This is a genomic window from Shewanella nanhaiensis, assembly GCF_019457885.1.
GTDB classification, from domain to species: Bacteria; Pseudomonadota; Gammaproteobacteria; order Enterobacterales; family Shewanellaceae; genus Shewanella; species Shewanella nanhaiensis.
This window is the reverse complement of record NZ_JAHZST010000001.1, coordinates 115,344-173,014: the sequence shown is the minus strand read 5'-3', so window position 1 is coordinate 173,014 and position 57,671 is coordinate 115,344. Positions and strand designations below refer to the sequence as shown.

General features: G+C 44.8%; 42 protein-coding genes and 1 other annotated feature (1 of these 43 only partly in view). Of the genes, 23 read left to right on the top strand and 19 right to left on the bottom strand.

Features of this window, described 5'->3' with window-relative positions; translation table 11 throughout:
- The 3 genes from K0625_RS00660 to K0625_RS00650 all read left to right on the top strand — a co-directional run.
- On the top strand, nucleotides 1–79 hold the end of the coding sequence (locus K0625_RS00660) for a RecX family transcriptional regulator (RefSeq protein ID WP_220107900.1). The gene continues 731 nt to the left of window position 1, outside the view; the window shows 79 of its 810 coding nt (coding positions 732–810); the start codon falls outside the window, past its left edge; the stop codon is at nucleotides 77–79.
- 1,393 nt (nucleotides 80–1,472) lie between these two features.
- Complete coding sequence (locus K0625_RS00655; protein ID WP_220107899.1) at nucleotides 1,473–1,868, top strand: hypothetical protein; 396 nt, start codon at nucleotides 1,473–1,475, stop codon at nucleotides 1,866–1,868.
- Nucleotides 1,869–1,966: 98 nt separating this feature from the next.
- Nucleotides 1,967–2,524 (top strand): hypothetical protein, encoded by a 558-nt coding sequence (locus K0625_RS00650; protein WP_220107898.1) that lies wholly within the window; start codon nucleotides 1,967–1,969, stop codon nucleotides 2,522–2,524.
- Between the two features lie 807 nt (nucleotides 2,525–3,331).
- Here the strand turns inward: K0625_RS00650 and K0625_RS00645 are convergent.
- The gene (locus K0625_RS00645; RefSeq protein WP_220107897.1) at nucleotides 3,332–4,627 is read right to left on the bottom strand and encodes an alpha/beta fold hydrolase; all 1,296 of its coding nucleotides are present in this window, start codon (nucleotides 4,625–4,627) and stop codon (nucleotides 3,332–3,334) included.
- A gap of 191 nt (nucleotides 4,628–4,818) precedes the next feature.
- Between K0625_RS00645 and K0625_RS00640 the strand changes: the two genes are divergently transcribed.
- The gene (locus K0625_RS00640; RefSeq protein WP_220107896.1) at nucleotides 4,819–5,463 is read left to right on the top strand and encodes an MBL fold metallo-hydrolase; all 645 of its coding nucleotides are present in this window, start codon (nucleotides 4,819–4,821) and stop codon (nucleotides 5,461–5,463) included.
- 92 nt (nucleotides 5,464–5,555) lie between these two features.
- On the opposite strand, the gene K0625_RS00635 is transcribed toward K0625_RS00640, so the two are convergent.
- Nucleotides 5,556–7,862 (bottom strand): M14 family zinc carboxypeptidase, encoded by a 2,307-nt coding sequence (locus tag K0625_RS00635; protein ID WP_220107895.1) that lies wholly within the window; start codon nucleotides 7,860–7,862, stop codon nucleotides 5,556–5,558.
- Between the two features lie 292 nt (nucleotides 7,863–8,154).
- Here K0625_RS00635 and K0625_RS00630 point away from each other — a divergent pair, with 292 nt between their 5' ends.
- The 6 genes from K0625_RS00630 to K0625_RS00605 all read left to right on the top strand — a co-directional run bounded on the left by K0625_RS00630 (nucleotide 8,155) and on the right by K0625_RS00605 (nucleotide 14,927).
- The gene (locus K0625_RS00630) at nucleotides 8,155–9,180 is read left to right on the top strand and encodes an XdhC family protein (RefSeq protein WP_220107894.1); all 1,026 of its coding nucleotides are present in this window, start codon (nucleotides 8,155–8,157) and stop codon (nucleotides 9,178–9,180) included.
- Nucleotides 9,177–9,797 (top strand): nucleotidyltransferase family protein, encoded by a 621-nt coding sequence (locus K0625_RS00625; RefSeq protein WP_220107893.1) that lies wholly within the window; start codon nucleotides 9,177–9,179, stop codon nucleotides 9,795–9,797. Before K0625_RS00630 ends, K0625_RS00625 begins: the two co-directional genes overlap by 4 nt.
- 41 nt (nucleotides 9,798–9,838) lie before the next feature.
- Entirely contained in the window at nucleotides 9,839–10,312 is a 474-nt protein-coding gene (locus K0625_RS00620; RefSeq protein WP_220107892.1) for a (2Fe-2S)-binding protein, read from the top strand.
- Nucleotides 10,309–12,558, top strand: coding sequence for a xanthine dehydrogenase family protein molybdopterin-binding subunit (locus K0625_RS00615; protein ID WP_220107891.1), 2,250 nt, complete (start codon nucleotides 10,309–10,311; stop codon nucleotides 12,556–12,558). Before K0625_RS00620 ends, K0625_RS00615 begins: the two co-directional genes overlap by 4 nt.
- A 311-nt stretch (nucleotides 12,559–12,869) precedes the next feature.
- Nucleotides 12,870–13,382, top strand: coding sequence for a DUF1097 domain-containing protein (locus tag K0625_RS00610; protein WP_220107890.1), 513 nt, complete (start codon nucleotides 12,870–12,872; stop codon nucleotides 13,380–13,382).
- A 96-nt stretch (nucleotides 13,383–13,478) separates the two neighbouring features.
- The gene (locus K0625_RS00605; protein WP_220107889.1) at nucleotides 13,479–14,927 is read left to right on the top strand and encodes a methyl-accepting chemotaxis protein; all 1,449 of its coding nucleotides are present in this window, start codon (nucleotides 13,479–13,481) and stop codon (nucleotides 14,925–14,927) included.
- A 127-nt stretch (nucleotides 14,928–15,054) separates the two neighbouring features.
- Here the strand turns inward: K0625_RS00605 and K0625_RS00600 are convergent, their stop codons facing one another.
- Nucleotides 15,055–15,267 (bottom strand): hypothetical protein, encoded by a 213-nt coding sequence (locus tag K0625_RS00600; protein WP_220107888.1) that lies wholly within the window; start codon nucleotides 15,265–15,267, stop codon nucleotides 15,055–15,057.
- Nucleotides 15,268–15,465: 198 nt separating this feature from the next.
- Between K0625_RS00600 and K0625_RS00595 the strand changes: the two genes are divergently transcribed.
- From K0625_RS00595 to K0625_RS00585, 3 genes are all read left to right on the top strand, one after another.
- Nucleotides 15,466–16,137: a cupredoxin domain-containing protein gene (locus K0625_RS00595; RefSeq protein ID WP_220107887.1), complete on the top strand. Its 672-nt coding sequence runs from the start codon at nucleotides 15,466–15,468 to the stop codon at nucleotides 16,135–16,137.
- Entirely contained in the window at nucleotides 16,137–18,473 is a 2,337-nt protein-coding gene (locus K0625_RS00590) for a bifunctional diguanylate cyclase/phosphodiesterase (RefSeq protein WP_220107886.1), read from the top strand. The genes K0625_RS00595 and K0625_RS00590 overlap by 1 nt, the downstream gene beginning before the upstream one ends.
- Nucleotides 18,474–18,560: 87 nt before the next feature.
- Nucleotides 18,561–19,787 (top strand): hypothetical protein, encoded by a 1,227-nt coding sequence (locus K0625_RS00585; RefSeq protein WP_220107885.1) that lies wholly within the window; start codon nucleotides 18,561–18,563, stop codon nucleotides 19,785–19,787.
- Nucleotides 19,788–19,836: 49 nt separating this feature from the next.
- Here the strand turns inward: K0625_RS00585 and K0625_RS00580 are convergent, their stop codons facing one another.
- Nucleotides 19,837–21,855: an NADPH-dependent 2,4-dienoyl-CoA reductase gene (locus K0625_RS00580; protein WP_220107884.1), complete on the bottom strand. Its 2,019-nt coding sequence runs from the start codon at nucleotides 21,853–21,855 to the stop codon at nucleotides 19,837–19,839.
- 117 nt (nucleotides 21,856–21,972) lie between these two features.
- Here K0625_RS00580 and K0625_RS00575 point away from each other — a divergent pair, with 117 nt between their 5' ends.
- The gene (locus K0625_RS00575) at nucleotides 21,973–23,052 is read left to right on the top strand and encodes an AraC family transcriptional regulator (protein WP_220107883.1); all 1,080 of its coding nucleotides are present in this window, start codon (nucleotides 21,973–21,975) and stop codon (nucleotides 23,050–23,052) included.
- Nucleotides 23,053–23,061: 9 nt separating this feature from the next.
- Here the strand turns inward: K0625_RS00575 and K0625_RS00570 are convergent, their stop codons facing one another.
- Nucleotides 23,062–24,783, bottom strand: coding sequence for an AMP-binding protein (locus K0625_RS00570; protein ID WP_220107882.1), 1,722 nt, complete (start codon nucleotides 24,781–24,783; stop codon nucleotides 23,062–23,064).
- A 336-nt stretch (nucleotides 24,784–25,119) separates the two neighbouring features.
- Here K0625_RS00570 and K0625_RS00565 point away from each other — a divergent pair, with 336 nt between their 5' ends.
- On the top strand, nucleotides 25,120–27,195 hold the full coding sequence (locus K0625_RS00565) for an alpha/beta hydrolase family protein (protein ID WP_220107881.1): 2,076 nt from the start codon (nucleotides 25,120–25,122) through the stop codon (nucleotides 27,193–27,195).
- Between the two features lie 141 nt (nucleotides 27,196–27,336).
- Here K0625_RS00565 and xthA read toward each other — a convergent pair whose 3' ends face one another.
- The 4 genes from xthA to K0625_RS00545 form a co-directional block, all read right to left on the bottom strand.
- The gene (gene xthA, locus K0625_RS00560; protein WP_220107880.1) at nucleotides 27,337–28,143 is read right to left on the bottom strand and encodes an exodeoxyribonuclease III; all 807 of its coding nucleotides are present in this window, start codon (nucleotides 28,141–28,143) and stop codon (nucleotides 27,337–27,339) included.
- Between the two features lie 9 nt (nucleotides 28,144–28,152).
- The gene (locus K0625_RS00555) at nucleotides 28,153–28,452 is read right to left on the bottom strand and encodes a YciI family protein (RefSeq protein WP_220107879.1); all 300 of its coding nucleotides are present in this window, start codon (nucleotides 28,450–28,452) and stop codon (nucleotides 28,153–28,155) included.
- A 95-nt stretch (nucleotides 28,453–28,547) separates the two neighbouring features.
- Nucleotides 28,548–29,096, bottom strand: a complete 549-nt coding sequence (locus K0625_RS00550; RefSeq protein WP_220107878.1) for a septation protein A — start codon at nucleotides 29,094–29,096, stop codon at nucleotides 28,548–28,550.
- 104 nt (nucleotides 29,097–29,200) lie between these two features.
- Nucleotides 29,201–31,828 carry a TonB-dependent receptor gene (locus K0625_RS00545; protein WP_220107877.1) on the bottom strand — a complete coding sequence of 876 codons (2,628 nt, stop codon included), beginning with the start codon at nucleotides 31,826–31,828 and terminating at the stop codon, nucleotides 29,201–29,203.
- 278 nt (nucleotides 31,829–32,106) lie between these two features.
- On the opposite strand from K0625_RS00545, the gene K0625_RS00540 reads away from it, so the two are divergent.
- Nucleotides 32,107–34,242 carry a winged helix-turn-helix domain-containing protein gene (locus tag K0625_RS00540; protein WP_220107876.1) on the top strand — a complete coding sequence of 712 codons (2,136 nt, stop codon included), beginning with the start codon at nucleotides 32,107–32,109 and terminating at the stop codon, nucleotides 34,240–34,242.
- Between the two features lie 35 nt (nucleotides 34,243–34,277).
- On the opposite strand, the gene K0625_RS00535 is transcribed toward K0625_RS00540, so the two are convergent.
- From K0625_RS00535 to K0625_RS00520, 4 genes are all read right to left on the bottom strand, one after another.
- Nucleotides 34,278–35,582 (bottom strand): TonB family protein, encoded by a 1,305-nt coding sequence (locus K0625_RS00535; protein WP_232846860.1) that lies wholly within the window; start codon nucleotides 35,580–35,582, stop codon nucleotides 34,278–34,280.
- 368 nt (nucleotides 35,583–35,950) lie between these two features.
- Entirely contained in the window at nucleotides 35,951–38,455 is a 2,505-nt protein-coding gene (locus K0625_RS00530; protein WP_438944481.1) for a TonB-dependent receptor, read from the bottom strand.
- A 654-nt stretch (nucleotides 38,456–39,109) separates the two neighbouring features.
- A complete protein-coding gene (locus tag K0625_RS00525) occupies nucleotides 39,110–40,981 on the bottom strand; it encodes a sensor domain-containing diguanylate cyclase (RefSeq protein WP_220107873.1) in 1,872 nt (623 codons plus the stop codon).
- 250 nt (nucleotides 40,982–41,231) lie between these two features.
- Nucleotides 41,232–43,409: a lipoxygenase family protein gene (locus tag K0625_RS00520; protein WP_220107872.1), complete on the bottom strand. Its 2,178-nt coding sequence runs from the start codon at nucleotides 43,407–43,409 to the stop codon at nucleotides 41,232–41,234.
- A 670-nt stretch (nucleotides 43,410–44,079) separates the two neighbouring features.
- Here K0625_RS00520 and K0625_RS00515 point away from each other — a divergent pair.
- Nucleotides 44,080–45,252, top strand: a complete 1,173-nt coding sequence (locus K0625_RS00515) for a cyclic di-GMP phosphodiesterase (protein ID WP_220107871.1) — start codon at nucleotides 44,080–44,082, stop codon at nucleotides 45,250–45,252.
- Between the two features lie 96 nt (nucleotides 45,253–45,348).
- Here K0625_RS00515 and trpA read toward each other — a convergent pair whose 3' ends face one another.
- The 6 genes from trpA to K0625_RS00485 form a co-directional block, all read right to left on the bottom strand.
- Complete coding sequence (gene trpA / locus K0625_RS00510) at nucleotides 45,349–46,167, bottom strand: tryptophan synthase subunit alpha (RefSeq protein WP_220107870.1); 819 nt, start codon at nucleotides 46,165–46,167, stop codon at nucleotides 45,349–45,351.
- Entirely contained in the window at nucleotides 46,160–47,383 is a 1,224-nt protein-coding gene (gene trpB / locus K0625_RS00505) for a tryptophan synthase subunit beta (RefSeq protein ID WP_220107869.1), read from the bottom strand. The genes trpA and trpB overlap by 8 nt, the downstream gene beginning before the upstream one ends.
- A gap of 98 nt (nucleotides 47,384–47,481) precedes the next feature.
- Nucleotides 47,482–48,927 carry a bifunctional indole-3-glycerol-phosphate synthase TrpC/phosphoribosylanthranilate isomerase TrpF gene (trpCF, locus tag K0625_RS00500; protein ID WP_220107868.1) on the bottom strand — a complete coding sequence of 482 codons (1,446 nt, stop codon included), beginning with the start codon at nucleotides 48,925–48,927 and terminating at the stop codon, nucleotides 47,482–47,484.
- 1 nt (nucleotide 48,928) lies between these two features.
- The gene (gene trpD / locus K0625_RS00495) at nucleotides 48,929–49,984 is read right to left on the bottom strand and encodes an anthranilate phosphoribosyltransferase (protein ID WP_220107867.1); all 1,056 of its coding nucleotides are present in this window, start codon (nucleotides 49,982–49,984) and stop codon (nucleotides 48,929–48,931) included.
- Nucleotides 49,981–50,586, bottom strand: a complete 606-nt coding sequence (locus tag K0625_RS00490; protein ID WP_220107866.1) for an aminodeoxychorismate/anthranilate synthase component II — start codon at nucleotides 50,584–50,586, stop codon at nucleotides 49,981–49,983. The genes trpD and K0625_RS00490 overlap by 4 nt, the downstream gene beginning before the upstream one ends.
- Nucleotides 50,583–52,142 (bottom strand): anthranilate synthase component 1, encoded by a 1,560-nt coding sequence (locus K0625_RS00485; RefSeq protein WP_220107865.1) that lies wholly within the window; start codon nucleotides 52,140–52,142, stop codon nucleotides 50,583–50,585. Before K0625_RS00485 ends, K0625_RS00490 begins: the two co-directional genes overlap by 4 nt.
- Nucleotides 52,143–52,213: 71 nt before the next feature.
- Nucleotides 52,214–52,322 (bottom strand) — a sequence feature (Trp leader region).
- A gap of 266 nt (nucleotides 52,323–52,588) precedes the next feature.
- On the opposite strand from K0625_RS00485, the gene rnm reads away from it, so the two are divergent.
- The 6 genes from rnm to K0625_RS00455 all read left to right on the top strand — a co-directional run bounded on the left by rnm (nucleotide 52,589) and on the right by K0625_RS00455 (nucleotide 57,641).
- Complete coding sequence (gene rnm, locus K0625_RS00480; RefSeq protein WP_220107864.1) at nucleotides 52,589–53,452, top strand: RNase RNM; 864 nt, start codon at nucleotides 52,589–52,591, stop codon at nucleotides 53,450–53,452.
- Nucleotides 53,453–53,526: 74 nt separating this feature from the next.
- Nucleotides 53,527–54,147, top strand: coding sequence for an L-threonylcarbamoyladenylate synthase (locus K0625_RS00475; RefSeq protein ID WP_041418191.1), 621 nt, complete (start codon nucleotides 53,527–53,529; stop codon nucleotides 54,145–54,147).
- 115 nt (nucleotides 54,148–54,262) lie between these two features.
- On the top strand, nucleotides 54,263–55,051 hold the full coding sequence (locus K0625_RS00470) for a segregation and condensation protein A (RefSeq protein WP_220107863.1): 789 nt from the start codon (nucleotides 54,263–54,265) through the stop codon (nucleotides 55,049–55,051).
- Nucleotides 55,052–55,123: 72 nt separating this feature from the next.
- Nucleotides 55,124–55,732: an SMC-Scp complex subunit ScpB gene (gene scpB, locus K0625_RS00465; RefSeq protein ID WP_232846877.1), complete on the top strand. Its 609-nt coding sequence runs from the start codon at nucleotides 55,124–55,126 to the stop codon at nucleotides 55,730–55,732.
- Complete coding sequence (gene rluB, locus K0625_RS00460; RefSeq protein WP_220107861.1) at nucleotides 55,725–56,588, top strand: 23S rRNA pseudouridine(2605) synthase RluB; 864 nt, start codon at nucleotides 55,725–55,727, stop codon at nucleotides 56,586–56,588. Before scpB ends, rluB begins: the two co-directional genes overlap by 8 nt.
- Before the next feature lie 141 nt (nucleotides 56,589–56,729).
- Nucleotides 56,730–57,641: an exo-alpha-sialidase gene (locus K0625_RS00455; protein WP_220107860.1), complete on the top strand. Its 912-nt coding sequence runs from the start codon at nucleotides 56,730–56,732 to the stop codon at nucleotides 57,639–57,641.
- Nucleotides 57,642–57,671 lie beyond the last annotated feature (30 nt).

Below are 57,671 nucleotides of genomic sequence, written 5' to 3'. Positions count from 1 at the left end.
CAAAGCTTACGCTTACCTTTCCCGTAAAGGCTTTGGCAGTGATGAGATTAAAGAGGCGATGAAACTTGATGACGAGTAGCCTTCGAATGAAGGCTTATTACATTTCTTGAGTTGGTTCATTTCACTTTTTTGTATTGGCTAGGTTGTTGAAGGTCATACCTTCTGGATTGTTTATCACTTGCAGTGTGCTTACGTGCAGACACTTCTGCGAGACGCCGTAAACACCTCCATGTGGCTCTACAAAACATCCCTGTTTTGGAAGCTCGCAGACGCATCTACACCCATTTATTAATCTCTTCGATTTGGCTTTATTTGGTTGGAATTTGAAACTGATTTTTACACCAAAATTGGCTAACCTTCTAATGAAGATTGATTACATTTTTTGGTGTTAATTTGAGTGTTGATTGAACTTTCGCTGCAAATTTCTTCTTTGACCGTCATCCTGAACTAGCTTCAGGATCCAGTCTCAGAGTTTTTAGCTAAATGTGTATTGGGTGAGTAGTTGAAAGTCTGAGCTTCATTGTTATCTATTGCTTCCCAGCGGGGAATGTGCAGTTACTTCTGTGACACGACACAAGTATATCCCTATAGTCTCGACCGTGACATCTGATGTGAACGGATTCACAAATGCCGTGATGACATGGATGTCATAGAACGGCCATGCCACGGACGGTCACAGCCGCATCTGCACTTGCTAATTTTTCTCTTCGATTTAGTTTTACTTGGTTGGAATTTGAAACTGATTTTTACACCAAAATTGGCTAGCGTTCAAATGAAGGCTGATTACATTTGTTGATTAATATTCAGTTGTTTTGTTATTTGGTGGTCTGTTTGAAGGTCGTACCTTTATGGTTACCTATCGCCTCCAGCGGGGGAATGTGTAGTTACTTCTGCGAGACGCTGTGAAGCCATCCATGGCCGCTTTACGGTTTCATCCTTGAAACCGAAACTCGCAGCCGCACCTACACCTGTTCATTTACCTCTTCGATTTAGCTTTACTAGGTTGGGTTTCGTAACTGATTTTTGCCTCTTTATGCGTTATCTCCGGTAATTTGTTCTATGCAGCACTAACCTCTTTGTAATACTTTTTCTTATCAATTAGAAAGGCATGGGTTCCGTCTAACGACAACCTCTTAGTTCATCAGTGTTTGCACTTTTATACAGTAGTATCGGTTTTGTGCGGTTTATCTCTAAGTTTTGTGCAATCAGTTCACGGTTTGCTATTGAGTGAAAAGAGAAATAGGCGTAAATTCAGTAAGATGTAAGTGTGCGTTCATGAAAAGTTCAGATAACCGGAAAGAAAAGTGTGCGACTCACTTTTCTCCCTAGGTGTATTGGACACAATCTTAAGCGTAAAGGTTTAATAAGCTGTTATTAATGATTTTTTCAGGCTTTTTACTGTGCACGCTTTTTCAACATGGCTTGGCAAAACGCGCACGCCGTATATTAAAATGTTATGTTCCAAGGAAAGTATGAATACTGAATCGATAATAAATAAATTGGAGAGTATCGATTGGTCGCAGTACTGTGGTCCAGAGTACTATGACCCTGATACTGTCACGCCAGCGTTATTGTCCTTGCTATATCTAGAGAACCCATCTGAAGCAAATGATGTTGGAGATAAACTTTTATTTTCTATTGGAAATAATCATGCTGGAACTTACTACCCTGCAATCCTATCAGCACTTGAAATTATCATCGAGATCGAACAAGAGTCAAAAGAATCCATTCGTAAAACCTGCGCTGGTGCGGTTTTAGGTGATTTATCTAGTTTTGAGCCTGACCCTGATCTAGGAAATTACTCAGGCACTACTTTAGAAGAGCTATTAAAATATGCTCAAAATAAACTGGAACCATATAGTGACTAAACATAACAAAGCAAGGCACAACCGCACAGCAAGCTGTGCTGGACTCGCTCATTCTTCGCTCGCCCGTGCTTGCAGGCGTTATAACCCTAGGGGAAGTCTTGCTTAAATTTGACAAATTTGCACTGTACTTGATAATACCGTTGGTTATTATTTTGTTTATTGTCGGTATGGGGCAGGATTTTAGGCCAAACAAAAATCCATTTTTGAGCCTATTAGGAATAGTTTCTGCTGCAATTATTTCAGTTTATTGCTTTAGATATCAATTCTTCGTTTGGTTACCTAAGAATAAAACAAAGCGGTACTCAATTAAGTGGATTCTTAATTTATTTATTACTCTTTCTGTTATTCCTTTATTAGCTCTATTTTTCGGTAATATTGCATTTTCTTCAGGCGTAGGGAAAATATTAACATCTTTAATAGGTACCCCCTTAGAACCAACAATTGTAGAGGCTGAAGTTGTTTATGTTACTAATTCAAGAACGTGGTGTCATAAGTACCTTGAATCAGAAGCGCTAGGGGGTGGGACGATTGGAATTAAATTTTGCATTGATGATGATGTATATAATCACATCAGTAATTCAGTAGAACTTAAGCTTATTAGTAAGCAATCAAATTACGGATATTTAGTCGAGGAATGGAGTGTTGTCGGGTTATAACAAGCTGTTAAACAAGGACAAAATACAGTTGGATTTTGCTCCTTCGTCGCTTATTCTAGCCAACTATTTTATTGCCTCTTAATGAGGCGTTGAGGCTGTAGAATTATTCATTTTGAGTGCTATTTTGTCAGCTTTGTGTTGCTTGTTTTTAGCGCTATTTGGGGTCAGAGTAAAATAAGCTAAGTTACCTATATAGTCTTGTTATTTAATATAAAAGTCGACTGAAATCAGACCTTGAAGTACTACTGAAATGTTGAATGAACTAAGATACTTTATCTAATCAATGTTAGGTTTACTAGAGTGGTTACAAGTAAGCTTGCAGAAAGCAATTAGTTGAATTGAAATAATAATTTACAGTTGGCTAACCAAACACCAAACCAGCTCCATGAACCGAACTCAATAAAAGATATTTGAAACTTGTTATCACACAAGACAGCAAGCTTTTGTCCAAAAGTTAGTTACAAAAGAGTCTAACTCGAAGAGATGGTTAAATCGATGTAGATGCAGCTGTGGGCTTTGGTTTCAAGGATGAAACCGTAGAGCGGTCAGGGATGACTTCACAGCGTCCCACAGAAGTAGCTACATGTGAGGTCGTTCCTAGGCATCCTGCCTTCACGACATTGGTGTATCCAGCACGCCACCTGCTGCAAGCAATAAACATCAATAAAGTCATGGTATCCAACAACTAACCAAACACCAAACCAGCTCCATGAACCGAACTCAATAAAAGATATTTGAAACTTGTTATCACACAAGTTCCAAAATCTTGTTATCAGGCAAGTTCAAACATCTTGTTGTATGAATAAACTAACGCAACTGCTCACCTCGATTAAGCGCTATTAGCTTATCGAGAATATGCTCGCCATCCATGCGGATACCGTTGTGTTCATACTCTGAGGTTAACCAGTATTTCAGGTTTCCGACCTGCTTGGCGGTTTCCAAGCTGTAGCGCATCTCGACAAACATATCTTCGCTGTAGATGGCGGCGGCTACCGGGACTTGGTTGTTGGCTAAAGTGTCCAAGTTATAAAGCGTTGGCCAATTATTCTTAGTCGCTAATAGGTTCGCTGCGTGTTTTAGGGGCTTTAAGTTAGTAAACTGCTCAAAAAACCAGGGGTAGACCATCTCTCCGGTGAAGAGAAAAGGCTTGCCAAACTCGTAGTTAAACTCATCATATTGAGCGCGAACTCGCTGCGCTGACCAATTTGATGCACTGCGTTGGCAGTAGATGCTTTCATGGAGCAGAGCAAAAATTGGGTTAGTGTTAAAGTCTAATAAATGGCAGAAGTGAGCGAGGAAGAGTGGGTTTACATGGGTGCCTAAATCTGTCTCTATTAGCGCATGTTCAAGCAGGTAGTAAACAGACTCTGGACCTTGCTCCATGCCGATATTGATTCCTAGTAGCTGTAACATCTCGACGGTTAGTCGCTCACCAGTCGCGATGCGCACTTCGTGGTGTGTGAGATGTTCGGCCATCTGGGTAACTAACTCTTGGGCGTCACTAAAACGGGTGAAGAAATCGCGGTTTTTAGCCAGTACTCTTTGGTAAGTGGCTTGATATACCTCATCGGCTGTACGGGTCAGCGAAGGAACTCCCCCTGTGATATAAGCCTCTTTAACGCCCTCTGGGGCATCATTGAGGTATTTCAGGACACAAAATCCACCGAAACTTTGACCGAGAATGCTCCACTTTTGCCCTGGACAGAGCTGTTCACGGATAGCTTCTGCATCACGTATGATGTTATCGGCTCTAAAATGCGACAAGTACTCGGCTTGCAGTTCTGAGTTAAAGTGGGCCAAACTTAAATAGCTGACAGGGGTCGAAAGTCCTGTGCCACGCTGATCTAACAGCAGAACTCTGAACTCTGTTAAGGCGCGCTTTATCCAGCCACTGTTAGCTGCTGGCCTGATAGCGCCAAAACCTGGGCCACCTTGAAAGAAGACGAGAAAAGGGCGTTCGTTTGAATCTGTGTTTATGTCATTTGAGAGTAGCTCTCTGGCAAACACTTGGATCTTTTTACCTTGTGGATCATCATAGTTGAGCGGCAAGGTGAAGGTGTGTTTACGCGCTGACAAACCGGCAAGGGAGAGTTCAGGTTTCATGGTGGTCCTAAGGGGCTAACGTTTTATGATTAGATTGTATACAAAAAAATTGCTAGCTCCAAATGCCTTTTTAGCCGTTGAGATCAAGTTAGTGTGAATTTTTAGCAAGAGTTATTAGAGTATTCCTCTGAGTTGTCGTAATCTCTTAGGTTAATAAAAATTAAATTCAGCCATTGTATGTAGGCCTACTAATGAAGTATCAGATCATTCCTGTCACCCCATTTCAGCAAAACTGCAGCCTTGTGTGGTGTGACGAGACCATGAAAGCCGCTGTGATCGATCCCGGTGGTGATATTGACCGTATTTTGAGTGAGGTCAAAAAACTGGGTGTCTCTCTAGAAAAAGTCTTTTTGACTCATGGTCATATTGATCATGTCGGTGGCGCTAAACTACTTTCTGAACAGCTAAATATTCCGATTATTGGCCCCCATAAGGCTGATACCTTTTGGCTCGATAATTTAGTTGAACAGAGTCAGCATTTTGGCTTAAAGGCATGCGAGCCCTTCACCTCTACGCAATATTTAGAGGATGGAGATAGTGTCACTATCGGAAATTTAACACTTCAAGTATTACATTGCCCTGGCCATACACCTGGGCATGTGGTGTTTTTCTGTAAGAAGGCGAAAACCGCTTGGGTGGGAGATGTGTTGTTTCATGGCTCCGTTGGTCGAACCGATTTTCCACAATCGAACCATGATGATCTAATTTCATCGATCACTAAAAAGCTGTGGCCACTGGGCAGGGATGTGGAGTTTATTCCTGGCCACGGACCTATTTCGACCTTCGGCTCTGAGCGAGATCAAAACCCATTTGTGGCGGATCAACTCTTCGGTTAGTTTTTGATTGGTTTTGATTAGCTTTTGACTCGCTTTCGGATAGTTTTAAAGCGGGAGAGGGCCTCCTCCCGCTTAACTCTAAATTAGAGCCTCTATCTCGTCCGTCGTCTTACCCCAAGTGCCAGCAGTAAAAAACTGAATAATCCAATTGCACCTCCTGAGCTACCGTTTTCACTGGGTTCGGGAGTTGGGGCTACCGTTACTGTGACACTTTTCTCTGAGCTGTTATCTGTTTTACCATCACTGACCGTAAGTACTATGTTATAGGTTCCGGCTTGGGTATAGCTGTGTGTGAGTTGCAGTTTATCACTGCTGTTTCCATCACCCAGTTGCCACTGGTAACTGAGTGTATCCGCGTCGGGATCTGAGCTGGCGCTCGCATCGAGTTGACAGGCTAAGTGTGTGCAATTGGCGATAAAGCTGGCTTGCGGAGCTTGATTAACACCTAAGGTTAAATGTTGAGTTTTACTATGGCTTAGACCTTGAGGGTCGCTTACTGTCAAGGTTACTTCAACCTTATTATCGGTCAGTTCACTGCTGGAAAACTGATAACTGAGTTGAGGCTCGCTACTTGTGCCTGCGCCCAACTGCCACGCGTAGCTTAGGCTATCTCCCTCAGGGTCGGCACTGCTAGTGGCATCAAATTGGCAGGTAAACTCATCACATTGATAGCTAAAATTTGCCTGTGGAGCTTGGTTTGTTTGCGCTGGGATAACCTGAATGAACTGCGCCGAGAGTGCGCCCCATTGACCACTGGTATCTTTGGCTTTTAGGTAGAGGGTGTGCTGACCTAAGCTTAAATCATTGGCGTTGATCTCAAGCTCACCTTGCTCAGTTTTCTCATCAAATGATCCGTCAGAGGCACTAAGCAGTGTTGCCTGACCGCCATCCCAAGGTGCATCATCAATATAGAGTGCAACTTCTGAGATATCTTGAGTGGCTTCTGCATCGCCTCGTCTGCTGAACCTGTCATCGGATGCGGTAACCTTAAGGGTGATTCGATAGTTTTGTGCAATGGCATTGAGAGGCTGACCAACACTGCTGATCTCGGTAATATCGGGCCCCGATGGAATTAGATATGGCGCTTCGACGATTTTTGCCGCGTACTTTAATGCCTTAAGGTTATCCGGTAGCACCTTGTTATTATAGCTGCTGCAGCTTTGGAAAAAATCAGTGCCTAACTCGAAGGTCATGTGGGGAATGCCTAGCTCGCCATAGCTTAGGTTGTCACTGGTGCCATCTGTTGGATAAAGTCCAACACTTTGCATCGGCATATAGCCGTTAAAACGAGCGAGTTTTCTACCAAGTGTTCGCATCGCTGCGCCATTGGGGGCTAATGTGTTTGTGCCGCCCCAGGGCCATAGTACGAGCTCACTGTAGGAGTGAACATCGATATGCAGGCCTTGGGTAGTATCGGGCGCAGCATCGGTGCGATTTGGTCCCCTGTGATCACCAAATAGTGCTCTTACATAGGTTTCTACCGCTTGGGTTTCTGGCTCTGATCCCGCACTTGGGCCGCGAAAAGTCTCGCTACACTCATTACCGCTGGATCCTTGCTCTACGGTATTCCATCCCCAACTAAAATTACGGTTAAGATCGGTTCCTATCGCATTAGGATTACTGCCACAGTAGTTTTGGTTGGCGTTTTTGCGCCATAAAAGCCCGCCTTCGGCGCGTTTACGCCCGTCTGGATTCATATGCAGTAAAAGGTGGATCTCGTGTCTATCCAGTAGCCACTGACTGTCAGCATCACTATCGCGTTCATTAAGCAGATTCTTAGCAAACTGCAATACCAAAGGTGAAGTCGCATACTCCCTTGCGTGCATGGCGGCGTGGATAAAAAGTTTTGGCTTATCGCCTGTTACTTGGCTATTGGTGAGTTTTAACACGTTGAGATCATAGCCGCCATTGCCCGCCTGTTTTTGCCATGAGTCTCCAATGTCCTCTATGGTGGCAAAGTTTGGGTGTTGGCTCACGAGCTGCTCGATATCAGTTTGAGTCTCCTCGACTGTTGGGTAACAGCTATAGCCTGGGATCCCTGATAGGAGCTTGTTTTGGGAGGCGACTTTTTGTGGATAGAGGCTGGTGGGGTCTTCAACTTTAGCCATGCTGGTGGCAAAAGGTTTTATTCTGCTGAGCTCATCACTGGATAAGGGCACCCAAATTGCTCGCTGCGTTGGATCGGTTTTTATCTTCTCGTTGTGCAGTGTGATGTTCGCCTTTAGGAAAGTGCGCTCATCGGCAAAGGTGATTTTATAGGTCTGCTGACTGTTATCTATTGCCAGAGCCTGTGATTGAGCGAGAGAGCTAAAGATAAGGCCCGAGATAATGAGGCTTTTGGTGAGCCTGCTCAGTGTCATTCTTGCGGTTAAACGTACGATGTTTTCTGCTGTTTTCATTGCTATTTCTGCCATCTTTATCGGTAAACAGTTATCGGCAAACTGTTATCTGTACAAATAGTCGAAAGTCTCCAACCTTATTTATCACTTGGCGAAACTAGACTATTTCACTGCGTAACTTGTACAAACTAGCAACATATATCGCCTTTTGTAAGGGCTTTTTTAAGGTAAAGAGAGTAGGTCAAAGGTATGGCAACTCATCACAGAAACCTTTTGTAATGGATTCTTGCTTGTAATTGAGGTGACGTTTGGTAGCTTAGTTTTATGTTGTATAAAAATGAGATATACGGACATGTCCCATCATATAGAGGATATTCTCTCCCACTGGCAGACAGCCCCACATGATGAATGGGTGCTGGCGGTGATCACTAAAGTCACAGGTTCAGCATACCGTAAAGCAGGAGCTATGATGCTGTTTCACCCCCTTGGACGCTCTATTGGCTTGCTAAGTGGTGGCTGTTTAGAGGCGGATCTTCGTTGTCATGCACAGAGATCACTAGAGAAGCAGGAGGCTGTGTTGGTGCAGTATGATGCCAGCGATGAATCCGATGCCAGCTATCAATTAGGGTGCGGTGGTATCGTCGATATCATGCTTGTCCCCCTAAAACGAGAAAACCATTACCTGAATTTCCATCAGTTGTCTGAGCGTCTTTATCATGGCGGTCAGTTTTTCTATCAAATTACCTTGCCCCATAGAGACACTGCTCTTGCCAATGTTACGGCGAGCATCAATGCCTATGATGAGGTGAATTTTCCGGTGGATGATTTTAAACGCGCAGGCATTTTACATGCAGGACAAGCTGAGCTGATTATACCTTTGCGCTCCCGTTATCGGTTGGCGATTTTCGGCGGTGGCTTAGATGCTCAGCCAGTAGTCGCGATGGCCTTAAGTTTAGGCTGGCAGGTGGATCTGATTGATGAGCGTACAAGTTACGCGAGAAACCATGATTTCCCCGGTGCGAGAATATTTAAGCAATCGGTCGACACGCTTCCTGAACATTTTGAGTCCCATTTAGATGCCGTCATTATCATGCAGCATAACCTTGAGTTGGATGCTAAAGCGCTGTCAGTGGTTCACAAGATGGATAGGAGTGAGCACTTAAGTTATCTGGCGCTATTAGGGCCTGCTCATCGTCGTGAGCGAGTGCTGCAAAAAGCGGGGCTAAGTAAAAGTGATTTTAACTGCTTCTTCTCAGCGCCTGCTGGTTTTGCTCTGGGAGGCGAGCTACCGGAGTCGGTGGCTTTGAGTATTTTGGCTCAGTGTTATGGCGTCCTTCACGGTGCTAGGCAGATCCCCTTAGATAAGGTGATGGTTTGAGGACCTTGATTGTTTTGCTCGCCGCCGGCAGAAGCCGTCGTTTTAATGGGGTGAAACTGGCGCAAGCGATTGATAAAGAAGGGACAAGCGTACTTGCAGATAGCTACAGTAAACTCAGGGGCGTGGCTGACAAAGTGGGGGCGGAGCTACTGGTTATCTTAGGTGGACATCAAGAGCAACTTTTACCTCTGTTACCAGCGGGTGCTAAGTACCTTATTAACCCTGAGTTTGAAACAGGTTTATCCAGTTCTATTCGCTGCGCAGTGAATCATGGCGTTAAAGCGGAGGCTGACTCGCTACTGATAAGCTTAGCGGATCAGGTTGAGATCGCTGAAAGTGACTATCTAAAACTGTTTACAGCCCGAAGCGGGGCTCCTGTGTGTGCAACCTTTGATGAGCAACTCTCGGCGCCAGCGCTGTTTTATCGCGATGACTTCGATAAGTTAACGGCATTAACGGGCGATCGCGGAGCAAAGCCGATACTGCAGATGCTTAAGCAGGTTGGAAGGTTACAAACTGTTGAGATGAGCAGTGCACAAAGAGATATTGATACGCGAATTGAACTCGCAGATTGGCTGGATGCGAGGTCTTCGAGTCGAGAAAACCATAATAATTAATTTTGCCCATCTTAAGTTGTGATAGGTACATGGAGTGAGTGATGTCAGACAATGAGCTTAAACTGAATATTAATGGCAAACTGTTTACATTAGACGCCGATCCTAATATGCCCATTCTTTGGGCTGTTCGCGATATGTTAGGGATGACAGGCACTAAGTATGGCTGTGGTGCTGGTCTATGTGGGGCTTGTACTATCCATATTGATGGTGAGCCTGCTAGAGCTTGTTTAACCAGCTTAAAGCAGGTTCAGGGCAAGAGTGTCACCACCATTGAGGGCTTAGAGGCCGATAAATTACGTCTCGCCTGGTCAGAGTATAATGTGCCTCAATGTGGCTACTGTCAGTCGGGGCAGTTGATGTCCGCTGCAGCGCTGTTAAGCAAGAAGCAGAGGCCTAGTGAGGCGGAAATTGATGATGCCATGTCAGGTAATATCTGCCGGTGCGGCACTTATCCCCGGATTAAGTCTGCCATTTTAAGCGCTGCAGAGTCCTCAAAAATGGAGGCCGAGTCATGAATCCATCCTATTCTGCGGTACAAAATTTTAGTCGCCGAGATGTGCTTAAACTGTTTGGAGCCACAGGTGGCGGATTAGCTTTAGGCGCAACAGGTTTGAGCTGGAGCCCTATGGTGATGGCTCAAGGAGAGGAGTCAAGGTTGAACCTTTTCATCGCCATTGGTGAAGATGACAAGGTGTATCTAACCTGCCATCGCTCTGAGATGGGTCAGGGGATCCGCACTGGGATCCCACAGGTTTTAGCCGATGAACTTGGGGCTGATTGGAATAAGGTCGTTGTCGTTCAAGGTTTAGCCGATAAACGTTATGGAAGCCAAAATACAGATGGTTCACGCAGTATCCGTAAAGGCTTTGATAAGATGCGTGAGATGGGCGCCATGGCTCGCACTATGCTCGAGCAAGCGGCTGCCGATAAGTGGCAAGTGCCGATATCTGAGCTCAGTACGGCCAATAACTTAGTTATCCATACCCAATCGGGAAGGATGGTAAGTTTTGGTGAATTAGCCAGCGCCGCTTCCAAATATGAGCTCCCTAAAGTGGAAACGCTTGTTTTAAAGTCACCTCAGGATTTCACCCATATTGGTAAGCCCCATAAGATTGTTGATATGGATGGGATCCTCAACGGAGAGGCTATATATGGTTTTGACGTTCAGCTTGAGGGGATGCGTTATGCCAGTATTGTTCGTCCACCTGTTTATGGGAGTGAGGTGAAAACCTTAGATGACAGCCAAGCGCGTAAGGTTGCTGGAGTGATCGATGTCATTCGTTTACCTGTTCCTAAAGGTGCGCCAGCTTTTCAACCTCTTGGCGGCGTTGCTGTGATCGCGAGTAACTCTTGGAGTGCCATTGAAGGGCGAAAAGCTTTGGCTATTACTTGGAGTGAGTCCAATAATGATAGCCACGACTCTCAGGCTTTTCTACAGCAGCTGGTTGAGAGAGTGCAAGCTCCTGGTAAGCTGGTGAGGCAGCAGGGGGAGCAGAGCAGTGATTGGCCGAAAGAGAGTACGATTAAGGCTATCTATACCGTTCCCTATTTAGCTCATGCGCCGATGGAGCCGCCGGTGGCGACTGCAAATGTCACCGATTCAGGTTGCGAGCTTTGGGCATCAACCCAAACCCCTCAAAGTGCAGCGCAAAATGTGGCTGGTTTTCTTGGTTTGAAAGAGGAGCAGATTAAGGTCAATGTGATCTTGCTTGGTGGCGGTTTTGGCCGTAAATCTAAGCCCGATTACTGCGTTGAAGCTGCACTGTTATCACAACAGTTAAAAGTTCCTGTAAAAGTATGCTGGAGCCGTGAGGATGAGATCCAAAATGGTTATCTGCATGCCATTAGTGCTCAGCTCTATCAAGCAAGGTTGGGTGATGACAAGATGCCACAGGCTATGCTGCAACGAACGGGGTTTCCTAGTATAGGCTCGACCTTTGCCGAAGGGGCTGATTATCCGGCGCCTTGGGAAGTGGACTTAGGTTTTGTTGATGTGCCTTTGGCGGTGAAGAGTTTGCGCTGCGAAACTGTGGAGGCCAAAGCACACACTCGAATTGGCTGGATGCGCTCTGTGTGTAATATTCAGCATGGGTTTGGTATTGGCAGTTTTGTCGACGAGCTGGCTGTAAAAGCCAATAAACCTATTACACAGATGTGGCGTGACTTGTTAGGCACTGAGCGACAAGAGACTTTTGTCAATCAAGAGTTTAAGTATGGTAATTACGGTGAGGATCTGGCTCGTCATCCTGTTGATATTGCCCGATACCATGGGGTGATTGAGGCGGTTGAACTTGGGATGAGAAAAGGCGAGCAACCTAAAGTGAATCAAGCTTGGGGATTTGCCGTACATCGCAGTTTTGCCGCTTTTGTGGCTGTTGCCTTGCTGGTAGAGGTTGATAAAGATAACAAGCTTAAGGTGTTACGAGCCGTTGCTGCCATTGATGCTGGAACTGTGGTTAATCCTGACAGGGTTAAATCTCAGACCGAAGGGGCGATTATGTTTGGCTTGAGCTTGGCCATGATGGGGGAGATAAGTTTTAAGCAGGGCAAAGTTCAGCAATCAAACTTTCATGATTACCCTCTGCTGAGAATGACCCAATGTCCTGATATTGACGTGACCGTTATCTCATCTGATGCTCCACCTGGTGGGGTAGGAGAGCCAGGAGTGCCGCCTGTTGCACCAAGCCTAACCAATGCTATTTTTGCCGCCTCTGGTATTAGGATAAGGGAGCTTCCAGTGAGTAAACATCTGACGGTTTAATTTATGCCTAAGCAACTTCAATGTGCAGCTCCCTGCATTTGAGGTTGCTCAATTAATCTGTATTAAAAGGTCTGCCTAAGGGGAGACCTTTTTATTTGCTTAACGCTATTGTCTGCTTGCTCATTTAATAGTTGTTAAGATCTTTAAATGGTTTCTTGTTGGTTTTTTTACTACATAAGACTGATTAAAGATCAAATAAAGGACAATAAAACCGCAGTTAATCTCGAGTTTATGGCATTGATCCTATTTTTGTTATTAAAAATGGAGTAATTTGTCTTTCAAAATTATTCCAATGTAATGAGGGGTCATACATGGAACATCGTTGGCAGGTCGCCATATCGGCGGGTCTACTTGCGGCTGTCTGGGCGGGCGTCGCAGATATCTTTCACCTGATCACTTGGATTGGGTTTCTAAGTTGTAGCACTTACTTCGCACTAGGAAAACTTAATTTTCAAGGGGTTGTTATCTCTTGGGCAACAAACTTGTCTGGTGTTTTTTGGGCTTGGTTGGTTATAAGCGGCAGCAGTTATTTTGAAACTCCTATGGTGGGTTATCTGCTGACGGGCGTGGTGACCGCTGCCATGTGTCTTCAGGCTAGCTACAGTAAGCTGGCTTTCATACCTGGCGCCTTTATTGGTTGCTGTATCACTTTCGCAATGGGGGGAGATATTGGTAAAATCTTGCCTGCATTAATTATAGGTTCACTTTTAGGCTATAGCATGTCAGAGCTCACCTCTGTGTTGGTGGCATTGAAGTTAAAATGGCACAAAAGGCTCCAGGGAAACGGAGCAGCAATAAGCTCGCCTAATCACACAAGTTCGTGAGACAGAGCAGGGTTAATTAGTTTTTATACTCGATAACAAAAATAATGGGGCGCAGCAGTTGGTTTTTCTGTTGTGAACGAAGAGGTTGTAGGAATTATGAAGCAGATCCAGTTTAGAAAAATAGATGCCTTAATGATTAAGTTGAGCTTGAATGGCAAGTTTTGGCTACTGTGTACCTTGGTATCTTTGATCACCACAAGTATCGCCTTGGTTAACCTTAATAAAGCACAGGGGCAAGTTGAGCACAGCTCTCAAGAGCGAGCTCAGTCAGTCGTTGATACCTTTGCTAACGTGGCGCAATCACAGGGACTCTCTGGGGATGACTTAGCAAGTTTTGCCTCATCTCAGGGATTGCTACTCAATCATAGTCGTGTCGATAACCGTCAGGGAGACAGAGTGACCGTATCGGCGCCTGTGGGCCGTCAGTATCTGCAGTTAACGACAGATGTTAAATCATGGGAGGCGCAAGCGTTAAGTGATGCCAAGATGATGCTGTGGGTTGCATTAATCGGTTTACTTCCTCTATTCCAGCTCAGTTACTGGACCTCAACCTCTTTAGGTGGTGGGTTATGGGATATGTATGTCGCGATTAAGCGTCTAGCGGATGGGGATCTGACCCAAAGGTTAAACTTCTTCGGTAAGGATGATTTCAGTATGATCGCCACTGAGATAGATCGCAGCGCCGATAACATGAGTGAGATGGTGACGGCCATAGGCCACAATGCGGCAACACTGGCTCAGGCTGCCGATGAGTTTGATCAACAAGCTAAACAGAGTGAAGATCTTATCGGTTGCCAACATCAATTTTTAGACAGTGTTGCGGTGGCGATGGATCAGATGACTGCAGCTATTGAAGAGGTGTCTCATAATGCGGCAAACACCTCTGAGCAAACACAGGCGAATACCCAGCAAGCGCAATCGAGTAAACAGCGTATTGCAGAGGCGGTCACTCGTATCTCAACCTTAGTGAGTGAGATAGACACAGCGTCAAGCTCAGTGTCACAACTGTCAAACAGTGCTTCTGAAATTGGCGCTGTGGTCACGACGATTAATGGGATCTCAGAGCAGACAAATCTTCTAGCTCTGAATGCGGCTATTGAAGCAGCGCGCGCCGGAGAGCAGGGCAGAGGCTTTGCGGTTGTTGCCGACGAGGTGAGAACCTTAGCGGGGAGAACACAAGCTGCAACCGTTGAGATTCAATCTATGATTGAGGGACTGCAGAAGGGCAGCTCAACCTTATCTAAGGTGACAGAGAGTATCGTTGAGCAAGCGGATCAGGGACGTAACGCGATTGTCTCTGTGGGGGAAGATGTAGACTCCATGGCAGGCTCGACTGCGGGTGTGTTTGATATGAGCTCACAAATAGCGGCTTCAGCTGAGGAGCAAAGTGTGTCGGCTCGTGATATTGCCACTCAACTTAATGATATTAGAGATCAGTCTCAAATTATTAAAGACACGGCTCAACGCTCGGTCACACTGGCTGCAAACCTGAGTAACTCCTCCATTGAACTGGATAAGATATTGACTCAATATACTTTGAGTTAATTTTTCTGTTGGAAACTGAAAAGCAAAACCTTGGTTTTGCTTTTTTTTTGCCTACTCTTAAGTAGGGGCACGCAGGTGTCATGATTATCAGGGGATATTATACCAATCAGTATAAAGGTTTGATCGCTCAGCGAGAGTTTAGCGGTGCTGAGGCAAGGTCCTTAATTGCTCCTGCATTAATGACATTCACCACATCCATGTGGTTTGCAACGAGTGAAGAGCATAGTGAAACTAAGGTTAAGCTCCCTCTTTGTTTATAAAAAGTCACAGCATCAGCACCGCTAAAACTCGCCTGTAAGGAGTGTTTTTGGCTGCCTACTTCTGCGTTGAATGAACTCACAAGGGAACAACCATTCCATCATCCATTCATCTTGAATTAGTTTGCCAAAAGACACTCTGAGTAGATCAACTTCTTATACTGATTGGTATTATTCTCTTTCATGAAATTTTTCTCTTTATATTCAGTTCCTATTGTCGAGAGGATAAAAGTGACAGCATCTCCTTTCATATTTCTTTTTGTCATTGAAACGAGGTTGATGTGAGTTATAGATGGGCAAGAGTGTTATGTTCTGGGTTATTTTTAGTGCCATTGGGGTGGAGTTTTGCTGCTAATGCAGAAAAGATTAGATTGGTTGATCCATCAGGTGAGCCGATGCCTGACTTGGTTGTGTATCTTCAAGCTAAAAATAGCCAACAGCATACAGTTGGCAACAAAGTTAGTCCCCCTCTAGAGATACATCAAAAAGATAAACAGTTCACTCCCTATATTACAGTCATGCAAAAAGGGTATGAATTACAATTTGTTAATGACGATGATATTACTCATCATATCTACTCTGCCGCAGGGCCTAAACGTTTCTCTTTTAAGTTGAGAAAAGACAACTCAACTAAAACCTTACGTTTTGACCAAGAGGGTCACATCTCCATGGGCTGTAATATTCATGATTGGATGAGTGGACATCTGCTGGTGGTCGACACCCCCTATTTTGCCATCGCAGATGAGAGTGGAGAGGTTGAATTTGATGAGATACCCAATGCCGAGTATGAGATAGTGGTGTGGCACCCTCAGTTGCAGGCTGAAAATAATACGCTTATGCAGACTGTCACGACTCCCTCCTCTACACCTATCATAGTCACCATTAATGCGGCTATGGCCGATATTCCAGAACAAAAAAGTCTCGATGACTTTGATTTTCTAGAAGGTTACTAATGACAGGGATATTCAATCGAATACAAACCCGCATCTTTGGCTTCTTCGTTATCTTGTTGATAGCGGTTCAAGCAATCTCATTTTCAATCACTTTTTTTGCCAATCAACGGCTTGAGCAGCAGCAATTGAGTAACCAGCTATCTGTGGCCGAGCTAGTGTTTAAGTCTGATTATGGTCAACGCCACTACTACCTTTCGGCCTTTGCCGAAACTGCGGCGAAAGATTTTGGTCTTAAGGACATTTTTATTGATAACGACAGTCGCAGCTTTCTGGTGGCTTTGAATAACCATAGAAAACGAATCAACGCCGATCTGGCTATTGCTGTTGATAGGCATGGGACCATCATAGGTGAGTTGGTGCTTAACACTGACGTGCAGGATTTGGGGAAGGTAATAGTTGGACCTGAGCAGGGGCAAGCATTTCGCTACCCCCTAGATGCAGGACTTGAAAATGCCAATCCACTCTATTCATTGGGAGAGAATATCTACCAGATTAAATTCGCGCCTTTAACCAGTGGTGCGGGCAATGTCATTGGTTGGGTGGGATTTGGCTTTATTATTGACGATGCATTAGCAAAATCTTTGCAGTTACATACAGGATTAAATGCGGGGTTTGTAGCAACGCAAAGTGGAGTGGACAATCAGTTTTTTAGTTTGTCAGGTAAAGCGTTAAATTCTGCTGACAGTGCTGCCGTTTCCGATTTTATTGCTAATGGATTGGTTAATGAAGATTATGTGCTTTGGCATGAACAGCTTGGAATTATTGATGGAAAGCAGGTGCATGCCTTTATGTTTCGGACTCGGTACGATGTGCTTGAGTCATTCCAGAAACAGTGGTTACAGCAGTTAGGCTTAATTTTATTGATGCTGCCAGTCTCTCTATTGTTGGCTTTTTTTATCTCAAGTGGTGTGACAAAACCCATTAAACTCTTGATTGAACAGGCAAGGTATATCGCTAAGGGGAACTACAACTCCAAAGTTCAAGTGGGAAACAGTGTCGAGATGCAGCTGTTAGCCGAGGAATTTACTGTGATGCAGCAGGCGATATTGAGCCGTGAGAGTGAAATTGCATTTCAGGCATACCATGATCCTTTGACTAAGCTCGCCAATAAGAATGAGCTAAAGCGTGTCACCTCCTCTTGGTTTAACAGTAAGTCAGCTGTTGCCATCTGTTTAATTGATATTAAGCGTATGACCGAAGTTAACGGTACTTTAGGTCATGTGGTGGGGGATGAAGTGATCAAAGAGATCGGTAAGCGATTATCATCTTTCGATAAGATTGACCTTGTTTGCCATATGACGGGAGATGAGTTCGCCTTAGCCTTTAAAGCTATCTCTCCAAAAGAGTTAAGGGGCTTGATGAGTGAGCTGCAAAAAAGCATTGAAGCAGAGTATCGATATCAAGATATCTCTCTACATCTTCAACTCTCTATCGGGATCAGTTTTGTTCACTACCCAAGCGATTTAGAGACCCTATTGCGCCAAGCTGATACTGCCCTACAACACGCGAAAAAAAATAGATTGGATCAACAGATCTACACGCAACAGATCGATGGTAATACATTGGAGCGCTTACAGCTGATTAATGAGTTGAAATCCGCCATTGATAATGGAGAGTTGGTGCTTTTTTATCAGCCAAAATTAGATCTTAAGTTAAAGAAGGTGACTCATGTAGAGGCTCTGGTGCGTTGGCAACACCCGGATAGAGGCATGATCCCGCCAGATCTGTTTATTCCGATTGCTGAGCAGATGGGGCAGATGAATGCGCTAACCCATTGGGTCATCAATGAGTCTCTCGAGCAGTACCTTAAGTGGAAGCCTCAGGGCATAGAGCTATGTATCGCGATTAATATCTCTGCTGAAAACTTAAAGGATGAAGGTTTCTGCCAATATGTGTTGGATCTTGTGAACCATAAAGGTGTGCCAATAGATGTGCTCACTTTAGAGATCACCGAAGATGCCGTGGTATCAGATCCTGAAAATGCAATAAAACAGCTGACAGTACTGAAAAAAAGTGGTCTTAAACTATCGATTGATGATTACGGCACAGGATATTCATCCTTGGCTCAGTTAAAGCAGTTACCTGTGGATGAACTGAAAATTGATAAATCATTTGTGCAAAATTTAATGGTGAATCAAGACGATCGCATTATTGTTAATTCGACATTACAACTGGCTCATAACTTAGGTTTAAGTGTGGTGGCCGAAGGCATAGAGGATGAGGGAGCATTAAACTGGCTTGCAGAGCGAGGATGTGAATTGGGGCAGGGATTCTACCTATCCAGACCTTTAGATGCAGACAAAATTACCGATTGGTTGGCCAGATCACCTTATTAAGATCCATGTTGGAACTGCTAGGTATGAAGCTCATTTTTATCAGCCGGTGTATAAGGGCAAGCATATGCCCAATGAAAAGGGGAAGCGATGAAATATTGGCCATGGATGTTAATGTTAGTCTCATCAAACTTAATGGCGGCAGAGCATCAAGTCTCAGGTGTTGTGGACATAAGAGCCAGTTACACAGATAGCATCACATCATATGTCGATGGTGGATTGGGTAAGTTTCGTTTTAATCCTAATGGCCAGTTATCATTAGCTCAAGCAGGCCTTAGTTATCATCTGGATTGGGAAAACCCTTTTTCAGCCCATGTGGTGGCTAATGCCTATTGGGATGGCGTGAGGGATAATATTGGTTTTACCGAAGCGTATTTTAAGTATAAAGGGCTACCTTGGGACAGTGGGCTGAGATTATCTGGGAGGTTTGGGCTCTTATATCCGAGTATCTCCATGGAGAATATTGCGACGGCTTGGTCGTCACCCTATACGCTCACCTATTCTGGTATCAATAGCTGGATTGGTGAGGAGGTTCGCCATATCGGTGGCGAGCTGAGCATAGATCAGCTAGGCAAGTTTAGCGGCTCTCGCCATGATTTCAGGCTAACCGCTGAGATTTTTCAGAGTAATGACACGGCTGGTGCCATGTTATCTTGGCACGGCTGGACAAACAGTTCTCGTCAGACTCTGCAGCAAGAAAAGCTGCCACTGAGTGCGCTTCCCAGTCTTGATGGGGGCTCATTGACAGAGCAGGCAAGGGAGTCAGACCCCTTCTTAGAGCTGGACAACAATATCGGCTACCACCTTAAGACTCAATGGCGTATGCAAGGAAATGGGAGAGTGGAGCTTGGATACTATGATAACGACGGTGACACTCGAGTGGTAAAAGAGGGGCAATATACTTGGCTAACACGCTTTGCTCACCTAGGAGCTAAATGGCGCTTACCTTATCGTATTGAACTGATTGCTCAATATTTGAAAGGCGATACCTTGATGAGAGCGCCTTCTGGGATAAACATTGTTGATAATGACTATGATAGTGGGTTCATTTTATTGAGTCGTAAATGGCAGAAGCATCGGCTCTCTCTGAGATTTGAAGAGTTTCGCGTTACCGATAATGATCTAACCCCGGATGATGATAATAGCGAGCGTGGAAATGCCGCCACTCTCTCCTATGGCTATCAGTGGCGTAAAGGTTGGTTTCTTCAGGCTGAATATAATCGCATCGACTCAACGCGTCCGGCGCGTGTAGCTCAAGGTTATGATAAGAGATTAATTGAGCAGCAGTGGCAGTTAGCGAGCCGTTACTATTTTTAGCTAACGGCTCGTTTAGTTTAAGTGAATCAAATCGTGATACTGATTGGTATTATAGCGCCGCTGCGACGATAGTGCCTTGCTTGATTGCACGTTTAGCGTCAAGTTCTGAGGCGATGTCAGCGCCGCCGATTAAGGTGACTTTGACATTGTCTGCTTCCAACCCCGCTCGTAGGGCTCTGTGGGAGTCCTGACCTGCGCAGATGATGATATTATCCACTTCAAGTAACTGGGCTTTTCCCTCTACCTCAATGTGCAGACCTTGCTCATCAATTTGAGTGTATTGAACGCCTTTAAGCATCTTAACGCCCTTATTTTTCAATACAGTGCGGTGGATCCAACCCGTACTTTTACCTAACCCAGCTCCTACTTTGGAAGTTTTACGCTGCAGCAGGAATACCTGACGCGGTGAAGGCTCACTTTGAGGCTCTGTTAAGCCACCTGGAGTTGAGACGTTGAGATCGACTCCCCACTCTTTCATGTAAGCGTCTTTATCTAAACTAGTGGACGGTCCTTGATGGGAAAGGTATTCACCTACATCGAAGCCAATGCCGCCAGCGCCAATAATGGCAACACGCTTACCCACAGGCTTCTTATGTTTAAGTACATCAATGTAGGTCATCACCTTAGGGCTTTCGATGCCAGGAATATCGAGCTGTCTTGGAGTGATGCCGGTTGCAAGTAGGACCTCATCGAAATGACTTAAATCCTCTTTCGTAGCTTTTGTGTTTAGCTTAAGTGTTACGCCTGTGAGTTCAATCTGCTTACTGAAGTAGCGAATGGTTTCAGAGAACTCCTCCTTACCCGGAACTTGTCTGGCGATATTAAACTGGCCACCAATTTTACCGTCTGCTTCAAATAGGGTGACCTTATGGCCGCGCTTAGCGGCCGTTGTTGCTGCTGCAAGCCCAGCTGGTCCTGCGCCAACTACGGCAATATTTTTAACTTCGCTCGCTGGCATGATAATGAGCTTAGTTTCGTGACAAGCTTGCGGATTAACTAAACATGAGACCAGCTTCATCTGGAAGATATGATCTAAGCAGGCTTGGTTACAGCCTATGCAGGTGTTAATCTCATCGGCTTTTCCGGCCGCCGCTTTATTAATAAAATCGGGGTCGGCCAACATGGGTCTGGCCATGGAGATGATATCGGCATTGCCCTCGGCAAGAATATCTTCAGCAAGCTCTGGGGTATTGATACGGTTTGTGGTGCATAGAGGGATGCTCACCTCCTGCTTCATCCGCTTGGTGACCTCAACAAAGGCGCCGCGGGGCACACTGGTGGCAATAGTGGGAACCCTTGCTTCATGCCAGCCAATGCCTGTATTGATAATGGTGGCGCCTACAGCTTCAATACCTTTAGCAAGTTCAACAACCTCCTGCCAGGTGCTGCCATCTTCGACCAAGTCCAGCATAGATAGGCGGTAAATAATGATGAACTCTTTTCCCACAGCTTCTCGGGTGCGGCGAACTATCTCAAGGGCGAGTCGAATCCGGTTTTGGTAACTGCCGCCCCAACGATCGTTTCTGTGGTTGGTGCGCTTACAGATAAATTGGTTAATGAAATAACCTTCAGAGCCCATGATCTCCACACCGTCATATCCCGCCGCTTGTGAGTTAAGGGCGCAGTTGACGAAATCTTGGATCTGTTTTTCAATTCCTGCTTCATCAAGCTCTTTGGGGACAAACTGGTTGATGGGGGCTTGAAGTGGTGAGCAGCTCACCAAGTGTGGATGATATGCGTAGCGGCCGGTATGTAAGATCTGCAGGCAGATAGCGCCTCCCTCTTTATGAACCGCTTGAGTGATAATTTTGTGTTTTTCGATATCTTCATCGGTGGCAATCATGGTGGCATTGGGCATACCGCCGCCCTCAATATTAGGGGCAAAACCACCAGTCACGATAATGCCTATTCCACCTGCGGCGCGCTGCGCGTAATAAGCTGCCATACACTCGAAGCCGCCGGGCGCTTCCTCTAGGTTTGTATGCATCGAGCCCATCAAGCTACGATTTTTTATGGTGCGGAACCCGAGATCAAGCGGGGCCATCAGATGTGGGTATGGATTGCTCATTATTCGATACCTATTATTATTTTATCTAAATTATTGGTTAAAGATAGAGCGAATGATAAGATTAGCCAATGACTAATGTTAACAAATTGATGATTATAATTTGCATGGTGGTGCGTTGTGAAACTCGGTGATATCTCTGTCTCTTACATTGAAATTGTGATCAAAGCGATGCTGCTACTGGGCATTAGCCCTGATGATATTTTAGATAAATACTCTATTGACCATAAAGCTTTATCATCACCCGATGCGAGAGTGACTATCCCTAAATTTATGCGTTTAGGCCATGACTGTATTAAAAAGTCACAAACACCTTGGCTAGGGTTAGTGATGGGGGAGGTGACGACGGCAACTAACTTAGGGGTGGCAGGCTTGTTGGCACTCTCATCGCAAGATCTCAAGCAAGCGTGTGCACAGCTAGCTACCTATGAGTTGCTCAATAAGTATAACTCTCGAGGCCAGTCGGCCTTTTATGTTAATCATGCCTTTGGAATGGAGATGGGAAAAAGCCGTGAACTGTGCCGTGAATATGGTATTGAAGATGGTCAGGGCGTACTGATGTTCTACTCAATCAACCCCTACAACGAGTTTAATCATTTTGTGGTGGACTCAGTATTATCAGGTTGGTATCAGGTGATTAAAAATCTAACTGGTCACGAAGGTGCGATCGAGAAGGTCTGTTTCGAATTTCCAGCTCCGGAGTATGCGGATAAATATAGTGAATATTTCAATTGTGACGTTGCCTTTAACCAGTCAAACAACTATTTAGTGATTAAGGCTCAAGCACTCGATTGGACTTGTCTAAATCGCAGTGCACCGACGTTTGAGCTGTTAAAACGAAGCGCAGATGCTGAACTTGAGAAGGTGCGTTTGGGTTTAAGTTTTCATGAGAAAGTCAGCCGTGTGATAGGCCCGCTCCTTGACGGAACAACACCCACTTTAGAGCAGGTCTCCGAGCAGCTAAATATGGCCCCTTGGACCGTTAGACGCAAGCTGGTTGAGGAGGGGGGAAGCTTTCAGCAGACGCTCAATGAGACAAGGCGAGCTCTCTCCATCAGCTATGTTCGTGATACAGCATTGACCCTTGGAGAGATAGCCTATCTATTGGGTTTTGGCTCACCTACCGCTTTTCAACGTGCCTTTAAACGTTGGACGGGAGAAGCGCCAGGGCGCTTCAGAACCTCTAAAAGCAAACAATAGTGCTTGGGATTAAGCAATCTTCTGCTCTTGTGTTATATCGTCCTTAAGTTGACGGCGTAAAATCTTACCAACTGGTGACATAGGAAGCTCTTTTCTAAACTCATAGATACGTGGAATCTTATAGGCTGTAAGTCGCTCTTTGCAAAATGCTTTAAGATCTTCTGCGCTCAATGTGACATCGTTTTGAGTGACCACATAGAGTTTTATCACCTCACCCTGTTTAGGATCTGGTACCCCGATAGCGGCGCAGTTAAGGACATCAGGATGTGTAGCTACTACCCCCTCTATCTCATTGGGGAACACGTTAAAGCCTGAGACAATGATCATATCTTTGACGCGATCGACAATGCTGACATAGCCATCTTTATCGATAATGGCAATATCCCCAGTCAGTAACCAGCCACCGTCTGGCGTAAAAGATTCCCGTGTTGCTTTAGGGCGATTCCAGTAGCCTTTCATCACCTGAGGCCCTTTGACGCAAAGCTCACCGCGCTCGCCGATAGGCACTTCATCACCGATGGCATTGATGCATTTGAGGCTAGTTCCAGCCACTGCTTGACCTACAGTGCCTTGACGCTCCAAACCATTAAAGGGGTTCATGCAGACAGCAGGTGAGCATTCGGTTAAGCCGTAGGCTTCAGAGATCCCAACCCCCGTCATCTCTTTCCATCGCTCAGCGGTGTCATCCATCAAAGCTGTGCCGCCAGATAGGGTGAATACCATCTCACTAAAGTCGAGCTGCTTAAAACTTGGACTCTCCATCAGAGAGACAAACAGGGTGTTGAGTCCCATCAAACCTGTGATTTTAAATGGCTTCATCGCTTTAATGAAAGTTTCGGTATCTCTAGGGTTGGCGATAAGTACGCTGTGCTCCCCGAGCCTGAAAAATGCCATTAAATGCACGGTGAAGGAGTAGATATGGTAAAGGGGCAGGGGAGCGACCATGATGGATTGCTTGTTATCTCCCATTAACTGCTTGCCATCTTCACCTTTTTGCATCGTCACGGAGCCCGATTGCAACATGTTAGCGATGATGTTGGCATTGGTGAGCTCAGCACTTTTGGCAACGCCCGTTGTCCCACCTGTGTATTGCAATACTATGGTGTCATCAGGCTGATTGAGGTGAGCAGGGGTAAAGCCTTTACCTAAAGATTGCTTGAGTACCTTTCTGAACGAAACGGCTTGGGGGAGATGATATTTAGGAACCATCTTTTTGATATGTTTTACAGTAGAGTTGATTAATACTCGCTTTACACTGGGCAGCATATCAGCAAGGCTGGCGGTTAGGATAAGCTCTAAGCTGGTTTCAGCTTGAATATTTTCAACGGACTTGGCAAACAGATCCATGCACAAAAGCGCTTTAGCACCAGAGTCGTTAAATTGATGGATCATCTCACGCTCGGTGTAGAGGGGATTGGTATTAACGATACGCAGTCCCGCTCTTAATGCACCGTAAACAGCAATGGGATATTGAAGCGTATTAAGCATCTGGATAGCGATGGCATCGCCAGGGAGCAGTGAGGTATGGTTTTGCAGGTAATGGGCAAAGGCTGCACTGTACTCATCTATCTGACGAAAACTTAAGGTGTGACCTAAGCTGGTAAAGGCGGGCCTATCTGCATAAGTGACAAAGGCTTCCTCAATCGCCTGAATGACAGAGTCATATTGGGTAAAGTCTATCTGATCTGCCAGTCCAGGTGCGCGTTTATCATCCCAAAAAGATGCGTCCATAAATCCCTCTTATTGTTATTCTTTTACTTTTTTTGACTCATTAGTAGGCATCTGCGTTGGATGCTGGTTATAGAAAGTCTTTATTCGATAACGACTATCACTCAAATAGTGAACAATGAGAAGTGACCAATCATGACAAATTAGTACCCTAAACGAACATTGTTTAGTGATCTTTTTAACGAGGAAGGACGTTTTTTCAGGCTCAGTTCAGAGTCACCCTTTATAAGTAAACTTAAGATAGTATTTGTTTTTGTTTTGCCTTCAACAAATCTATAATGCTGCAGAAAAGAAGATAACAATAACAAGATAGTTAACAAATTGGAGTCTATAGACACTATGAAGAAACAGTTAAGTACTGTTAAACACGCACTCGCATTATCCCTAGGTCTGTTAAGTTTTACCGCGCACTCAAGCGATATATTAACCGCTGAAGAGATTGTGGGTCTGCAACAAGTAGCTCAGGCACAAGTGAGCCCATCTGGCGACAATGTTGCCTTTACCCGTTATGTCCCTCGTGAGCTCTATAAAGAGGAGAATGGCCTGCACTGGGCTGAGCTCTACCTTGTTGACGATAAAGGTGTTGAGCGCCCATACATCACAGGGCAAGTCACGGTTAACAATATTCAGTGGTCGGCCGATGGCAGTGTGATCTACTTCCTCGCTAAAATGGGTGAAGACAAGTTTACAGCCCTGTATCAGATCCCATTCAGTGGTGGTCAAGCGCAGAAAACCTTTGAGCTTAAAGGGACTGATGTTGCCAGCTATGCCCTGAACCATGATGGTAAGCAGATAGCCGTTATCGCTAAGCCTGCTAAAGATAAGAGTGTTAAAGAGCTTAAAAAACTTGGCTTTATGGCAGAGGTTTATGAAGAGGACTTAACCAACAAGCAGCTATTTGTGGTTGATCTTGCCGTTAGTGATAAGCCGCTTACACCCGTTGCCTGGAACATTGAAGACTATGTCTCAGATGTGCAGTGGTCAGCAGATGGTGAGCAGCTGTTAGTCAAAACTCAGCCTACCGCCTTGATTGATGATAAATACATGAAGTCCCAGTGGCATATCGTTAATACTGCGGACCAAAAGGTGGTCACCTCATTTATCACAGAGGGAAAACTGGGTGATGCTGAGTTTTCCCATGATGGTAAATATGTCGCGATTCTTGGGGCTGAAGATAAGCATGACCCCGCAGCGGGTCGTCTATTCCTCGCAGAAACTAAGACAGGTAAGGTCTCTGAGTGGTTGCCAAATCATTTAGGTCATGTGAGTGATTTTGAGTGGAAAAAAGGTAAGAATGAACTCTACTTTATCACCAATATCAACACTGATTCAGTAGTCGGCTTAATCAAGCCAGGTAGTAATAAATACAAAGAGGTGGTCAAAGCGGGCAAGTTTATCGCTTCGCAGCTAAGTATCTCTGACTCTGATAAAACCGTCGCTCTGCGTGCTAATACAGCTAAACATCCAAATGAAGTTTATCTGCTGCGCGGCAACAAGCATAAAGCGACTAAGGTCAGCAACTCTAACCCTTGGTTAGATGATAAACGCTTTGCAAAGCAGGAGTCTATCTCTTTTAAAGCCAAAGATGGTGTCGAGATAGGCGGCGTGCTTATCTATCCACTGGATTATAAAAAAGGTCAGCGCTATCCGCTCATCATGTCCGTTCACGGCGGCCCTGAAAGCCATGACAAAGATGGTTGGTTAACCAACTACTCTCGTCCAGGTCAGCTAGGTGCAACCCAAGGTTATGCTGTTTTCTACCCTAATTATCGCGGTAGTACAGGTAAAGGGGTTGATTACTCAAAGCTAGGTCAGAACGATTACGCAGGTAAAGAGTTTGATGACTTGGTCGAGTTTAAAGATCACTTAGTTGATATGGGCTTAGTCGATAGCAAAAAGGTCGGTATTACTGGTGGTTCATACGGTGGTTACGCTTCTGCTTGGGCGGCAACAAAACTGACTAAACACTTTGCTGCCAGCGTGATGTTTGTGGGTGTGACCAACCAGTTATCTAAGTTCGGTACAACCGATATCTCTAATGAGATGCATCTTGTGCATGCCCGCTCTTACCCTTGGGATAAGTGGCAATGGTACCTAGAGCGTAGTCCTATTTACTGGGCTGGTCAGTCTGAGACGCCACTGCTGATTATGCATGGTAAAGATGACCCACGTGTTCATCCAGCACAATCAATGGAGCTTTATCGCTACATGAAAGTGCAAGGTAAAGATGTCCGTTTGGTTTACTACCCGGGTGAAGGCCATGGTAACCGTAAAGCGGCGGCTCAGTATGACTATCATCTGCGTCTGATGCGCTGGATGGATCACTACCTCAAGAGCGACAATAAAGAGATGCCAGCTCACGAGCTAGATCATAAAGCCAAGCTAGAGGCAGTTACAAAAGAGAAAGAGGATTAATCTCTCCTGTTTTCTTAGTTAAAAAAACGCCAACTCTGTGAGTTGGCGTTTTTGTTATGCTTGTCAGTGTTGCAATAAGAAAACCCCATGATTGAAAGTTTCAATCATGGGGTTTATATCGACTATGTAAGCAAAATTGATCTACTTAAAGCTGCTCCAGATTGGTGCGTGATCTGATGGCTTCTCGATGCCGCGTAGATCGTAATCCACATCGGATTCGACTAGGCGCGCAGCGAGTGATTTGGTTGCTAATACCACGTCGATCCGCAGACCGCGGTTATCATCAAACCCTTTACTGCGGTAATCAAACCAAGAGTAACGATCAACGCGCTCTGGGTGCAGTTCGCGGAAGGTATCGAGTAGCCCCCAATCCATCAGGGTTTTAAGCCATTCACGCTCTTCTGGTTGGAAGCTACATTTGCCAGTTTTAAGCCAGCGCTTAGCATTTGGCTCACCAATGCCGATGTCGAGATCTATCGGTGAAATATTGATGTCACCAATCACGGCAATATCTTCATCTGCGCTATGGTGCTGGTTTAAATAGATCATTAGATCTTTATAGAACTGACGCTTAGCTGGGTACTTGGTCTCATGGCTGATATTGTCACCTTGAGGGAAGTAGCCATTGAGCACGGTTAATGGGCGGCCATTTTCTTGGGTGAATGTGCCCATGATCATGCGGCGCTGGGCATCTTCACTGTCAGTGGGAAAGCCTTTTTGTACCTTCACAGGCTCAAGTTTAGACAGCATAGCCACGCCATAGTGAGCTTTACCACCGTGATAGTGTACCTTGTAGCCCATGGCTTCCACATCCGCCACTGGGAATACATCATCGTGGGCTTTGGTTTCCTGTAGGCCGATAATATCAGGCTGGTGGCTATCGATAAGGGCTTGGAGTTGATGCAATCTGGCGCGAATGCCGTTGATGTTAAATGAGACAATTTTCATAGTGAGTTCCTAGGGCAGTACGCGTTTAAAAGGCTTAACGATGACATTTTCATAAACACCTGCGGCGATATATGGGTCAACATCGGCCCAGGCTTGAGCCTCATTAAGGGAGTCGAAGTCGGCAACCACGAGCGAGCCAGTAAAGCCCGCTTCTCCCGGGTTTTCATTGTCGATAGCTGGGTGGGGGCCTGCGACAAGTAGACGCCCTTCGTCGGCAAGTTGCTGCAGTCGAGCTAAGTGCTCTGGACGAGCGGCAAGGCGCTTGTCTAAACTATTCTCAACATCTTGGGAGGAGATCATATACCACATGGTGAATTCCTTTTTACATTGAAAGTTAAGCTTTATTTCGATTTATGGCCAGCTAATGCTAGGCCATAAATTGTGAATATTGGAAGTGTTAGCTGTTATTTGTTTAGCTCTTTTTTATGTTCTTCGGGCATGTTTTTAAAGAGGTAGATCACAGTGATGACAGTGTTGATCAAGGTGAGGGCGGTTAAACCAAAAACCTTAAAGTTAACCCAGGTCTCTTGTGACAGGCTGAAGGCGACATAGATATTGATTAGGCCGCAGGCAATGAAAAAGCTAACCCAGTACCAAGTAACATGGGCCCAAATTTTATCGGCAACCACTAGCTCTTTACCTAACATACTTTTAAGTATTGGTTTATTAAGTAGCTGACTAACAGCTAGTGCAATGGCGAACAGAGCATAAACCACCGTGACTTTCCATTTAATGAATGCATCGTCATGGAAAATCAGAGTGAGTGTGCCAAAAAAGGTGACCATGACAAAAGTGATCAGGTGCATCTTTTCAATTTTCTTATATAGAGCGTATGTCACTATGAGCTGCAGAGCCGTCGCCGCGATAAGGGCACCACTGGCAACGTAAATATCATACATTTTATAGATAGCAAAAAAGATCACTAAGGGGAGAAAGTCGAGCAGTTGTTTCATAGGTCTCTATCTAAATAAGATTTTTAAAAAGTGAGTGTAACATGCGAGTAAAGGCCGCAAAAGAGATAGCTATCGGCCTTTATACTGATTGGTATTACCCGCTATTAGAAAGAGAATCTTGCGCCCGCATAAAAACGTCTTCCGTTTCTGTAGATACCGACGGGGGCATATTGATTCCTCTCATAGGTGTAAATAATCTCATCGGTGAGATTAATCCCCTCAAAAACCAGAGAGAGTTGCTCCGTCATCATGAATGAGAGGTTAAGATCGAGCTGGCCAATATCATCGCTTACCTCTTCACCTATGCCCGTAGCGAAGTCTGTTCTGTAGTTGTAGGAGAGACGAGTGCTAATCCAGTCATTTTCAAAGTAACTGGTTAAGTTGGCACTATGATCGGAATGGCCGGGGATCTTAATATGTTCACCAGTTTCAGAGTCTTTACGCTCCCCATCGATGTAGGTGTAGTTAGCGATAATGCCTACCCCATAGATGATCTCCTGCTGCCAGCTGAGCTCGACGCCTCTAATGGTGCCACCGCTGCCATTGATGGGGCGGTTGATGATCATCTCAATATTTTCATACTCCTCCTTATAACGTTTGATATCGATGAAGGATTTGACATCTTTATGGAAGCCAGCAATTGAGAGTAGGGCTGCTTCATCGAAATACCACTCAAGTCCGATATCAAATTTGGTGGCTCTGAAGGGATCCAGATCTGGGTTTCCGCCAGCGCCTTGAGCTTGAGTCACATTGTAATTGGTCGATGGCATTAAATGGTGGTACTCAGGCCGGGACATCACTTTCGATGCAGCGACCCTAAAGACGAGATCTTCTCGCCAGTCCATGGCGATATTGATACTGGGGAGAATATCTGTGTAGCTTTTATCTGAAGTGCGCCAGAGATAATCCAGATTATCAGCATCATCGGAGGGAACTTGTTGATAGGCTGAAGCCGTTTGCTGGGTGTGAACCACACGTACACCTAAGTTACCTCGGTAACTATCACCTGAAAAATTAACCTTAGTGTAGCCAGCGTAACTGTTTTCCTTGATATCGAAGCTGCTTGGCTTCTCCTCTGTGCGGATAAAATTGAGGTCGCCATAAGCTGAGTTTAACGCTCCTGTATCGGCATAGGCATAGTGTTTAAGCGTGTTTTGTGAGCCGATCCCCACTAGGTAGTTATCGGGGAAGCTGGCGGGAAAGTCTGCAAGTGTCCAGCCTAAATCACCAGCAAGGCCGTGATAACCACCATTGCGGGAGCGGTAACGAATAAAGTCCCGAGTATGGCGCTTATATTTAACACCAAATTTAATGGAGTCGATAAACTCTCTGTCGAGTTGATGCTCAAAATCTATCTGTGCAAACAGTTCATCATCAACTGAGTTGTGTGAATCTTGCCTCACTTCACTGATGGCCCAAGCATCAGCCTGTAGCGGTGAGGTGGCATATTGAGTTTGAATATCTCTTGCAGTTTGAGTGTTAACGGTAAAATCTGTATTGGCTGACCACTGAGAGGTGAAGTCACCACTGGTGCCACCACTGGCACGGGTATAGCCAATCTGATACTGGCTTTTCCAGTAATCGAACTCATGTTCAACGAGTAGGTGATAGATGCTAGTGTCGATTTTTGATTCGCGCCAAATCGCTTCCATCGCTGTACTGAATGGGATGCCACTGGTGTTATCTGTGGGAACTTGGCTGTAGGTGGCTGAGGTTAAAGTGTTATCTTGGATCTGGTAGTCACTGACCTTTCCACCTCTGCCGTAAACCGTACTGGGTTGCCATAGGAAGTTCTGATTGCTGTTGTTGGCGTCGAGTTGGGAATAGAGGGTTTCAAACTCAATATTCCAGTCCATATTTGGCTGATATTGAAGAGATAACATGGCACTCGAGCGTACTCTGTGCTGTTCAAATAGCGCGCTTCCGCCGCCTCCAGGACTCCAAATATCTTGCAGATCGGCACTCTCTTGTTGGGTTTGGGATAAGCTGCCTTGCTGATCAATATTAAAGTTGCGCTCTGCCCAGCCCCAAGATTCGAGGCCATCACGCCTTAAGTGCCTTTCATGGCGAATGAGTGAGATAAGTGCACCGAAGTTATCATCCTCATTAATCCAGTTATAGAGCAGCGATAGTTGAGGGTCGAGTTCTTCAGAGCTTTCGCTGTATTGCATCTGAGCCGTACCCACAAACATGTGGTTCTCTGTTTCCAGCGGTTTGCGAGTTTTGATATTGATAGAGCCACCTAAGGAGCCTTCATCATGGTCAGCTTCGGGGGCTTTGCTTACCTCAAGTGAGCTGACAATCTCCGAGGGCAGCATAGTGTAGTTAAACCCTCGATTAGGTTGGGAGGAGATCCACCAATCTGCCGATGCGATATTTTGGCCATTGATATAGGTTTGGTTCTGGCTAGGCGCAGTTCCTCTAACACCGACTCTTTCCCCCTCTCCCTGAACTCGCGTCAGTGAGACACCTGTAATACGCTGCAAAGATTCGGCCACGTTCTTGTCGGGAAACTTACCAATATCTTCGGCCGTGATGGCGTCGACGACGGCGACACTGGTGCGTTTGGTGTTGATTGACTTGAGTACACTGCCTCGGATCCCGCGGATCTGAATCTTCTCGAGGGTGTCAGCATCGCTATGTTTAGAGTCAGCTTGATTGGCATAGGTGGGTTGAGTTGTTACAGGGAGTAACAACACAGGGAGTAGATAGCGCAGAGATGAGATGCTCATAGTAATATCCTGATACTACAATTTTAGCCACTGTTTAACTGGGATAAAACCGGTCTAAGGCACCCTGTAATCGTGAGCTAATCAATTAATATTTATAGTTATATTTAATTATTTTTCCCTAAGAGATGGTTTTCCCTTTAACCTCTCTTAGTTGTGCATGCGCCAGGCTGTTATATTTATTATTGATATAGCTAATACAGCGACTTAGAATATGCACGCTTACATACTACTCTGTGTTATTGTAATTAACCAATAGTTAACATGCTTTTAGTGCTTAAATGTCGTTAAGTTGTTCCAGTAAAGTAATGGTCAATGAGGTTGAGGTCGATTTTGTCGCACTTAAACTCTTGATTGATGGAGAATGGCTCGAGATTGAGGCCAGGCAGCTTGCCCTGCTTAAATTACTGATCAAACACCACGGCGAAGCTGTACCACGTAATTTGATCATGGATGAGATATGGCATGACACTATTGTCAGTGACAACTCTGTCTCTCAAGCCATTACTCAACTAAGAAAATCCCTTCAAGATGATAAAGGTACCCCTAGGTTTATTCGCACAGTCCCTAGGGTTGGCTATCAGCTGATTGCGACGATTGAAGAGGTTAAGGAACCCGAGAGTCTCGAAGGGTTAAGCGTGGTTAAACGTACCTCAAAATCGACCACTGCATTGATTGGTATCGCTTTGGGCATGGTGTTGATGTTCGGTTTATTTCAGTTGACCAAACCTAGTTTGTCACTGCCCACCTATGAATATGAAACTCGTTTGACCTCTGTTCCCGGTCCTGAGGGATTTTTGCGTTACTCTCCCGATGGACGCTATTTGGCTTTTAGTCAGATCTCAGACAATCGCAGTCAGATGGATCTGGTTGTTTATGACTCGCAAACAGAGACCATACATTCGATTAAAAGTACAGGGTACAGCGAAGAAGCCCCTGAATGGTCACCTGATAGTCAGTGGCTTATCTATTATCGCCATGATCCTCTCAGTTGTGATATCCGCATTATGTCAGTTTCTACCCCAGTAGAGACCTGGCGATTGAGCCCTGATAGGCACCTAGGAGATTGCGAACCAGGATATAGCAGGCAAAAGATGCATTGGGTTTCTGCCGATACCCTGTATCGCCGCAGGTGGCGAGATAATCAAGCCATATTGACTAAGATCAGCCTGTCCTATGATGATTCGCCTCAGATAGTTGAGCAGCGAGATCTACCTGAGTTCTCTCCTCTGCTGATGGATATTGATAAAGAGAGCTTGTTGATGTTACTGGTTGAAAAACGTCAAAACTGGTTTGAACTCAGGTTAGTTGATCTTGCAAATTTGACCAGTGAAGTGATTGACCGCAGTGAGCAAGATTATTGGGGGCTTAAGTGGCATAACGTTAATGAAAGCTTTTGGCTAGGTAATAATAGCTTACGCTTAATGTCACTCGATGGTGAGAGTGAAGTCGTGCATGATCCGATAGGCTTCATTCCTGATATCGACGTGAATCGAGTGACACAGCAACTGGCTTACTCTGAAGGGCAGGTTAATGTGAACCTGTATAATATCGACCTTCATCATCAATCGTTCAGTGGTGAGGTGAAAAGCCGCCAGGTCTCCTCATCAGCTCGCACTGATATATTACCAACCATGTCAAAAGAGGGAGATCAGATGGCGTTTGTCTCCTTTCAGCGTGGCGCTGCCGATGGATTGAGCCATGTGGAGATCTGGTTAAAGCATAAACATAAAAAAGCGGCCAGTCTACTCACTAATCTTGCAGAGAATATTAAGCCAGATTACCTATTATGGTCACCAAACGGAGAGAATATCCTCTTGGGTGACACAGAAGATAAACTCTACTTAATCAATACTTTTAGTCGACATATGGTGCCAATTGTTTCCGGCTATGAACAGCTTGATGCCGTGGTGTGGTCTGCAGATGGTAAACGTATCTACTTCTCTGCATTAGATGAAGGGGAGTGGCGGCCTTGGATGTATGATCTTCAGCTAGGCACATCTACACCAGTGGAGGAGACAGCTCAAGAGAAGGGCAAGGCACAGGATGTGTTGTTGAGTCATCTCAACCCCTCTTTTATCAATTACTCGGCTCAAATTGCTGATTTTTTGTCACTTAAACTTGCCCCTGAGCTTGGGCTTTATGATCTTCAGCCCTCCTTGAGCTTGTACCGCCCAGCTATCACAAAGCAGGGGATCTACTATGTGGTGAGGCAAGGCTTATTACTTAAGCTTTATTATTATGAGTTTGATACCAGCCATAACCGCTTGATAACTCATATTGGTAACCATGAGCAGGATTTTGCGTTGAGCTTAAGTGTTAGTGCATCGGATGACGGCAAACGGGTGGTTTACTCTAAAGTTGAAAATGTTGAGACAGATATTCTGCTACAGAGGAAGATGGAGTTAGATAAATAGATCAGTAAAAGTTAATCAGTGGCGTGAAGATTGGATTAGTTTAAGCTTTGAAGGTATTGACTGAGCTCTTGTGTGTACCAGCCTCTATCTTTGGCTTCCTTTAAGGCTTGTTGTGCCTTTTTTACCGCCAGAGCGTGTTGCCCTTGATGTTTAAAGATTTTTGCCTGAGCCAAGAGGAGATCTGGGTGAGAGTCATCCTGTTCCAAACCTAACTTAAGGTAGTGCAGAGAGCTGGTAAACTCTTTAGCATCAATACCTTGATTGACCAGATCCCGGATAGCTCTGAAGTGACCATTGTCGGCGGCAGCTTTCATCCATCGCTGGGACTTTTCCAGATCAAACTCCACATGCTGTCTATCTAAAAGCTCTCTGGCCAGTCGATATTGAGCATGAATAAACCCGCCTTGAGCCGCAAGTAAAATCCAATTTAAGCCTTTTTCACGGCTTGCTTGTGTATATTCTCCACGTAATAGGCTGGACCCTAAACGGTATTGTGAGTTGGAGTAACCATTACTGGCAGAGGAGAGCAGGAGCTGAGAGCCTGCATTGTCATCACTCCAATGAAACTTAAGCAGGCGTGTCGCATTGTGCTCATCGGCTATCATCCAATTAGCAATATAGTACTGGACAATGGCATTACCTTGTTCTGCACTGTCGATTAACTGGTTAATTTTCTTCTGGTATTCACGCTTTTGACTGGCAAAGCTCTCTTGGTAGCGTTTGCCTTTAAATGTGGTGAAGTGATAGATGAGTGAACGGTTACGGTAAATCTGAGCCTTGCCATTAACCCTGTAGGGCTCGTAGCGCCAGCGGCGAACTGCGTTATAGATGGCACGGTTAAAGGTGTTGTCGGGGAAGGAGTCTAAAATCTCAACATCTTTGACAGCTCCAGATTGGTCAATATCAAAATCTAGCCATACCCAGCCCTCTTGACCTTGCTCATAAGCCTCTTGGGGATATTTCGCATCTAAGGTATAGGTTCGCTTAGGCTGTTTATCATCATTGTATTGAATGGGACTGAAGACGGGCTGCAGATCACGACTGAAAATAGTGTAGCTAAATTTTTGATTTAATAGCTGGTAATCTCTATCGAGTCCCATTTGATCATCGACCTCTACCTCAATCAACCTAGCTGCAGAGCGTGCTTCGTCGACACCAAAGTCGGCAGCAAGTAGAAACCAGGAGTGGGCTGAGGTTAGGTTTTTTTCGACCCCTTGGCCGTGAAGGTACATCACGCCTATGTTAAAGATGGCGTCACGGTTACCTAGTTTGGCCAGTCGGTGAAACTCTTGGTAGGAGGAGAGATAGTTACCTTTATTGTACTCAAGTGTTGCCGACAACAAGTCCGCTCTGGAGTTTGAGGAGAAAACCAGCGATAAAAAAATGATAATTGAAAGGTAAAATTTCATCATCGTCGTAAGGCTATCGGCTATTCGTTGGTGCCATTGAGTTTTGGACCTGTTAATTACTGTTATAGCTCTAAGAACCTTAACAAAATAGTTGCTTTCTGTTTACTATTCTACTGTGTTTAATTAGTGAATGCTTGATTAATTTATAGCAACACGGGAGGTTTAGTGATTAGCTTAGAAAAAAACCACGAGTTTTAGACATGACCCTAAAACTCGTGTAACCAAGGAGATGGAAAGGGAGGTCCATTCCTTGGGGAGAGATTCCCCCTTGAAACAACTAAGGGGGATAAAAGTCGCAACTAGAAATTAAAACGTACTCCTGTGACAAATCGTCTGCCATCGGCGTAGAGGCCTGTTAGGGCTTGTTCTACCCCCTCTTGTTGATAGCTGAAGGTTTGCTCGTCTGTTAAGTTGATGGCTTCAAGCACTAGGGTGATATTGTCGGTAACTTGATAGCTAATGTTGGCATCGAGTTGACCATAGTCATCTATATAACCTGGCCATCCTAGACCTGTGTCATAGCCTGTGCGGTAGTTGTATGAGATCCGGCCACTGAAGTCCTCATTTTCATAATATGAGCTTAAGTTCACTGTGTGCTCTGAGTTACCTGGGATCGTGACATCATTACCTTCACCGTCTTTTGCTTCACCATCAACAAAGGTGTAGTTGGCAGAAACCCCAAAGTTTTCAAATAACTCCTGCTGATAACCCAGCTCTAGACCCATGATGGTTCCGCCATTTCCATTAATGGGGCGATTGACTAAGATCTCTGTATTTTCATGGATCTCCAGGTTGCCTTTTTGTTCAATAAAGGACTGAATATCTTTGTGAAATAGCATGGCAGAGAATATGCCTGCTTCATTGAAATACCACTCAACGCCAAGATCAAACTGTGTCGCTAGGTAAGGGTCGATATCTGGGTTACCGCCCGTGCCCGTTTGGGTTTCTAGGTTATAGGAGGTCGATGAGGTCATATCCACATAATTTGGACGCGACATGACGCGCGATGCACTCATTCTTAAGATAACATCATCATCAAGGTCGACAGCTAAGTTTAGACTTGGCAGAATTTCCAAATAATCTTTATCTGTTGTTGTCCAAACCCCTTGTCCCTCTTCACCGACAAACGCTGATGAGGATTGGTTGGTTTGCACGATACGTACCCCTATATTGCCTCGAAGGTATTCCACGTCGATATCGGCTTTAACGTAAGCGGCGTAGATCTTCTCGCCTATGTCGAAGGTACTCGCCTCTAAAGTTCGATAGTCCCAGCCTAGTGCGTCGCCTTCGCTACGAACCTTGTCTGAATCTGTTATAGCGTAATCTTTTAGGGTGCCGCTTGAGCCTTGATGTTCAAGGAAATCTGATGGCATAGGTAGGGAGTAATCAGCCAAGATCCAACCTAAATCTGTACGTGCTGTTGTGGTTTCTTTGGTATTGAAACGGGAGTGATCGCGATACTTGGCACCAAACTTTATCTTGCTAAAGATAGCGAGATCGATATCACGTTCAAAATCGGCCTGAATATAAAACTCATCATCTTTGGCATCGTTTCTGTCGTAGCGAAGGAAGTTAAGATCCCACTTACTGCCATCGGCGGGGTTGGCTCCATAGTGGGTTTTAACGTCCCGTGCAGAGGAGGCGTCGAAACTGTGTACGTAGTTACCACCCCAGCCAACACTTCGATCTGCTTGAGAACCACCCGTACCTTCGGTGTAGCCTAAATGAACGCTGGAGCTCCAGAGATCGCCAATATGATCGATTTTGAAATCGTAGGATTTAGTTTTTAATTTAGAGTTTCTGACCTTAGTTTCATCTAAGATATTATCACCTGTAGGTGATAAACCTATGGTGCCGCCAGTGAGCATGGTGCCCACTTCTGGATGCTCGATGAGATCGACAGAGGTGTATTGAGAGTCACCGTAACCAGGCAGCCAGAGGAAGTTTTGATTTTCATTATCAGCTTCTAGGGTCGAATCTAATGCATTAAATGTCATGTCTAAGTTCGACGTTGGACGGTATTGCAAGCTAAGATTGATGCCTGTGCGCACACGCTCTTGCTGGAACATGGCTGAGCCACCGCCACCAGGGCTGTAGACATCTTTATGGACAGTGCCATCTTCGAGAGTGATATCTCTGTCGGTCCAGCTCCATGATTCAATCCCATCACGTCTTAGGTTGCGTTCTTGACGAACTACAGAGATAAGCGCCCCGAAGGTTTCATCATAATTTTTCCAGCTGTACATGCCTGAAAGCTGAGGGTCAGTTTCACCAGATATCTCACTGTATTGAGCTAATGCAGAGCCTGCAAATTTGTTGGAGTCAAGTTCAAGTGGTTTACGGGTTCTGACGATGACAGTGCCACCAATTGAGCCTTCGTCAATATCCGCTTCTGGTGACTTATAGACCTCTAAGCCTGAAACTATCTCAGATGGCAACATGGTGTAGTTAAAACCACGATTTGCTGGAGAGTTAGTCCACCAATCCGCAGAGCCAACGGCTTGTCCATTTAATAGGGTTCTGTTTTGACTCTCTGTTGTACCACGTATACTGACTCGCTCACCTTCACCAAAGTTACGTGTGATGGAAACACCTGTGACACGTTGAAGCGATTCGGCGACATTTTGGTCGGGAAATTTTCCGATATCTTCAGAGGTCACCGCATCGACAACTGAATTAGAATAGCGTTTAGTGTTGAGGGATTTAACGACACTGCCGCGGATCCCGCGAACTTGAATCGTTTCTACTTCATCGGTATCAACGCTTGGTGTCGTATCACTCTGTTCAGCCGCAAAGCCGAGCATTGGCATAGAAACTGCGCCAACAAATAGTGCATGCTTAATTGCTGAATCTAGTAAGCTTCTTTTGTGGATCTTCATTATCTGCTCCATGTTCTTATAATTTTTCTCATATCAACATCTGATTTATTGGTTCATCACTTTGAATGAATCACCAAATTCATACTTGTGAGAGGTCATATTGAACTGGATTTTATGTCTGAAATTATTTTGTCCTAGTAAGGTAGTTAGGACTAAAAACCACTTTGATTTCACACAATCAATCACTGTTTTTGTCTTTGTTATAGTTATGTTTGAAACATGTATCTAAGGTTTCAATTTCATATAAGTAAACTTGGATTGAAGAGTCTTGAATCTAGGTGAAAAGTTGTGAAATCGAATAGGGTTTGTTGTATGCGATTAATATTTAATGGTTAATTTGTTTTGTTTTTTGAGTTACTAGGAAATGAGAATTCTTCATTTTCACGATTAATAGGGTAGATTTATTCTTGGGAGTTTAGTTTGTAGGGGAGTTTTCTGATTGACGGTTTGTATAACTAACACTCATTTGCTCTTTTCTCGGCACTAGAGATAAAAATAGTGTGGTGGGACTTTGCTTTCGCTATAGAACATCAAGCTTATTAACATTTAGACTGCATAACTAAAGTTTACTTGTCTGGGTTAGACAAGTTTAAGCTGCTGATGGTCAAAACAGCTAGAGTAAACACAGTTTCGGCCAGACTCTTTTGCTTGATACAGAGCATGATCTGCTTGATTCATTAAGGTATCTAAGTTGTCCATTGGACCCCATTTTGCGACCCCAATGGAGGTGGTTAGCTTAATCTGCTGGCCTTCAAACTCAACAACTAGGTCTTCGATGGCTTTACGCAACCTTTCTGAGAGGTTGATCGCGCCTTGAGGATCTTTGTTTTCCATTAAGGCCGCAAACTCCTCTCCCCCTAATCGAGAGACAACATCGATTGTGCGTATGGTTTCAGATAGGGAGTTGGCGACAGCAACTAGTACCGCATCACCTGCTGCATGGCCATAGGTGTCGTTTACTTTTTTAAAGTGATCGATATCTATCATCAACAGGTAAAGGTTAGTACCTGGTTGGCGGCTGGCTCTTGCTAAAAATCCATGGGCTGATTCGATAAAGGCTCGGCGGTTAGTCAATCCGGTTAAGATATCCACTCTGGCCTCTGTTTCCGCTTTCTCTTTTGCTTCGAGTAGCTGTTTTGTTTGCAGTTTAACCTGCTGAGATAGTTCGTTTGCGTAGTTTTCTAAGTGCTCCCTATGTGTTAGCTCTATCTTTAATTTTGCATGTTGCATATCCCTTAATCTGAGTACCATGATGGTCGTCAACAGAAATGCTTCAATAAAGCCACCTAGATAGATGAGCCACTGTAGCCAGAAGGAGTCGATTAAGTAGCCTCTTAATCGCAGAGAGGCGGTGAGCATGCCTAAAATGAATACCGCCCAACTAAAGGTGAAAAGGCCCGCGTGGGGAACCTCTTTTTTCCAAGCAAAGAGGCCAATCGGCACCAATAAAATATAGAGAAATGCGATGTTGTCGATGATCAATCTTGGGTAGTAGGGGTAACCAGACAGGTTAACAATGACGCCTACTATTGAGACCGCAATTGCGGCTAACAGGGCGTTATCTATCATTTTTGAGATCTGGCGAATATTCAGAAAACATCGGACAAACCAGATAGCCGCTATCTGACTTAAGCTTATCTGAAAAACAACCATCCAAAGTTGGTAGTTTTCTCGGGCAAAGAAGTAACCCCAAACACCACTTAAGGAAGCAAAAAGAGAGGCAATTGAGAAAGCAAAAATAGAGTAGTAGAGGAACATCTTATCCCGTGAGATAAAGAAGACCAGTAGGGTAGCGAAGCCCATAAATAGTTCAGTGCACAGCAAGATAACGAGGAAGGTCAGTTCGATATGAGTTGCAAGGTAGAAGCTGGCTTGATCCCATATCCTCATGGCGGTAAAGCTATGCATAGGAAACTCATCGCCAGGGAAGATTCTGACATAGACCTCATGGGATTCGAGATAGGGCAGACTAAGTTCAAAAGCTGGACGATAAAAGCTGACTTCTCGTGTCTCCACTGGTGCTGAAAAAGTAAAATTTGAGTGGGTAAACTCCTCATCTGAACCTAGTTTTCTATGGTAGACATCTATGCTGCCTACAGAAGATTCAACATACTCTAAGATAATATTGAAGTTAGTTTGGCTACTGTTTTTTAAGGTGAATTTCATCCAAGAGCTGGCGGAGGTAAAGCCTCGGTTGGTGATATTAGGTTCAGATTTTGTCCAGTTTGAGCTTGCGATAACATCACTCAGTGAGAGAGTATTCGTTTTATCAACGAGATAGTAGTAATCGTCTCCAGTTGTTTGGCCCTGATGATGCGTCGATACCTCTATAACCTCTGGTGAGGCGGCATGAAGAGTTGATGTATAAAGAAGGCCATAGAGAAAAAACATGATGCCTGTCAATAATGCACGCTTTGATATATGCCGTGAATTAATGGGAATTAGACGCAAGTTTCTCTCCTTGAAACCCTGCTCAACGACATTGCCAAAAGAGAATTGGCTAATATTCTATTGAGCTTTAAAGTTTCAGATCTATTTTAATCGTATCGAACTAGTTTAAAGGATTTACCTCCGTTAGTAAGTACAAATATCTTACAAATCATTAACTTTGATGTTATCTGTTGTTATTTTAAAATTCGGTGACAGTAAATATTTTCACTGTCACCGATTTGAGATTAACCTTTCGCATGAGCTCTTTGGATTAGATGCTTATGCTGTTAGGTACCATAGAGGGTAACTGGAAAGGGTAGGGAAATGGTCTGCTTTTGTTACGTTGATGAATAGTGAGCTCAATCTGATTTAGCTTCATTTGAAACTCTGTGACTAATGGGGAGACCTGAGGGTCTTTAAAATAGGACTTTCTCGGATCATCACTGTAATGGCCTAACTTATCGTACTGAACATTACTTAACAGGTAGCCAAACGTGGCTTGGTAAAGGGCAACATCCAAAGGAGGCAGATACTTGAGATAACTCTCCATTGTTAGCTCCTCAGAGCGAGCCGGTGCTTTGGCATAGAGAGTGCCTGAAACACTTGGAAGGTAACTCATCAAGGGCCATTGTGCATAATTAACAGACGCGTGTTGAGCGCTGGCAGTGTAGATTATCAAAGAGACAGCCTTGACCAGATAGTTAAAATCTTGAATTTGATAGGTCTGCTCACTGTTATCTGTTTTCACCAGTCCATGCATCCCTTTAATTGAGGCGCAGCGACCGTCAACCATCTCATTGACCCAGTTTTGTAGCTCGTAATCTTCAGTAACCTTGCTATCTCTTTCAAGTAGAGAGTCTCCTGTGTAATACAGTGCAAGGTATTGCTCTACAAACTCCTGAATAGACTCCCACAGGTCTAAAGTATCTTCTCTAAATGGGAAGTTAGGGAGTGATTGCTCACATACGCCTCTATGTTTAAAAAGAGCGTCTGGGAACTGCTCATCAAAGCGCCACTTTTCATGGGCATCTACAATCAGTTTTGCACTGCTCTCGTGGCTGGTGGACAGTACTGAAGCCACGACGCCGCCCGGTACAATTAAGCTATGAATTGCTCCATCATTTATCGGGAGTGTAAACCTGAAGTGAGGTTTAAGCAGTATCATCAAGGGGTGTGATTGTGCCAGCTGGCGGTTGGCTGCCACTATCATAGGCTCAATCGTTAAATGACAAGCCCCTAAGTGGGCAACGGTTTCATGTTGGATCGCGCTGGCGTTTTGCACAAAGGCCTTGGCTATTTGCCACTTAACTCCAAGTGGGTCTTGATTATTCATGCAATCATTTGGAGTGTAGATGGGGGCTAACTCTGTATCAAACTTTTGAGCGAGCTGGATACAAATTGGTTGCATTGCTCCAGTAGATGGATAACCCGCAGGTGGGATCTTATTCCAGAAAAATAGAGCGATAGGTGCGTGAGGATAACGTTGCTTATCATGAAGCTCACTGCCCTCTAAGCCTTCCATCATGGCATAGTCACAGACGTATAATAACCCCTGATCGGCGGCTTGAGAGAGAGTGAGCTCACTGTTACCTATGACTTGTTGAAAAACGGTGTCGGTTAGCGGCATCTTTTTCAACAGATCTGCTAATACGATGATCTCAGGGGAGTGACTATTGCTAAGCTGAACCCCTTTGAGGTTGGTGGTGTTAAATCCCGCTATCTGCATATAACCAAAGTACCAATCTTGCTGCCAGATCTCCTGCTTATCATCTTGGGGCATCCAGCTCTGTTTTTTTATGTTGATGAGATCAGGAGAGGGAAGTGTTTTAAATAGATCAAGGTAGTCCTGTGTGCTTGTTGCTGCTAGGTAGTCTCGACCATCATCGGTGGCAAGCATGTCGTACATGCTGTTTTTCAGAAATGCAGTGAAGCCCTCTTTTAGAAACTCCTTAAAAACTTCATCAAGACCTTTGACCATTTTAATGAGATCTTTTGGTAATCTAGCTACTCCTTGAATCGCTGATTCTAGCTCTTTAGGAACTTCGGCCAAGGCATGAATTAATTCGTTTAAATATTCTACTTCATGAATATATTTTTTTATTGAGCCTTCGCTCATTGCTGATTTTAATTTGTGATGTGCGACCTCAACAGCTTCTATAGAAGCACGCATGTTAGTAGGGAGATCATCAGAAAGCTCTTTTTCTACTAAGCTGATGATGACAGATTTAAAATTCTCAGCTAAAGGAAGGAAAACTTGTAAAACTTTATATTCGTAGCTTGGGTTAAACTCTTCGCTTTTAGGGACGCTTGCTGCAATAGGGATAGGTTCTAAATAGCTGAACATATAGTTGTAATCTGTTTTTGAAATTGAAATATCAAATTTTCTTTTTATTTTATCTTGCTCAGAGTTGAGTTGTGGCAATGATGGTTCTAATGAGGTATCTCTCATGCGCGTCCCTTGGTTGAGTTGGTACTGGGTAAAATGTCTAGATAAACATATGCTTGTATTTTTTATTTTGCTCATAATGCATAGTAATAATTGACTCGGCTAGTCATTTCCTACGTATATAATAAATGTTCTTACTTTTTATAATTTTTGTTAAGTCGATGAGTTTTATATAAAGGTATGTGTCAGTTCTTTATATTAACTAGCTCTGCAGATTGGGGTTTGTGTCTGTTTATTCGCCAATGAAAAGAGAGTTATTCTAAATGTAAGAAAAAGTAATTTTTTGCTTGTTTTTTGACCTCCCCTTTTTCTTAAAGACTTAATATCTGCTTCTATCAAGTTGAACTTTATTTTATTGCAGCCTATGTTTTTTCTATTTTCAGCAGTGGAAGAGAAGAAAGTTATCCAGTCGTTTAAATACAGATTAATAACCATGGCAGTTTATTGCTCAATGAAGTGTGTTTCCCATGGAAGTTTGATCAATATTAGTATGGACATTTTATTCTTGTGTTAATATGCTGCTGTTTTGTGTCGGTATATTAGCTTCAGGAGCTTTACTAGGGAGGGTGCTGGTCTTTGATTGCTTTGTGAACCATACTTTGAACTTAACGCCTCGAATCATTTTTCGTATCGAGAGTCGGAGGTTCTGCTTTAGGAAATAGGGTTTCAATTTATGATTGTCGAACAAGATATTTCAAATGTTCGTGTTGGCATGTATGTTCTGGACATTACCTATCCGAAAGGAAAGTTTCACTTAACCAAGGCCAGTTGGTTAGAGAGCGAAGGCGTTATTGAAAATTTAAGAAGTAAAGGGGTTTTGCGCGTTCTTATTGATACTAGCAAGACTAGAGAGGAGCCTTTGGCTGTTATGCCTCTGGTGATTGAAAGTTGCGTCCCCTCTTTTACTCAGCAGGTCGAAAAAGCCAGACAAATTTTTGATGAATCGAAAAGCATTCAAAAAAAGTTGTTTCATGCGGCAAAAAATGGATTTTCACTGGATCTCAACTCGGTTAGCAAGGTAACCGATGAGTCTATAGAGATCATTTTCAATAATCCTGATGCGCTATCTTGCGTGCTTAATATACGACATAAAGATGAGTACCTTTTAGAGCATTCTGTTGCAGTATCTGTGTTGATCACTATGTTTGCTTTTCATATGAAATTGGAGAGAGAGATTGTCAGCCAGTTAGCCATTGGGGCTTTTCTGCACGATGTGGGTAAGATCATGGTACCTGATGCCATTCTGAATAAGCCTGGAAAGTTGACTGACAAAGAGTTTGATATCATGAAAAGTCATGCTACTCACTCTATTAATACGATAAAGAAAACACCAGGTGTAAGCGCATTAAGTTTAGAAGTTGCGGCTCAGCATCATGAAAAGCTTAATGGTGAGGGATATCCTAACGGACTGAAGAGTAATGAGATCTCTATCTATGGACGTATGATCTCTATCTGCGACATCTTCGATGCATTGACATCGAGCCGTTGTTACAAAAAAGGCTACTCCCAAGTTAAGGCTTTCAGTATCTTAAGGGCGTTAGCCAAAGAGAATCAACTTGATGCTGATTTAGTTGATAGTTTCATTCAATGTCTTGGGGTTTATCCTGTTGGGGCAATAGTTCAGCTTGATTCAAACCGTTTAGCTATCGTTGAGAGTCATAATCTACAAAACCCAGTTCGTCCTAAGGTGAAAGCTTTCTACCGATTAGATCCAAAACAGTTTGAGATGGCACAAAATATTGATCTGGCCTCAATGGAGACTGAGCATATTGTTAAGTGCGTAAGAGCCGATGAGTTCGATCTTAATATGGAGCAAATAATTGAGTACTTAGCTCATGAAGGATAGTTCTAGCCTCATGGTCGTGGAGCTGAGCTCAAAAGAGATAAGCGCACATCGATAAATAAAATAGCGCCAAATGGCGCTATTTTTGTCTCACTTATGCTAAGTGGCGGCTTTCATCTTACGGGTAAACTCACCGAGTTGAGCGAGAAGCTCAGCTTCATCGTCTTTATTGGCTTCGATAATTTTAACCACCGCAGAACCTGAAATCGCGCCAGCAGCACCAGCTTGAATCGCTTCTTTAACCTGAGTGGGCTCGGCAATACCAAATCCCAGTAAGGGCGGCGCTGCGTTAAACTCCTTTAGCCTAGCTAGAATATCGCCAATCGGCATACCAGCTTTAGACTCAGTGCCAGTCACTCCTGCACGGGAGAGAAGGTAGGTATATCCTTCACCTTTTTCACTGACCAGCTTTAATGTGTCACTGTCTGCGTTGGGCGGGGCGATAAAGATTGGTGCAACTCCATGGGCTTTAGCCGATGTGATAAAAGGCTCTGCCTCTTCAACAGGGACATCGGCAATCAATACTGAGTCAACACCTGCCTCTTGAGCTTTAGCGTAAAAATTTTCGATACCATTGGCATAGACCAAATTTGCGTACAGAAGTAACCCTATGGGTAAATCTGGGTACTTAGCGCGAATAGTGCTGAGCATCTCAAAGCATTGACTTGGTGTTGTGCCAGCTGCGAGAGAGCGCAGGTTGGCTCCTTGAATAATCGGGCCATCGGCTAAAGGATCTGAGAAAGGAAAGCCTAACTCTAACGCATCGGCGCCGTTTTCAACTAAACAGTCGATGATCTTTAAAGATATTTCAGGGCTAGGATCGCCTAAGGTGACAAAAGGAACAAATGCACCCCGGTTTTTTTCCTCAAGTTTGGCAAAGGCTGCCTGATAATGGCCCGCTTGTTTAGATTCAGTCATTGCCTCTCTCCTCTGTTTGCTGGCCTGTTTGTGATTTCTCGCGCTCCTCTAAAATATCAGCAACGGTGAAGATATCTTTGTCGCCCCGACCCGATAAGTTAACCACAAGTATGGTTTCCTGTGTTGCAGCTTTTGCCATTTTGACGGCATAAGCGAGTGCATGGGCAGACTCTAACGCTGGGATGATCCCTTCACTTCGTGCTAGTAGCTGGAATGCTTCTAATGCTTCATCATCGGTGGCCGACTCATAGGTCGCGCGTCCTGTTGCAGCCAAATGGGCATGTTGTGGACCTACAGATGGGAAATCAAGGCCAGCTGAGATTGAGTAAGACTCCTCAATCTGCCCCTCTTTATCTTGCATCAAAGGCGCCTTCATACCGAAGAAGATACCGGTTTTACCATGCTTAAGTGGTGCGCCGTGCATGGGCGTGTCGATACCTAAACCCGCAGGTTCGACGCCAATTAATTTGACAGACTCTTCGTCAATAAAGTCGGCAAACATGCCGATGGCATTGGAGCCACCGCCGACACAGGCGATAACCGCATCGGGTAGACGACCTTCGCGCTCTATAATCTGCTTCTTCGTTTCAGCACCAATCATGCGCTGGAACTCGCGAACAATCGTCGGGAAAGGGTGTGGTCCCGCTGCGGTCCCCAGTAGATAATGGGCCTTGTCATAGCTACCGGACCAGTCGCGCATCGCCTCATTACAGGCATCTTTTAGGGTGGAGGAGCCTGATGTTACAGGGATCACTTCAGCCCCCATCAGCTTCATTCTGAACACATTAGGCGATTGACGCTCAACATCTTTTGCGCCCATGTAAACCTTACATTTTAGGTCTAGAAGCGCACAAGCAAGGGCGGTTGCAACGCCATGTTGACCTGCGCCAGTTTCGGCGATGATCTCTTTCTTACCCATACGTTTTGCAAGCAGCGCCTGACCTAACACTTGGTTTGTTTTATGAGCTCCACCATGAAGGAGGTCTTCACGCTTTAGGTAGATTTTCACTAAAGGGTTGGGGCTTAAGTTACGGGTCAAGGTGAGCGCCGTAGGGCGGCCAGCGTAATTTTTTAGCAGATCGCTAAATTCAGCTTTAAATGCTTCATCTTCCTGAGCGTCAACAAATGCTGTTTCAAGTTGCTTGAGTGCCGGCATTAAAATTTGAGGCACATACATGCCACCATATTCGCCGAAATAGGGGTCGAGCTTAGTCATTTTATATCCTTAAATAGAGTTGCCTTTTCGATGCCACTCACGTTAACGAGATTGTGGCGGGCATAAGTCAAAAAAGTATATTGAGTCGTTAGTACTCGTTAATATTCTCTCAGTGCGCTAAATGTGGCGTTGATTTTTGTATGATCTTTTACGCCAGGTGCGCTTTCTAAACCTGAGTTAAAATCCAAGCCATAAAATCCCTGCTTGCTTGCACTTGAGGCAAGCTCCGGGCTTAATCCACCCGCCAACATCGAATTTGGTTTATTCGGTAATGATTGTTGCCAATTAAAGGCGATGCCAGTGCCACCAAATTGTAGCTCACCGGTTTGCTTACTTTTGCTGTCAAACAGCACGCGATCAACATTGGTGGGTACTTGAATTGTCTGCTGCGCGATATCGGCATCCACGGCAACGGCTTTCCAGATCACCGAAGGGCAAGCAAGCTCGTTTAATGCTTGACGTACCAGCTCTATCTCATATTCAGACTCACTGCCATGGAGTTGAACGGCAAAGAGATCAAGTCTTTTAGCCGTTTCGGCTATTACCTTAGGAGCTTCGTTGACAAAGACGCCAACGAACTTGATGTTAGGCCCCGTATCTCTATGCTGCTCGACTAAGGTTTGGGCTTGTTCAGGGCTCACTGAGCGTGGCGATTTAGGGTAGAAGATAAGGCCCGCATAAACGGCGCCAGCCTTTGCCACAGCAAGAATATCATCACTGCAAGTTAGGCCACATACCTTGTTATGGCCTAAGGTAAGAGTGCGACAAGCAAGATCCAGATCGGCTTCTGCCATTAGTGAGCTGCCAACAAGAAAACCATCGACAAGGGGGCTTAATCGGCGTACTTGAGCTTGATTGTAGATACCGGACTCACTGATCACCACACGATCGGCTGGGATGTGGGGAGCTAGCTCCTCCGTGGTGCCCAGATCTGTGGAGAGATCACGCAGGTTTCGGTTGTTGATACCGATAATCGCTGCATTGAGATCTATAGCGCGCTTGAGTTCAGTTTCATTACTGACTTCGGTTAGCATATCTAAGTTGTACTTTTCAGCTTCAGCCGCCAGCGTGCGGTATTGCTCATCATCGAGTACCGATAGCATCAACAAGATAGCATCGGCGCCTTGATGAGCGGCCAATTTTACCTGATAGATATCGACGAAAAAGTCTTTACAGAGTATCGGCTGCTTAACGCGAGCGCGAACTTTGGGAATGTAATCCATGTCTCCTTGGAAAAACTGCTCATCAGTCAATACCGAAATGCCAGCCGCATAGTGATGATAGATATCGGCTATCGCTTCAACATCAAAGTCTTCGCGAATTAATCCCTTTGAAGGGCTGGCTTTCTTACATTCGAAGATAAAACCAGCATTAGGTTTTTTTAAAGCGTCAAATAAACTTCGGTCTGAAACTTTAGGCGTTAGCTCAGCTTCAGGAAAGCGGGTTTTTAGGGACGCGATATGGGCCGCTTTTGTGTCGACTATCTTAGTCAGAACATTACTGGCACTATTTGTGGCTGCTTGATTCACTGTAACTCCTGACATATTAGTTAGCTGTATTGCTTGCGCTGGCGAGCTGTTTAAGTAGTTGATAAGCCTTGCCGCTGGCGATGGTCTCTAATGCCAGTTGAGTGCCTGATTCTACGCTATCGGATACCCCTGATATGTAGAGGGCGCAACCGGCATTCGCCGCAACGGCGTATTGATGTGCTGCTTGACCTTCTCCCTGCAAGATTGCGCGGGTGTATTCGGCATTTTCCTCAGGAGTTCCACCCTCTAAATCTGTGAGTTTGCTCAGGGGGAGCCCCAACTGCTCAGGTGTTAAGGTGTATTGGGTGATCTCAGTGTTATTGAGCTCACAGACTAAGGTGTCGCCATGTATGGCGACCTCATCGAGCCCGCTACCATGAACCACCATGGCACGCTTCATTCCCAAGGCTTTTAATACTTCAGCAATAGGTTTAACGAGCTCAGGACTGTAGACACCCAGAAGGATAAAATCTGGGTGTGATGGGTTAATCAGCGGTCCGAGTACGTTAAACAGAGTACGGGTCTTTAATGCTTGACGAACAGGTACTGCGTGGCGAACGCCGCCATGATAGTGAGGGGCAAACAGAAAGCAGAGCCCGAGTTCATCTAAGCAATCCCGCGCGGTTTCTGGTGCCATGGTGAGATCGATACCAAATTGGGCTAATAGATCCGAGGAGCCAGACTTGCTAGAAACGCTTCGATTTCCATGTTTAGCGACATTCGCACCAGACGCAGCGGCAACAAAAGCCGCTGTGGTGGAGATATTAATCGTGTTGTGGCCATCACCACCTGTGCCTACGATATCAACAACGCCTTTTGTTCGGGTTGCTTCGCAAGGCGCTGGAAAGGGTTTCGCTGCTGCGCGAAGGGCATCGGCGGCGCCGGAGATCTCATCTATACTTTCACCGCGCATCTTCATGGCGACCAACATACCCGCCATCACGGTCTCACTCATCTCTCCTGCTATGATGCTACTGACTAGTTGTTTGGCTTCAGAGCGAGTTGCAGATTGTCCTGAATAAAGCTTGTCTAATATAGGTTGCAGTTCAGTAGGCTGTTCGGTTTGGCTCATGTATTGGCTCCCTGAGTGCTATTGATACCGGTTAATTCGTTTAAAGTTTGGATAAGCAGTTGGCTACCCAATGTGGTGAGAATGGACTCAGGATGAAACTGAAATCCAATCGCTTTATGGCTTTTATGGGAGATGGCCATCGGCATCGTCTCTGTGGTTGCAATTATATCTAAACAGTCAGGTACTTGTGTGGCAACGAGACTGTGATAACGAGCAACGGGCAGAGGGGAGGGCAGATGGCTAAATATGCCTTTTTGTTGATGATACGTGGGGCTTGCTTTACCGTGAACCACTTGAGGAGCCCGCTCAACTTTTCCGCCGTAGTGCTCAATCATAGCTTGATGTCCTAGGCAGATCCCCAGCATAGGAACTTTGCCAGCAAGAAGCGCAATTAACGCCATTAGACAACCGGCTTCATGGGGGGCGCCAGGTCCTGGTGAGAGAACCAGCGCAGCGTTACTTGGCTCATTAAGCAGTTTATCGGCAATAAACTTGGCATCAAGATCATTACGGTAGATCACAACTTCATAGCCTAAGCTTCTGAACTGGTCGACTAGGTTATAGGTAAACGAGTCGAAATTATCGAGTAGATAGAGCTTCATAGTCCACCTCCCATCTTGATGGCTGATATTACAGCTTGTGCTTTTTGTCTGGTTTCATCGGCTTCTGCTTGCGGATCTGAGTCAAATACAACACCCGCACCTGCTTGAATGTATGCGGTGCCGTCTTTAACAAAGGCGGAGCGAATGACGATACAGGTATCCATATCACCTAAACCGTTAAGGTAGCCAACAGCTCCGCCGTAACTGCCTCGGCGGCTCTGCTCTGCACCTCGAATGAGCTGGGCTGCACTGACTTTAGGAGCGCCTGTTAATGTGCCCATATTCATGCAGGCTTGATAAGCATGCAGGGCATCGAGATCATCACGAAGCTGACCTGTTACACGACTGACCAGGTGCATGACATGTGAGTATCGATCCACTTTTAATAGCTCTGCGACTTTCCTTGTCCCACTTTGGCTGATCCGGGCAACATCATTACGGGCTAGATCAACCAGCATTAAGTGTTCTGATAGCTCTTTTTTGTCTAACCTCAGCTCAAGCTCGATGCGACTGTCGAGATCGAAATCAATCTTGCCATCGACTGTTTTGCCTCGTTTGCGTGTACCAGCAATGGGGTAGATCTCAACTTGATTAGTGTGTGCTTCATATTTCAGAGCGCTTTCAGGAGAGGCACCAAAAAGGGTAAAGTCCTCACCTCTGAAATAGAACATGTAGGGACTGGGGTTGGTTAATCTTAAGGCCCGGTATGCCCCTAAGGTGTTTGGGCAGGGAAGGCTAAAGCTACGAGAGGGAACAACTTGGAAAATATCACCGGCAATAATATGAGACTTTAGATCTTGTACTGTCTGTTTAAAGGTGTCGTCACTGATGTTGACCTGAGTATCGGCATTTATGGTAACTAAAGGAGCGATAGGTGCTTTTTGCTCAGCTATCGCTTGTAGGCTTTGAACCCTTCGCACTAGCTGCTCTTTCTGTTTAGGTGATGCCGCTATCTCATCAGTGCTAAAGAGATGGGAAACGATGTCAGCTTGCTGCTGTTGATGATCGATAAGAATTAGGGTTTCGGCGAGATAAAACAGGTAATCGGGACAGGTGTTCTCACCTTGAGGTACTTCGGGAAGCGGCTCGACTGTATCGATAAGGTCATAGGCGAGTACCCCGCCTAAAAAGAGATCTTCAAATACTGGCGTCTCGCCAAAACCTATCTCTTTCACTAAGGCTCGCAGTCCGTCGAGAGGAGAGCGCGATTTTAGCCTGGCATCCTCATCTAACATCTCACTCTCTTTGACTAAAGTGAGAGTGAGTACGCCCTCTTTAAGCTCGCTATGAGCATCTGCAAAAAAGTCCTGTATCGGTTTCAGTAACCTATTGCCGTTATCGGTCAGTGCGGTAAAGGTGAGTTGGTAGCCATCACAACGTATCATCATAGCGCCATGGGTCATCACAATACTCTTGAGGTGATCCTTGCTGTCAATCTCCGCCGATTCGAGCAACATGGTATGTGGCGCATTTTGGGTAAGTTGCTGATATAAGCCGAGAGGGTCGGCATGATAGGTGATCCTCTCCTTACTTGTCGTCACGTGAGCTAGTTTCATCTAATGTCTCGCTTTCTTATCGTCTTTTTATCGGTTACAGAGCGTGATGGAGGTCAAGCTAAAATTAAAGTACAAAAAAGCCCGCAATCTATGCGGGCTTATTGTTGAATCTTGTCTCTTTTACATGAGCACAGAGTTTCACACCACCCGCTAGTTAGGGAAGTGCCACCACCAATTGATGTTTTGTGCTTGAGAAAAAATGTTCATTATAACCCTTAAGTTAACAGGTGAAAAAAACGGTCATGTAAAAAGAGTGGACCCCTTTGGCATCCAGTGGCTATATAAAAACATTTGCGGGTGAAGGATGTCAATTGAATCTTTTATAATTTGCCAAATTGGTAATATTTTAAGTTTATATCTTAGATTTGTAATGAAATTTGAGTAACTTGATTGATGAAAGCAATGTTAATTCCCCTTTTGCTCATAAACTCAAGTAGAATAAGCCTATGACAGAAGAAACTTTATTGGCTGATCTACATAGCCACACAACTGCCTCAGATGGCATGTTGACCCCCTCAGAATTAGTAGAGAGAGCGATTGGTAATGGGGTAGAGATGTTTGCTATCACCGATCATGATACAACCGCTGGTTTAGCTGAGGCTCATGCCTATAATAATAGTCATGCAACGCCATTGAGATTAATTAATGGTGTCGAGGTATCAACCCGTTGGCATAACCATGATATTCATATTGTGGCCTTGAATATTGATCCCGATGATAGTGAGTTCGACGCCTTCTTAATCAATCAGCGTAATCTACGCGAATTAAGAGCAAAAGAGATAGGTGAGAGGTTAGCAAAAGCGGGGATTGAAGGCGCCTATGAAGGTGCTAAATTGCTTGCTGGTGATGCAGCATTAAGTCGTGGTCATTATGCTCGCTGGCTCGCTGATAAAGGCTATGCAACCAGCATGGCCAATGTATTTAAAAAGTACTTAGCACGAGGTAAGACTGGCTATGTACCCAATAATTGGTCTGATATGGCAACGGCTATTGAAGTTATCCATAAAGCAGGTGGAATCGCAGTGCTAGCCCATCCACACGGCTATAAATTATCGACTAAATGGGTTAAGCGATTGGTGCGAGAGTTTAAAGAGTCCGCAGGTGATGCAATGGAAGTTGTGGTCAGTCAGCAGACAGTGGAGACGAGAAGTCAGCTAATTGCCTTAAGTTTACAAAATGAGTTAGCGGCTTCCTTGGGCAGTGATTTTCATTTTCCTGGAAGTTGGACTGAGCTGGGTAAAAGTATGTACCAACCGCCGGGAGTTAATTGGGTGTGGCAGATGGACAGTTGGCCGGCCGCGAGCGCTTAAAGCGTGTTTTCAATGTAAGTTATTAATAATTTCCCATCGGCAGAGCAAGCCAGATGGTGATGGATGGAATCGAGATGAGTCAGTTTTTTTACGTACATGAAGAAAATCCACAAGCCCGTTTGATCAATCAAGCGGTGAACGCGATTAAAAATGGTGGTGTTATTGTCTACCCAACCGATTCGGGTTACGCATTAGGTTGTTTATTGGGTGAGAAAGATGCCATGAGCCGAATTGCGCGAATACGTCAGATAGATAATGATCATAACTTCTCTTTGATGTGTCGTGATCAATCAGAGTTGTCCACCTATGCCAAAGTGGATAACCAGGCGTACCGAGTGCTTAAACATAACACGCCTGGTCCCTACACCTTTATCTTCAAGGCCAGTAAAGAGGTGCCAAAACGTCTGCAAAATCCCAAGAAGAAGACGATTGGAATTAGGGTGCCAGATAATGTGATCGCTTTAGCCCTGTTAGAAGCACTTGATGAGCCATTGATGTCGACCAGTCTTATTCTGCCTGGAGAGGAGTTTACTGAGTCAGATCCTGAGCATATTCGTGATATTTTAGAGCATCAAGTTGACGTAATTATCCATGGCGGATATTTAGGTGAAAAGCCAACGACTGTGATTGATCTCTCCGAGGGAGATATTGAGATTATACGTGAGGGCGCAGGAGATATTAGTTCCTTTGTTTAAACTCTGTGAATTGTTAAATGAACAGGGTATAATCGCGCGCTTTCTTTACGGCTTTGAGCGGTTAAACTAGCTGCTCTGGCTTTAAAACCTTTGATACTTAAGCTGAGGACAGTGGATGCAGGGGACTCAAAAAAGTTTACCTCTTGCCATTGTTAGAGGCGAGCCAGTTAAGCATTTTCCGGCTGATCTTTTTATACCGCCAGAAGCGTTAGAAGTTTTTCTCGAGTCTTTTGAAGGTCCTTTGGATCTTCTCTTATATTTGATCCGTAAACAGAAATTAGATGTGGTAGAGCTGCCTATCTGGCCTGTGACGGAGCAATATTTAGAGTATATTGAGCTGTTACAAGGCGCGCGAGTTGAGCTCGCTGCTGATTACTTAGTGATGGCTGCGACGTTGGCTGAGATTAAGTCTCGGTTATTGCTGCCGCGCCCTCAGACTGAAGTCGAAGATGAAGAGGACCCTCGTGCTCAATTAATTCGTCAATTGAAAGCCTATGAGGTGATTAAGTTGGCTCAGCAGGAGTTAGATTCGCTTCCTCGGCTAGAGCGGGATATTTTTCAGGCCAAAGTGACACCAGCACCGGATATAAAACCTGTGTTATTGCCACCGAGTGTTTCATTAGCGGATATGGCGAGAGCCTTTGCTTCTGTGCTTCAGCGAGTTGAAGCAACAGAAGATCACCATGTAAAGCGAGAGGTGTTGTCGACGCGTGAGCGAATGACTCAGATCCTTGCCCTGCTAGATGGTGAAGATTATCTGCCATTTGAAGCGCTGTTTGATGTCAAAGAGGGGCGCAGCGGAGTGGTGGTGAGTTTTCTGGCCTTAATGGAGCTGGTCAAAGAGCTTTTAGTGGAGTTGATACAAGCTGAGCCATTTTCAACCATACATGTTAAGGCCTATTGATTGTCAAAGAGCAAACTATTACAGATTAATCCAGATCAGCTTAAACAGCTTATTGAAGCCGCCCTGTTTGTGATGGGAAAAACGGTGACAATAAAAGGTTTAAGGGAGACGGTACTGGTAAACTTCAATGTATCAAGGGCTAAAGTTAAATTAGCGATTGAAGAGTTACAGGAAGATTACCAAGGGCGAGGAGTTGAGTTGGTTGCTGTTGCGGGTGGTTATCGCTTTCAAACAGTAGAAACCTTAAGTCCATACCTACAGTGTATGTGGCAAGAGAAAGCACCAAAATATTCGAGAGCGACGTTAGAGACCTTAGCGGTTATTGCATATCGTCAACCTGTCACCCGAGGTGATATTGAATTTGTACGTGGTGTGGCAGTGAGCAGCCATACCATTAAAACCCTGTCCGATAGACATTGGATCAGAGCGGTAGGTCATAAAGAGGTACCGGGAAGACCGGCGCTTTATGGTACTACAGCAGAATTTTTAGCTTACTTTGGCTTAGATACGTTGGCGGATCTCCCTCCGTTGTCAGACCCTGAGTCGCTAGCGGCACTGTTTTCAAATGCAGAGGCCTCAAATGTTCCTGTATCGGATGATGAAACGGTGAATATTGAGCACTTGGCAGATGAAGCTGAGCCTACAGAAACACAAAATAGAGAAGAGTCTACTAATGAGTGAAAAATTGCAGAAAGTCTTGGCCCGTGCAGGCCATGGCTCCCGTCGTGAGATGGAGGCATGGATTGCTGCAGGCCGAATTAGTATAGATGGTGAGATCGCAAATCTAGGTGATCGTGTCGAAGCGGATGTTAAGATCAGAATCGACGGACGTGCGGTGTCAATTAAATCAGAAGAGGATTTAGTCTGCCGTGTGATCGCTTATCACAAACCGGAAGGCGAGATCTGTAGTCGTAAAGATCCTGAAGGACGTCCAACGGTTTTTGACCGTTTACCTAAGACTCGTGATTCACGTTGGGTTGCAGTTGGTCGTCTGGATATCAATACCTCAGGTTTACTGTTGTTTACATCAGATGGTGAGCTGGCTAACCGCTTAATGCATCCTTCAAATGAAGTTGAACGTGAATATGCGGTTCGTACTTTTGGTGAAGTGACTGATGCTTGTATTCAGCGCCTTCGTACTGGGGTGACTTTAGAAGATGGCCCTGCCCATTTTGATAAAGTGAAAGCCGCCGGCGGTGAGGGGATGAACAAGTGGTGGCATGTGTCACTGGCAGAAGGACGTAACCGTGAAGTTCGTCGTTTGTGGGAGTCTCAAGAGGTCCAGGTGAGCCGTCTTATCCGTATTCGTTACGGTATGATTGAATTGCCAAAATCTTTGCCACGTGGTGGCTGGGTAGAGCTTGAGCTTGAGCAGGTGAACTATTTGCGCCAAACCGCAGGTTTACCAATTGAGAATCGCACTCTGTTAGGTACAGATAAACACAGTGTTGCTCGTGCGAAAGTTAAAAGCGCTAAAATTAAACGTGCGGTTAATAAGCATAAAGTGAATGCTGCTAAAAATACCCGTCAGCGTTAATTGAATAGCTTAAAATACTGATACCAGTCAGAGTAAGAGGCCGCACTAGCGGCCTTTTTTGTATCTAGAGTTTAGGTATAACGCTTATTTGATACCGTGCTATAAATAGATAATACCGATCAGTATTTAGCAGGCTTTTTGATGAAATTAATCTCAGTTGATAAGATATGGGACAGGGCAGATCATAATGCTTTTACCGATATGGTGCGCTTTGGTGATCACCTTTACTGCGTGTTTCGTGAAGCGACAGCTCATGTTTCTGATGATGGCGCACTGAGGATAATTCGTTCAGCTGATGAGGGGAAAAGTTGGGAGTCTGTCGTTTTAATGCAGATGAGCCATGCAGATCTTCGCGATGGTAAATTAATCTCTTACAGAGGTGAGCTTTTGCTGCTCGGTTTAGGCAGTTTTATCTCAAGGGTTAAGCAGGAGAGGCAGTCCTATCTTTGGCGAAGCCAAGAGGGCCTCACTTGGTCAGCTCCCATGGAAGTCGCAAAGCCTAATGACTGGCTTTGGCGACTTGTGGAGCATAAAGGCGTGTTGTGGGGGATCTCCTATTACCCCAAACCTAAGGGATACGCGAGTTTATACAGAAGCCCAGACGGTCACAGTTTTACCCGCGTATTTAAAAAGTTTAATAAGCAAGGGTATGTGAATGAGTCAGGTCTTTTTTTTGATGAAAATAACTGCGCCCACTGCTTACTGAGACGAGACCCTGTTTGGGGGCCTGAGGAGACGGCACTTTTAGGGTTCTCTAAACCTCCCTATCAGTACTGGAGATGGAAAGAGTTGAATAAGCGGATTGGTGGGCCAGTTAGCTTTTATTATCAAGGACATCACTACGGCGTTGTTCGCCTCTATGATAATAAGATCCGTACCAGTATTGTCGAGATAAACGGCGTGACAGGGGAGGTGGATGAATTACTTACCTTACCTTCTGGCGGTGACAACAGTTACGCTGGCGTGGTACTCGATAGGGGAAGTTTAAAGATCAGTTACTACTCGTCACACGAAGGGAAAACAGCCATCTACTTCGCAGAGATAGATATTTAATACATAAAGTGATGAATAGAAAAGGGACCT

Excerpts from the sequence above, each read along its gene's own strand:
- K0625_RS00655 (WP_220107899.1), top strand. The coding sequence starts at position 1,473 with ATGAATACTGAATCGATAATAAATAAATTGGAGAGTATCGATTGGTCG.
- K0625_RS00645 (WP_220107897.1), bottom strand. The coding sequence starts at position 4,627 with ATGAAACCTGAACTCTCCCTTGCCGGTTTGTCAGCGCGTAAACACACC.
- K0625_RS00640 (WP_220107896.1), top strand. The coding sequence starts at position 4,819 with ATGAAGTATCAGATCATTCCTGTCACCCCATTTCAGCAAAACTGCAGC.
- K0625_RS00635 (WP_220107895.1), bottom strand. The coding sequence starts at position 7,862 with ATGAAAACAGCAGAAAACATCGTACGTTTAACCGCAAGAATGACACTG.
- K0625_RS00630 (WP_220107894.1), top strand. The coding sequence starts at position 8,155 with ATGTCCCATCATATAGAGGATATTCTCTCCCACTGGCAGACAGCCCCA.
- K0625_RS00620 (WP_220107892.1), top strand. The coding sequence starts at position 9,839 with ATGTCAGACAATGAGCTTAAACTGAATATTAATGGCAAACTGTTTACA.
- K0625_RS00615 (WP_220107891.1), top strand. The coding sequence starts at position 10,309 with ATGAATCCATCCTATTCTGCGGTACAAAATTTTAGTCGCCGAGATGTG.
- K0625_RS00610 (WP_220107890.1), top strand. The coding sequence starts at position 12,870 with ATGGAACATCGTTGGCAGGTCGCCATATCGGCGGGTCTACTTGCGGCT.
- K0625_RS00605 (WP_220107889.1), top strand. The coding sequence starts at position 13,479 with ATGAAGCAGATCCAGTTTAGAAAAATAGATGCCTTAATGATTAAGTTG.
- K0625_RS00590 (WP_220107886.1), top strand. The coding sequence starts at position 16,137 with ATGACAGGGATATTCAATCGAATACAAACCCGCATCTTTGGCTTCTTC.
- K0625_RS00585 (WP_220107885.1), top strand. The coding sequence starts at position 18,561 with ATGAAATATTGGCCATGGATGTTAATGTTAGTCTCATCAAACTTAATG.
- K0625_RS00580 (WP_220107884.1), bottom strand. The coding sequence starts at position 21,855 with ATGAGCAATCCATACCCACATCTGATGGCCCCGCTTGATCTCGGGTTC.
- K0625_RS00570 (WP_220107882.1), bottom strand. The coding sequence starts at position 24,783 with ATGGACGCATCTTTTTGGGATGATAAACGCGCACCTGGACTGGCAGAT.
- K0625_RS00565 (WP_220107881.1), top strand. The coding sequence starts at position 25,120 with ATGAAGAAACAGTTAAGTACTGTTAAACACGCACTCGCATTATCCCTA.
- xthA (WP_220107880.1), bottom strand. The coding sequence starts at position 28,143 with ATGAAAATTGTCTCATTTAACATCAACGGCATTCGCGCCAGATTGCAT.
- K0625_RS00555 (WP_220107879.1), bottom strand. The coding sequence starts at position 28,452 with ATGTGGTATATGATCTCCTCCCAAGATGTTGAGAATAGTTTAGACAAG.
- K0625_RS00550 (WP_220107878.1), bottom strand. The coding sequence starts at position 29,096 with ATGAAACAACTGCTCGACTTTCTCCCCTTAGTGATCTTTTTTGCTATC.
- K0625_RS00545 (WP_220107877.1), bottom strand. The coding sequence starts at position 31,828 with ATGAGCATCTCATCTCTGCGCTATCTACTCCCTGTGTTGTTACTCCCT.
- K0625_RS00540 (WP_220107876.1), top strand. The coding sequence starts at position 32,107 with ATGTCGTTAAGTTGTTCCAGTAAAGTAATGGTCAATGAGGTTGAGGTC.
- K0625_RS00530 (WP_438944481.1), bottom strand. The coding sequence starts at position 38,455 with ATGCTCGGCTTTGCGGCTGAACAGAGTGATACGACACCAAGCGTTGAT.
- K0625_RS00520 (WP_220107872.1), bottom strand. The coding sequence starts at position 43,409 with ATGAGAGATACCTCATTAGAACCATCATTGCCACAACTCAACTCTGAG.
- K0625_RS00515 (WP_220107871.1), top strand. The coding sequence starts at position 44,080 with ATGATTGTCGAACAAGATATTTCAAATGTTCGTGTTGGCATGTATGTT.
- trpA (WP_220107870.1), bottom strand. The coding sequence starts at position 46,167 with ATGACTGAATCTAAACAAGCGGGCCATTATCAGGCAGCCTTTGCCAAA.
- trpB (WP_220107869.1), bottom strand. The coding sequence starts at position 47,383 with ATGACTAAGCTCGACCCCTATTTCGGCGAATATGGTGGCATGTATGTG.
- trpCF (WP_220107868.1), bottom strand. The coding sequence starts at position 48,927 with ATGTCAGGAGTTACAGTGAATCAAGCAGCCACAAATAGTGCCAGTAAT.
- trpD (WP_220107867.1), bottom strand. The coding sequence starts at position 49,984 with ATGAGCCAAACCGAACAGCCTACTGAACTGCAACCTATATTAGACAAG.
- K0625_RS00490 (WP_220107866.1), bottom strand. The coding sequence starts at position 50,586 with ATGAAGCTCTATCTACTCGATAATTTCGACTCGTTTACCTATAACCTA.
- K0625_RS00485 (WP_220107865.1), bottom strand. The coding sequence starts at position 52,142 with ATGAAACTAGCTCACGTGACGACAAGTAAGGAGAGGATCACCTATCAT.
- rnm (WP_220107864.1), top strand. The coding sequence starts at position 52,589 with ATGACAGAAGAAACTTTATTGGCTGATCTACATAGCCACACAACTGCC.
- K0625_RS00475 (WP_041418191.1), top strand. The coding sequence starts at position 53,527 with ATGAGTCAGTTTTTTTACGTACATGAAGAAAATCCACAAGCCCGTTTG.
- K0625_RS00470 (WP_220107863.1), top strand. The coding sequence starts at position 54,263 with ATGCAGGGGACTCAAAAAAGTTTACCTCTTGCCATTGTTAGAGGCGAG.
- scpB (WP_232846877.1), top strand. The coding sequence starts at position 55,124 with ATGGGAAAAACGGTGACAATAAAAGGTTTAAGGGAGACGGTACTGGTA.
- rluB (WP_220107861.1), top strand. The coding sequence starts at position 55,725 with ATGAGTGAAAAATTGCAGAAAGTCTTGGCCCGTGCAGGCCATGGCTCC.
- K0625_RS00455 (WP_220107860.1), top strand. The coding sequence starts at position 56,730 with ATGAAATTAATCTCAGTTGATAAGATATGGGACAGGGCAGATCATAAT.